Origin of the sequence: Mesorhizobium sp. B2-6-1, from assembly GCF_006440475.1 — a bacterium.
In the GTDB taxonomy this organism is placed as follows: domain Bacteria; phylum Pseudomonadota; class Alphaproteobacteria; order Rhizobiales; family Rhizobiaceae; genus Mesorhizobium.
Genome location: NZ_VFUH01000002.1, coordinates 56,572 through 114,242, shown reverse-complemented (window position 1 = coordinate 114,242; position 57,671 = coordinate 56,572). Strand labels below are relative to the sequence as shown.

The window sequence follows — 57,671 nt, the reverse complement described above, 5'->3', positions numbered from 1 at the left end:
CTCGATCAAGGTCGTGCGCGACCGCATCGTCGATCGCTGGATGCAGGCGACGAAAGAGGCCTACGCCCAGCAGGAAAAGCGCGTCTATTACCTCTCGCTGGAGTTCCTCATCGGCCGCCTGATGCGTGACGCCTTCTCCAATCTCGGCCTGATGGAGAACATGCGCGAGGCGTTGTCGTCGCTGGGTGTGGAACTCGACCTCATCGCCACGCTTGAGCCGGATGCAGCACTTGGCAATGGCGGCCTCGGCCGGCTCGCCGCCTGCTTCATGGAAAGCATGGCCACCGTCGATATTCCCGCGCATGGCTACGGTATCCGCTACGCCAACGGCATGTTCCGCCAGGAGATCCATGACGGCTGGCAGGTGGAATTGCCCGAGACCTGGCTCGATCACGGCAATCCCTGGGAGTTCGAACGCCGCGAACGGTCGTTCGAGGTCGGGTTCGGCGGCTCGGTGGAATCGGTCACCACCAGGGATGGCCGGCTGGAACGCCATGTCTGGAAGCCGACCGAGCATGTGCTGGCCGTCGCCTACGACACACCCGTCGTCGGCTGGCGGGGGAACCGCGTCAACACCTTGCGGCTTTGGTCGGGCATGCCGGTCGATCCGATCCTGCTCGACAAGTTCAATGCTGGCGACCACATCGGCGCACTCGCCGAAAGCAACAAGGCCGACGCGTTGTCGCGCGTGCTCTATCCCGCCGATTCCCACATGGCAGGGCAGGAACTCAGGCTGCGGCAGGAATATTTTTTCTCCACCGCCTCGCTGCAGGACATCGTGCAGCGGCATCTCAGTCAATATGGCGACCTGAAGTCGCTGCCCGACAAGGCGGCAATCCACCTCAATGACACCCATCCGGCGATCGCCGTGCCGGAGCTGATGCGCCTCCTGATGGACGTCCACGGCATGGATTTCGACCAGGCCTGGGACACCACCAAACGCACCTTCGGCTATACCAACCACACGCTGCTGCCGGAGGCGTTGGAAAGCTGGCCGGTGCCGCTGTTCGAGCGGCTTTTGCCGCGCCACATGCAGATCGTCTACGCCATCAATGCGCAGGTGCTGCTCGAGGCGCGCGCCACCAATCAGTTCTCCGGCGAGCAGATCAGCCGCATCTCGCTGATCCAGGAGAATGGCGACCGTCGCGTGCGCATGGGCAATCTCGCCTTCGTCGGCTCGCATTCGATCAATGGGGTCTCGGCGCTGCACACCGAGCTCATGAAGGAAACGGTGTTCGCCGACCTGCACACGCTTTATCCCGACCGCATCAACAACAAGACCAACGGCATCACGCCGCGGCGCTGGCTGATCCAGTGCAACCCAGGTCTGACCGCACTCGCCCGCGAGGCGATCGGCGACCGCTTCCTGGATGATATCGAGGCCATCAAGGGGCTCGATGCCTTTGCCGCCGATACCGCTTTCCGCGAAAAATTCGCCGGCGTGAAGCGGCAGAACAAGGTGAAGTTGGCCAATCTCGTCGCCGACCGGCTCGGCATCAGGCTTGATCCCTCGGCGCTGTTCGACATCCAGGTCAAGCGCATCCACGAATACAAGCGCCAACTCCTGAACATCCTCGAGGCGGTCGCGCTCTACGACCAGATCCGCTCGCACCCGGAGCGCGACTGGATGCCGCGCGTGAAATTCTTCGGCGGCAAGGCTGCGCCCAGCTACCACAATGCCAAGCTGATCATCAAACTGGCCAACGACGTTGCCAGGGTCATCAACCGCGATCCGGCCGTTCGCGGCTTGCTCAAGGTGGTGTTCGTGCCGAACTACAATGTCAGCCTCGCCGAGATCATGATGCCGGCCGCCGACCTCTCCGAGCAGATATCGACCGCCGGCATGGAGGCTTCGGGCACCGGCAACATGAAGTTCGCGCTGAACGGCGCGCTGACCATTGGCACGCTCGACGGCGCCAATGTCGAAATCAAGGAGTGCGTCGGCGACGACAACATCTTCATCTTCGGCCTGACCACGGCGGAGGTCGCCGAACGCCGCAACAATGGCTACGATCCGCGTGGCGTCATCAAGGCATCGCCCGAACTGTCGCAGGCGCTCGCGGCCGTTTCATCGGGCGTCTTTTCGCCCGATGATCCCAACCGCTACCGCGATCTCATCAATGGTCTCTACGACAGCGACTGGTTCATGGTCGCGGCGGATTTCGACGCCTATGCCGCTTGCCAGCGAGACGTCGACGCCGTCTGGCGCAACAGTCCGGACTGGTACGCCAGGGCAATCCGCAACGTCGCGCGCGTCGGCTGGTTCTCTTCCGATCGCACGATCCGCCAATACGCGAAAGACATCTGGAACGTACCTGCCTGATGTGATTGCATGAGGCCAAGAACGATGTAGTCCGGGGTGTGAGTTCAAACGCCGAATTTATACCTTAAAACAAACATTTGGTGCCCGGGGAGGGACACTGCCCGATGAGGAAACCGCGCGCGACCGCTGCGACAAGCGGGCCGGACGGATCGGCCCCGGCCAGCGATGTCGCGGCGATTGTCGCCGGCACGCACGGCAATCCGTTTGCGGTCCTCGGCGTCCATGAGGTGGGCAAGAACCTGTTTGCCCGCTGTTTCGTTCCGCATGCGGAGTTCGTCACCGCCTATACGCTGACCGGCATGATTGCTGGTGAACTGTCCAGGCGTGACGATGGCGGCTTTTTCGAAGGCAAGCTGTCGATCAAGAAGCGCCAGCCATTGCGCTATCACGCCAGGAATGCCGGGGGCGACTGGTGGTTGACGGATCCCTATTCTTTCGGCCCGGTGCTCGGTCCGATGGACGATTACTACATTGCCGAGGGCTCGCATCTGAGGCTGTTCGACAAGCTCGGCGCGCATGTCATCGAGCACGAAGGCGCCACCGGCGTGCATTTCGCCGTCTGGGCCCCCAATGCAAGGCGCGTCTCGGTGGTCGGCGATTTCAACGACTGGGACGGCCGCCGCCATTCGATGCGCGACCGCCGCGACACCGGCATCTGGGAGGTATTCATCCCCGATATCGGCGCCGGCAGGCCCTACAAGTACGAGATCATCGGCCCCGACGGCGTAAGATTGCCGCTGAAGGCCGATCCGTTTGCCTTCAAGTCCGAACTGCGCCCGGCGACCGCGTCGGTGACCGCTGCGTCGCCCGCCCATCAATGGGGCGACGAGGCGCATCGCAGTTTCTGGCGCAATGCCGATCCGCGGCGCGAGGCCATCTCCATCTACGAGGTCCATGCCGGCTCCTGGCAGCTTCGCGACGATGGAACGTTTCTGTCATGGGATGAACTGGCCGACCGGCTGATCCCCTATGTCGTCGAGACCGGCTTCACCCACATCGAGTTCATGCCGATCTCCGAACATCCCTATGATCCCTCCTGGGGCTACCAGACGACAGGCCTCTATGCGCCATCGGCCCGCTTTGGCGACCCGGCCGGCTTTGCCCGCTTTGTCGACGGCGCCCACCGTGCCGGCGTCGGCGTCATCCTCGACTGGGTGCCGGCGCATTTTCCGGTCGACGAGCATGGCCTTGTCCATTTCGACGGCACCGCGCTCTACGAGCATGCCGATCCGCGCCAGGGTTTTCATCCCGACTGGAACACGGCGATCTATAATTTCGGTCGCCGCGAAGTGGTGTCTTTCCTGGTCAACAACGCACTGTTCTGGGCCGAAAAATATCATGTCGACGGCCTGCGCGTCGACGCGGTCGCCTCGATGCTCTACCTCGATTATTCGCGCAAGGCAGGCGAATGGATTCCTAACGAGAAGGGCGGCCGCGAGAACCTCGAGGCGGTCAGCTTCCTGCAGAAGATGAACAAGGAGCTCTACCGCCACCATCCGGGCGTCATGACCATCGCCGAGGAATCGACCTCGTGGCCGAAGGTCTCGGCGCCGGTCCATGAAGGCGGGCTGGGCTTCGGCTTCAAGTGGAACATGGGCTTCATGCACGACACGCTGGAGTATTTTTCCAGGGAGCCGATCTTCCGCAAACACCACCACAACGACCTTACCTTCGGCCTGGTCTATGCCTTCTCGGAGAATTTCGTGCTGCCGCTCTCGCATGACGAGGTCGTGCACGGCAAAGGCACGCTGCTTGGCAAGATGGCCGGCGACGACTGGCAGAAATTCGCGACATTGCGCGCCTACTACGCTTTCATGTGGGGCTACCCCGGCAAGAAGCTGCTGTTCATGGGCCAGGAGTTCGCGCAGCGCCGCGAATGGAGCGAGGCGCGCGCGCTCGACTGGAATCTTCTCGATTTCCGCTCGCATCGCGGTGTCTGGCAGGTGGTGCGCGACCTCAACTATCTCTACCGCTCGCGACCGGCCCTGCACGGCCGCGACTGCGAGCCGGAAGGCTTTTCCTGGCTGATCGTCGACGACAGCCAGAATTCCGTCTTCGCCTGGCTGCGCAGCGCGCCGGGAGGCAATCCGGTCGCGATCATCTCCAATTTCACGCCGGTGCCGCGCGACAACTACCGCGTCCCGCTGCCGAAAGCCGGCACATGGCGCGAGATCATCAACACGGACGCTTCCGAATATGGCGGATCCGGCAAGGGCAATGGCGGCGCCGTCGAAGCGCGGGCGGAGGAAGGGGGCATCTCCGCAACGATGCTCTTGCCGCCGCTGTCGACGATCATGCTTGAACTGGTCGCGGAACAAGCCATGTCGAGACCGGGTAACTTGGGAGGGTAGAAAATGGCAAACTCGAAACGAACCCAGCCGCTGGCCCGCGACGCCATGGCCTATGTGCTGGCCGGCGGGCGCGGCAGCCGCCTCAAGGAACTGACCGACCGGCGCGCCAAGCCGGCGGTCTATTTCGGCGGCAAGACGCGCATCATCGATTTCGCGCTCTCCAACGCCCTCAACTCCGGCATCCGCCGCCTTGGCGTTGCAACCCAATACAAGGCGCATTCGCTGATCCGCCATTTGCAGCGCGGCTGGAACTTCCTGCGGCCCGAACGAAACGAAAGCTTCGATATCCTGCCGGCCAGCCAGCGCGTGTCGGAAACCCAGTGGTATGAAGGCACGGCCGACGCGGTCTACCAGAACATCGACATCATCGAGGCCTATGGCCCCGAATACATGGTCATCCTCGCCGGCGATCACATCTACAAGATGGACTACGAGCTGATGCTGCGCCAGCATGTCGACGCCGGCGCCGATGTCACCGTCGGCTGCCTCGAAGTGCCGCGCATGGAGGCCACGGGCTTCGGCGTCATGCATGTCGATGCCAAGGACAACATCATCGCCTTCGTCGAAAAGCCGGCCGACCCTCCCGGCATTCCAGACAAACCGGAGTTTGCCCTGGCCTCGATGGGCATCTACGTGTTCAAGACCAAGTTCCTGATGGAGCAGCTGCGCCGCGATGCGGCCGAGCCCGGCTCGAGCCGCGACTTCGGCAAGGACATCATCCCCTATATCGTCGAGCACGGTAAGGCGATCGCCCACCGCTTCGCCAAGTCCTGCGTGCGCTCGACCGCGGAAAATGAGGCCTACTGGCGCGATGTCGGCACCGTCGACGCCTATTGGGAAGCCAATATCGACCTGACCGACGTGACGCCCGAACTCGACCTCTACGATCGCGACTGGCCGATCTGGACCTATGCCGAGTTGAAGCCGCCGGCGAAGTTCGTGCATGACGAGGATGGACGGCGCGGTTCGGCCGTGTCCTCGCTGGTATCGGGCGACTGCATCGTCTCGGGTGCGACGCTCCGCAAAAGCCTGATCTTCACCGGCGCGCGCATCAATTCCTATTCGACGCTGGAAGAAGTCGTCATGCTGCCCGACGTCCATGTCGGCCGGAACGCAACGTTGAAGCGCGTCGTCATCGACCACGGTGTAAGGATACCGGAAGGGCTGGTGGTCGGTGAGGATCCCGTGCTCGACGCCAAGCGCTTCCGCGTTTCGGAAAAGGGCATCTGCCTGATCACGCAGGACATGATCAACAAGTTGTCAACCTGATCAGTTTGATCAACAAGTTGTCAATCCGATCGGGTTGATCAACAAGCTGTCACTTTAGGGTGGTTTGTGCATGTCCTTGCCCCAGAACCGCTGCACGGTTTGGGCTACATGCACCAGGAGCGGTTCGGTAAGCGCATGCAGGTTCTGTCGGTCACGCCCGAGATCTTTCCGCTGATCAAGACCGGCGGGCTTGCCGATGTGACCGGCGCGCTGCCCGTCGCGCTAGCCGCCAAAGGCGTGACCATGCGCACGCTTATTCCCGGTTTTCCCATGGTGATGGACGCCTTCAAGAAAAAAAAGTCTGTCTACAAGTATCCGCTGCTGCAGGGCGGCAAGGCTTCGGTCCATTCTGTCCAGCTTGCCGGGCTCGATCTTTTCGTGCTCGATGCGCCGCATCTGTTCGATCGTCCCGGCGGTCCTTATGGCAATGCCGCGGGTGCCGATTGGCCGGACAATTGGCGCCGTTTCGCAGCGCTCAGCCAGGCCGGCGCCGACATCGCCGGCGGTGCCATCTCCGGTTACATGCCCGATATCGTGCATGCCCATGACTGGCAGTCGGCGATGACGCTGGCCTATATGCGCTATGGCAAGGCGGTCGGCACGCCGTCGATGATGACTGTCCACAACCTCGCCTTCCAGGGGCAGTTCGGCGCCGGCATCTTCGGCGAACTCGGACTGCCGACGGCGGCGATGGCGCTTGACGGCGTGGAATATTATGGCGGCGTCGGCTTCCTCAAGGCCGGCCTGCAGGCTGCCTGGGCAATCACCACCGTCAGCCCGACCTATGCGCAGGAAATCCGCTCGCCGGAATTCGGCATGGGTCTCGACGGCCTGATCAACATGCGCTCCAGCGATCTCTATGGCATCGTCAACGGCATCGACACCGCCATCTGGAACCCGGAGACCGACAAGCATCTGGTGTCGAACTATACAGCCGCCTCGCTCAAGGCGCGCGCGCCCAACAGGGCCGCTGTCGAGGGCCGTTTCGGCCTCGATCGCGACGGTAGCCCGATCGTCTGCGTCGTCAGCCGCCTGACTTGGCAGAAGGGCATGGATATATTGGCGACGGCGGTCGACGGCATCGTTGCGACGGGCGCGCGGCTGGCTATTCTGGGTTCGGGCGATGCCGGCCTCGAAGGCGCGCTGCTCGCCGCCGCCGCACGCCACCGCGGCCGTATAGGCGTCGTCGTGGGCTATGACGAAGGCCTGTCTCACGTCATGCAGGGCGGCTGCGACGCCATCGTCATCCCGTCGCGCTTCGAGCCTTGTGGACTGACGCAGCTTTATGGCCTGCGCTATGGCTGCGTGCCGGTGGTCGCCCGCACCGGGGGGCTCGCCGACACCATCATCGACGCCAACGAGGCGGCGATTGCCGCCGGCGTGGCGACCGGGTTCCAGTTCGCGCCCAGCGACGGCGGCGCGCTGCTTCATGCCATCCGCCGCCTGGCCGAGGCCCATGCCAGCCCCGCGATCTTCGAGGCCATCCAGCGCCAGGGCATGAAGACCGACCTGTCCTGGGACCGAAGCGCTGACAAATACGTTGAACTCTACCGCCTGCTGCTTTCGAAAAGGGTTGCTTGAAGCATGATACGCACCGTTCCCACCAAACCCTATTCCGACCAGAAGCCCGGCACTTCGGGGCTGCGCAAGAAGGTGCCTGTATTCCAGCAGGAGCACTATGCCGAGAACTTCATCCAGTCGATCTTCGACGCGCTGGACGGGTTCAAGGGCGAGACCCTGGTGATCGGCGGCGACGGCCGCTTCTACAATCGCGAGGTCATCCAGAAGGCCATCGCCATGGCCGCCGCCAACGGGTTTGGCAAGGTGATGGTCGGGCAGGGCGGCATCTTGTCGACGCCGGCCGCTTCGCATGTCATCCGCAAATACAAGACGTTCGGCGGCATCATCCTGTCGGCCAGCCACAATCCGGGCGGCCCGCACGAGGATTTCGGCATCAAGTACAATGCCGGCAATGGCGGCCCGGCGCCGGAAAAGCTGACCGATGCGATCTTCGCCAGGACCAAGGCGATCTCCAGCTTCAAGACCGTCGACATCGATCCGATCGACATCGACGCGATCGGCACGGTCAAGGCCGCCGGCATGACGGTCGAGATCATCGATCCGGTCGTCGACTATGCCGAGCTGATGGAAAGCCTGTTCGATTTCGACGCGCTGCGCAAACTGTTCAAGTCGGGCTTTCGCATGCGCTTCGACGCCATGCACGCGGTGACCGGCCCCTACGCCAAGGAGATCCTCGAACACCGGCTTGGCGCGCCCGACGGCACCTGCCGCAACTTCAAGCCGCTGCCGGATTTCGGCGGCCACCATCCGGATCCGAACCTGGTCCATGCCAAACATCTCTATGACGAGATGATGGGACCGGACGCCCCGGATTTCGGTGCCGCTTCCGACGGTGACGGCGACCGCAATTTGATCATCGGCAAGGGCATTTTCGTCACCCCGTCGGATTCTGTCGCCATGCTTGCCGCCAACGCCCGCCTGGCGCCGGGCTACAAGGAAGGCCTGAAGGGCATTGCGCGCTCGATGCCGACCAGTGGGGCCGCCGACCGCGTCGCCGAAAAACTCGGCATTGGCATGTATGAGACGCCGACCGGCTGGAAATTCTTCGGCAATTTGCTCGACGCCGGCATGGCGACGATCTGCGGCGAGGAAAGTGCGGGCACCGGCTCCAACCATGTGCGCGAGAAGGACGGCCTGTGGGCCGTGCTTTTGTGGCTCAACATCCTCGCCGCGCGCGGCGAGAGCTGTAAGCAGATCGTCACCGAGCACTGGGCGACCTACGGCCGAAACTATTATTCGCGCCATGATTACGAGGAAGTCGAGAGCGGGCGCGCCAATGCGCTGGTCGATGAACTGCGCGCAAAGCTTGGCTCGCTGCCGGGCACCAGCGTGCGCGGCCTGAAGATCGCCAATGCCGACGACTTCACCTATCACGATCCGGTCGACGGTTCGGTGAGCGAGCATCAAGGCATCAGGGTGCTGTTCGAAGGCGGCTCGCGCGTCGTCTTCCGGCTTTCCGGCACGGGCACCTCGGGCGCCACCTTGCGCGTCTACATCGAGCGCTACGAGCCGGACAAGGCCAGGCACGATCTCGATACGCAGAAGGCGCTCGCCGATCTGATCGCAGCAGCGGATGACATCGCGGGAATCAGGAGCCATACCGGCCGCGACAAGCCGAGCGTGATTACTTGAGCGTGGCGGTGGCTTCACCCTCCCCCTTGTGGGGAGGGTCGATCCGCGTAGCGGGTCGGGGTGGGGGTGCTCGTAGAGGGCTTTGCCGGCGTCACCCCCCACCCCGCTCACTTCGTTCGCGACCCTTCCGACAAGGGGGAGGGTGGAGGACGCGCCGATGACCTCACTAGGCGCCACCATCACCCCCGACGGCATCCGCTTTGCCGCCTGGTCCTCGTCGGCGCGCCGCCTCTGGGTGTCGATCTTCGATGAGCAGGGTGAGCGCGAACTCGACAGGCTGGAGCTGAAACCGGAAGGCGACAGCGTGCATGCCCTCTTCGTCTCCGGCCTCGGCGAGGGCACCCGCTACGGCTTTCGCGCCGATGGCGATTACGCGCCCGAGCGCGGATTTTGGTTCGACCCCGACAAGCTGCTGACCGATCCCTACGCCGTCGAGATCGATCGGCCCTACGCCTATCACTGGCGTCTCGCCGCGCGGCGCAACGAAGGTGCCGACACCGCGCCGCTGATGCCCAAGGCGGTGGCGAAAGCCTTGCTCACGGCTGTGCCTGTGCCGCCGCCGCTGTTCCGTCCGGGCGGCCTGATCTACGAAGTGCCGGTGCGCGCCTTCACCAAGCTGCATCCGGATGTGCCGGAAAAACAGCGCGGCACGACCGCCGCGCTTGCTCATCCGGCTATTGTCGAGCACCTGCGAAGGCTCGGCGTCTCCGCCGTCGAGCTGATGCCGGTGACGGCATCGATCGACGAGCGGCATCTGCCGCCGCTCGGGTTGAGCAACGCCTGGGGTTATAACCCTGTCACCTTCATGGCACTAGACCCGCGCCTGGCCCCTGGCGGCCTGGCCGAATTGCGCGATACCGTTGCCGCGCTGCGTGCGGCCGGCATCGGCACCATTCTCGACCTTGTCTTCAACCACACGGGCGAAAGTGACAGGCTCGGTCCGACATTGTCGCTGCGCGGCCTCGACAATCAGGCTTATTACCGGCACCGGCCGGATGGCAGGCTGGTCAATGATACTGGTACCGGCAACACGGTCGCCGGCGATCACCCGGCGGTGCGGGAAATGGTGCTCGACACGCTTCGCCATTTTGTCCGCCATGCCGGCGTCGACGGTTTTCGTTTCGACCTGGCGCCGGTGCTGGGGCGCGTCAACGGCACATTCGAAGCGCAAGCGCCGTTGCTGGAGGCGATGCGCGAGGATGCGCTGTTGGCCGGCCGTGTGTTGATCGCCGAGCCCTGGGACATCGGTCTCGATGGCTATCAGCTCGGCAACTTCCCCTCCCGCTTCCTGGAATGGAACGATCGTTATCGCGACGATGCCAGGCGCTTCTGGCGCGGCGATGCCGGCATGGTTGGTACGCTGGCGACACGACTTGCCGGTTCGTCCGATATTTTCGGCAGGGGCGGCCAGCCCGCCAGCCGCACGGTGAATTTCATCGCGGCCCATGACGGCATGACGCTGGCCGACATCGTTGCTTATGAGGAGAAGCATAACGAGGCCAATGGTGAGCAAAATCGCGATGGCCACAACGAGAACCTGTCCTGGAACAACGGCGTCGAGGGCGCGACGGACGACGCGGCAATCGCGAAGGCGCGCTTCAGCGACCAGTGTGCGCTGCTCGCCACGCTGTTCGCCTCGCGCGGCACGATCATGCTGACGGCCGGCGACGAATTCGGCCGCAGCCAGCAAGGCAATAACAACGCTTATGCGCAGGACAACAACATCACCTGGCTCGACTGGAAGGGGCGTGACCAGGCGCTGGAAGGCTACGCGCGTGCACTGGCCGCCTTGCGCCGCGCGGTGCCGGCGCTCTCTAATACAGATTTCCTCACCGGCCAGCCGCTGGCCGGGTCGGACACTGCCGACGTCGCCTGGCTCACCGAGACGGGGGCGCTGCTCGGCGAGGCGGAGTGGAACGATCCCGCCCGGCATCGCCTCGTCATGCTGCTCGGCGGCGTGGATGGCCGGCTTGCCGTCATGGTCAATGGCGATCGCCGCCAATGCATCTTCACATTGCCCGCGCGAGACGGATTCCGATGGCATCCCGCCATCGAAGCGCAAGCAGTTGATCTTTCTCGCGCGCTGCCGGGCCGCAGCGTGAATTTCATGATCGAGCGCAGGACGGAAGGGCCCAGACAGGGAAAGGGTCGTGATGACTGACGACAATGCCGAGCGAGCGGCCGACTGGTGGCGCGGTTGCGTCATTTACCAGGTCTACCCGCGTTCCTTCCAGGACACGACCGGCGACGGCAGCGGCGATCTCGCCGGCATCACATCAAGGCTCGCCCACATTGCCTCGCTCGGCGCGGATGCCGTCTGGCTGTCGCCTTTCTTCAAGTCGCCGATGGCCGATATGGGCTACGACGTGTCGGATTATTGCGACGTGGATCCGATGTTCGGCACGTTGGAGGATTTCGATACACTGGTTGCCGAAGCGCACCGGCTTGGCCTGAAAATCATCATCGACCAGGTGCTGTCGCACTCCTCCGACAGGCACGAATGGTTCGTCGAAAGCCGCGCCAGCCGCGACAATCCAAAGGCCGACTGGTATGTGTGGGCCGAGGCCAGGCCCGATGGCGGCGCGCCCAACAACTGGCTGTCGGTCTTCGGCGGCCCCTCGTGGGAATGGGATGCGACCCGCCGGCAGTACTATCTGCACAATTTCCTCGCTTCGCAGCCGGATCTCAACTTTCACAACCCGGAGGTCCAGGACGCGCTTCTGGATACAGTGCGGTTCTGGTTGGAGCGCGGCGTCGACGGCTTCCGGCTGGACACCGTCAACTACTACGTCCACGACCGCTGGCTGCGCAGCAACCCGCCCTTGGCGTCGAGCGTTGCAGGCACCAACACCGAGATCAACACCTACCTCTACCAGGAGCACCTGTTCGACAAGACGCAGCCGGAAAATCTAGCGTTCCTGCGGCGCTTTCGGGCGCTGCTCGACGAGTACGGGGATCGCGCCGCCGTCGGCGAAATCGGTGATGAGGGGCGCTCCCTACAGACGCTGGCCGCCTACACCTCCGGCGGCGACAAGCTGCGGATGTGCTACACCTTCGATCTGCTTGGCCCGCAATTTTCGGCGCCGCATGTGCGCGGCTGTGTCGAGGCTTTCGAAAACGCTGTCGTAGATGGCTGGGTCTGCTGGGCGTTTTCCAACCATGACGTCATGCGTCATGTCAGCCGCTGGACGCGGCCGGGCGGCGATCCTGACGTGGTGGCCAAATTCTCGATCATGCTGCTCTCTTGCCTGCGTGGCTCGATCTGCCTCTACCAGGGCGAGGAACTCGGTTTGCCGGAGGCGGAACTTGCCTATGAGGACCTGCGCGATCCGGTAGGCATCCGCTTCTGGCCCGGTGTGAAGGGAAGGGATGGCTGCCGCACGCCCATGGTCTGGGAGTCCGGCGCCGATAATGCGGGCTTCTCCACCGGTAAACCCTGGCTGCCGGTGCCGGAAAGCCATCGCGCTCGCGCGGTCGATGTACAGAGCGGCGATGAGCAATCGGTACTTTCCGCCTACCGTTCGGCACTCGCTTTGCGCAAGCGGCATCCGGCGCTGGTCGGCGGTTCGATCCGCTTTCTCGACGCCGAAGGCGACGTGCTGGCCTTTGTCCGCGAGCATGGCGATGAGAGGCTGCTTTGTGCCTTCAATTTCGCCGGGGAACCGGCCAATTGGCCGCTGCCGCAAGACTTAGGAGCGGTTGCGAAACTTGGCGGCGATGCCTCGCTGGCCGGAGAAGCCGTGCTTTTGCTGCCGACACTCGGATGCTTTCTTGGACACCTTGCCTAGATCAGCGCGTGCCGGCCATCTTACTGGACAAGCACGGCACGTCCGCACGTTGCGCCGGTGACCCGGACGTCGGCTTCACCGAGACGCACGCCAAGAGCTCCGAGCAGATTGGTAAGCAACGTGTCGACCGGAGCTGTTACGCTGTTCAGAAGTGCCACCACTGGCGGGCTTACGGTTGCGATCAGCGTGTTCAGATTCAGCAGCGGCAGACCGAGTAAATTCGCCGTCAGCGACAAATCGCTGACCAGCGACGTAGTCAACGACTGGGTAAAATTTTGGGTGTAAGCGGTCCTTATCGTCTTGGCATCGATATCGGCCTTGTTGAAAGTCAACGTCGTTAGCGTGTTGTTGGCCATGTCGAACGCCGCTGAGCCCACCACCGACAGCACCGGGATGATCAGAAGTTTCACGCTCGCGATTTCCGTGTTGGAAAACGTCTCCTTGTTGGTGAAATCGGCAAAGCCGGCGCTGCTGCTGTCGCCGAGATGCCCTTCGACGATACCGGGACGGGTGGCGATGGTCACCTTGATGCTGCTGGGGCCTGTCGGACAACTTATGTCGGTGAGTTTGGCCTCGGCATAGGCAACTTCGACATGCAGAGGCAGACTGACCGACACCAGGGTAATACCGCCTCCGACATTGCTGTTGCCGGCTCCGATCTTCACCACCAGCTTGATACGGGTCTGGGCCGTCCGCACAATGGTGCCGACTTCGCCAACCTTCAGCCATGGCGAGGATTGCGGCGGTTCGCCGAAGGCGATGGCGAGCGTGCTCGACAGCACCCCCGGTATGCCGGTGCTGAGACCGAGGTCGATCTGCTTCGAACCGTTTGCCAGTTCGGCGGCGGCCATCAGCATTCCCATCGCGCTGGCGTCAACGCCAAGGCCGGCTGGCCTCTGCCCGAGGCCAAGTCTGCCGAGGGGGCCGAGGTCAATGAGATGGCTGAGCGGAATCTTGACCGTGTTAGTCGATTTGCTTGCCATGGTTTGCAAGGCGACCTTGGCCGTGTTGCCGAGCCCGGGAACATTGGCCATGGCGGTGGCGATCTGGCCGACTGTAGCCTTTGAGGCCAGAACCTCCGAATAGGTCACGCCCGTCAGGTTCAATTGCACCGCCAGGGCATCGACGAAGGAAAGCACGCTGACATCGGCGGAGATCAATCCGTTGTAGTCCATGACGCTGAGCGAGATGTTGCCGCCTAGGAGGCCGCCGAGAAGCGCGTTGAGGATGGGGCTGTTGCTGGTATTGACGCTGAGCAACCTCGATCCGACCGAGAAAGTGGCCTGTGGCGTCATGCTGGCGGTGGCTTCGGTGCCGATGATGGGCGTTGGGATCAGCGAGCTTGCGAAATAGCGGTTGGGGATCTTGCGCAGGGTCACATGAACCGCGTTGTAAGGGGTTACGCCTGCTTGGAAGCGATGATCCACATTGACCGAGGATGCCCCTGCATATCGGCCCCGCGTGACCGTCACGACGGTTTTGCCCACCGCCGCGGGAATGGTTTGACCCGAGCCCTGAACGACGACACCTGGCATCCCGTTGTCGGTGAGTGTGGTCAAGACCGCGGTCTGGACGTTGTTGATGTTCGAAGCCGCGGTGATCGCTGCCAGGTCGACCATCGCCTGTGCTTCTCGGCGCTCGGTGTAAATGGAGGCCTCGTCGATCGCCACTGCTGCCAGCGCCAGCGCGACCGGCGCGCTCAACGCCGTCATCACCGTGAAATTCGCTCGTTGGTCACCAAGCATCAGGCGTGCAAGCCTGCGGATCTTCAAGCGCGAACTGAGCAGCATTCAGATGCCCCCGACCCTGATCGTTGATTGGCGTTTGATCGTGGTACCCGGCATGGCTATGCCCGGAAAGAGATTCCAGATCGGCAGGTTTCGGGCATCGTACTGGATCGACACCACGAACTGATTGCCGTCCGCCGTGCTGTCATTGGCCCGATAAGTCAGCTTGCTGGCGTCGACGAAGGGATATCCACCGGCGTTATTGGCGAGAAACGAGGCCACGAGCGTCTGCCGCTCGGTCTGGTTCAGCCCCGAGATGGCCGTCCGGGCGGCGTCCGCCGCGATCTGCTGTATTGAATTGGCCGCGCCGAAATAGATACCGTATGCAACCATTCCGAGCAGGAGAAGGATGAATATCGGTGATAGCAGAGCGAACTCAATCGCCGAAGTTGCCGAAGTGTCTGTCTGGAATCGGCGCCCCTGGATCCGGCGAATGAGGTTCTGAACCATGCCGCCGAGCATGCCAAAGTTCGCATGCAAAAAGCGAAAACTCTAGGCGCAACCTGGAAGTGTGTATGATTGAAAAGCTACGCTAATTTAGCCGCGGCTTCTTTGATTCCTGGCTATTGACTTAGGGTCAATCAGTACTCGGTTGAAAAGAGCTTGCCGCCTGTCTAGTCTCCTGCCACCAGCCGACGGAGGGAACCGGCGGCGCGCTCAAAGGGGCCAGACATCGGTCCCGGGGCGTCAACACACAAAGGCGCGCCGTTGGCAGCGCCGACAGGGAGAAACTTCATGCTGAAAAACATGCTGAAGGCGACGGCATTCGCCACAACCATGGCGCTGGCCGCCGGAACATTCTACACGCCGGCCTTTGCCGAGGTCGTCTACAACAGAGGCACTGCTGCCGAATCCGAGTCGGTTGATCCGCATAAGACCTCGACGGTTTATGAAGCCAACGTCTTGCGCGACCTGTTCCAAGGTCTGGTGATGCAGGACGAGAAGGCCAACGTCATCCCCGGCGCCGCCGAGAGCTGGACGGTGTCGGATGACGGTACCGTTTACACCTTCAAGCTCAGGAAGGACGGCCAGTGGTCCGACGGCAGCCCGGTGACGGCCGAAGACTTCGTCTTCGCTTTCCGCCGCCTCGAAGACCCGGCGACGGCCGCCGAATATGCCTCGATGCTCTATCCCGTCAAGAACGCCGAGGAAGTCAACACCAAGAAGGGCAAGCCCGAGGACATGGGCGTCAAGGCCATCGACGCGACCACCCTTGAAGTGACGCTGAAGGCGCCGACGCCATATTTCCTCGAAATGCTGACCCACCAGGCGACCTATCCGGTCAACAAGGCGTCCATGGACAAGCTCGGCGCCGACTGGATCAAGCCGGGCAATCTCGTTTCCAACGGCGCCTATACGCTGGCCGAGTGGGTTCCCAACGATCATATGAAACTGGTCAAGAATCCGAAATTCTGGGATGCCGGAAGCGTCAAGATCGACGTCGTCAACTACATCCCGACAGAGGATCGCTCCTCGGCGATGAAGCGCTTCGAGGCCGGCGAACTCGACAGCTACGACGATCTACCGACCGAGCAGCTCGCCGACCTCAAGGCCAAGTTCGGTGATCAGATCAAGGTGGGGCCGTATCTCGGCACCTATTACTACGCGATCAAGACCGACAAGAAGCCCTGGGACAATGTCGAGCTGCGCAATGCCATCTCGATGGCCATCGACCGCGATTTCATTGCCGAAAAGGTCTGGCAGAATTCAATGCTGCCAGGCTATTCGATGGTCCCTCCGGGCATCGAGGGCTACACGCCGGCGATGGCCAAATATGCCGACATGTCGCAGATCGACCGCGAGGACGCAGCCAAGAAGATACTCGAGAAACTCGGTTACACGCCGGAGCATCCGCTGAAGATGGAGATCCGATACAACACCTCGGAGAACCACAAGAATACCGCGGTCGCCATCCAGGAACAGCTGAAGCCGCTCGGCGTCGACGTCACGCTGCTCAACACCGACACCAAGACCCACTACTCCTTCCTCGAGCAGAGGGGTGACTATGACGTTGCGCGCGCCGCCTGGATTGCCGACTACAAGGATCCCGAAACCTTCCTGGGCATCTCGCGCAAGGCCAGCGGCAACAACTATTCGGTCTATGACAGCCCGCAATATGAGGCGGCCATGGACAAGGCGGCCGCCGCCGGCGGCAAGCCGGAAGAGCGCATGAAGGAACTCGCCGCCGCCGAGCGTATCCTCGTCGACGACGTCGGCCAGATCCCGCTTCTCTACTATAGCTACCACGATATCGTTTCCCCGAAGCTGCACGGCTTCGTCGACAACGTCATGGACGTGCATCCGTCCCGCTTCATCTCCAAGGATTGAAAACCTTGATCGACCCGCCGCCCGTTCAGGACGGCGGTTCGAGCTGTCGTCGCATGGGGCCCGAAAGTCGAAATCGATTTTCCCAGGCCATGGTGCGAAGATGAGAGGTGCCAGAGCGCTGCGGGCGTCCGGTTGGATGCCCGTCACCCTGGCCGAAGCAGGGCACCGCCGATGCTACGCTACATTTTCAGGCGGCTTCTGACCGCCATTCCAACGCTATTCGTCATCGTGACCTTGGCGTTCTTCCTGATGCGCGTCGCACCGGGCGGCCCGTTCAACCAAGAGCGGGGCCTGAGCCCCGAGATCAGGGCCAATCTTGAAGCCCAGTTCGGGCTCGCCGACCCGCTCTGGCTGCAATATGTCCACTATCTCGGCAATCTCCTGCGCGGCAATTTCGGCCCGAGCTACAATATGCCGGACTTTACCGTCACCGAGCTTTTCGCGAAGGGCTTGCCTATTTCCATTCAGCTCGGCGCCTCCGCGCTGATCTTGGCGCTGCTGCTCGGCAGCGTGCTCGGTACCATTGCGGCGCTCAACCAGAACAAACTTGGCGACTACACGGTGATTGCGCTGGCAACCGCGGGCAGCACCATCCCGACCTTCGTCATCGCGCCGATTATCCAGCTCGTGTTCGGATTGACCTGGAAGCTGTTGCCGATCGGCGGCTGGGGCGATGGCGCGCTTATCAACAAGATCGGTCCCGTGCTGACGCTTGCGCTGCCGCAGATCGCCATCGTCGCCCGCCTGATGCGCGGCTCGATGATCGAATCGCTGCGCTCGCATCACATCCGCACGGCGCGCGCGCTCGGCCTGTCCGACTGGTCGGTGGTGGTCAAGCACGCGCTGCGCGGCGCCGTCCTGCCGATCGTCTCCTTCACCGGTCCGGCTGCCGCCGCCCTGCTCACCGGCTCGATCATCGTCGAGACGATCTTCTCCATTCCCGGCGTCGGGCGCTACTTCGTCGATGCCGCGCTCAACCGCGACTACACGCTGGTGATGGGGACGGTGGTGGTCATCGCCATCTTCACCATCGTCTTCAACCTGATCGTCGACGTCATGTATGCCGTCGTCGATCCGAGGGTGCGCTATGACTGATATCGCGATCGCCGCACCGGTCGTCGGCCGTTCGCTGTGGGGCGATGCCTGGGCGCGCCTCAAGGCCAACCGCGCTGCCATGTTCAGCCTCTACTATCTGATCCTGATCGCCGTGATCAGCGTGTTCGGGCCCTGGTTCGTGCCGCACCAATACACCACCATCTATGGTGATTATGTGCGTACGCCGCCGAGCCTGTCGGCCTATCCGAAGGCGGACATGATCGAGACCGCGCTTAATGAGGCGATCAAGCGCATGCGTGTCGACATCAAGGACTGGCGCCAGGACGGCAATCGCGTCTTCGTCACCGTCACCTCCAGCAAGGCGATCGACGACCGCAACATCCGCTATCTCGACCGGTCCGACGCCTTCGACGACACCAGGATCGAAAGCAAGTCGCCTGACGGCCTCGAAGCGACGATGAGCGCCTCGGTCAAGCAGCAATATTTTCTTTTCGGCACCGACAACACCGGCCGTGATCTGTTGTCGCGGACGCTGATGGCCGGGCGTGTCTCGCTGGCCATCGGTCTGCTCGCCGGCGTCGTGGCCGTGGCCATCGGCGTGCTCTACGGCGCCACTGCCGGCTTTGCCGGAGGCAGGGTAGACGAGGTGATGATGCGCATCGTCGACGTGCTTTATTCGCTGCCCTTCATCTTCTTCGTCATCATGCTTGTGGTGTTCTTCGGCCGCAACTTCGTGCTGATGTTCCTGGCGGTCGGCGCCGTGCTGTGGCTCGACATGGCCCGCATCGTGCGCGGCCAGGCGCTGTCCATCCGCCGCCAGGAATATGTCCAGGCGGCAGAGGCCATGGGCGTCGGCCAGCGCGGCATCCTTTTGCGCCACGTCATTCCCAACCTGCTCGGGCCGGTGGTGATCTACATGACGCTGCTGGTGCCGCAGGTCATTATCCTGGAGAGTTTTCTGTCGTTCCTCGGGCTCGGCATTCAGGAGCCGATGACCAGCTGGGGCGTGCTGATCTCGGTCGGCGCCAAGAATATCGGCACTGCAAACTGGCTGCTTCTGTTCCCTGCCTTCTTCCTGGTCTCCACCTTGTTCGCCCTGAACTTCGTCGGCGACGGCCTGCGCGATGCGCTCGACCCCAAGGACCGCTAAGATGGACGCAGCAGAGACCATCCTCAGCGTAAAAGATCTTCGCGTGCGCTTCCGCACCCTCGACGGCGCGGTCGAGGCGGTGAAAGGCATCAACATCCACGTCAAGGCGGGCGAAACCGTCGCCGTGGTCGGCGAATCCGGCTCAGGCAAAAGCCAGACGATGATGGCGGCGATGAGCCTGCTGGCCTCCAATGGAGAAGCCACCGGCAGCGTCGATTATCGCGGCCGTAATCTTCTGACGCTAAGCAAATCCGAGCTGAACAAGGTCCGCGGCCGCAAGATCAGCATGATCTTCCAGGAGCCGATGACCTCGCTCGATCCGCTCTATTCGATCGGCAACCAGCTGATCGAACCGATCCGCCGGCACCGGGGCTTGAATGCGGCGCAAGCGCGCGAGGAGGCGCTCAACCTGCTCAGGCTGGTGCATATTCCCGATCCCGAACGGCGCATGAAATCCTATCCGCACGAAATGTCGGGTGGCCAGCGCCAGCGCGTCATGATCGCCATGGCGTTGGCAAACGATCCCGACATCCTGATCGCCGACGAACCGACGACTGCGCTCGACGTCACCATCCAGGCGCAGATTCTCATGCTTCTGGCTGAGCTGCAGCGCAAGCTCGGCATGGCGATCGTGTTCATCACACACGATCTCGGCATCGTCCGGCGCTTTGCCGACCGGGTCTATGTCATGCGCTCCGGCGAGGTGGTGGAGGAGGGGGACGCGCAAGCCATCTTCGCCAGTCCTCAGCATGCCTACACCAAGATGCTGCTGGCGGCCGAGCCGACCGGGACCAAGGCGCCGCCGCCGGCCAATGCGCCCGTCCTGCTCGAAGGCAGAAACGTCGAGGTCACCTTCCGCATCGGCGGCGGCTTTCTGGCCGGCGAACCGCTGATGCTGCGCGCCGTCGACCGCATCTCGATCAGGCTGAGGCGCAATCAGACGATCGGCATCGTCGGCGAATCAGGCTCTGGAAAATCGACGCTTGGCCGCGCTTTGCTGCGGCTGTTGCCGAGCGATGGCGTGATCCGCTTCGGCGACCGCGATATCTCGACCGCCGACCGCCAGACGATGCGGCCGCTGCGGCGCCAATTGCAGCTGGTCTTCCAGGATCCGTTCGGTTCGCTATCGCCACGCATGACCATCGGCCAGGTCATTACCGAAGGGCTGCTGGTGCATGAACCGAACCTCTCGGGCAAGCAGCGCGACCAGCGCGCCGTCGAGGCGCTGCGCGAAGTTGGCCTCGATCCCAACTCGCGCAATCGCTATCCGCACGAATTCTCAGGCGGCCAGCGTCAGCGCATCGCAATTGCCCGCGCCATGATCCTCAAACCCAAGCTGGTGGTGCTGGACGAGCCGACCTCGGCGCTCGACCGTTCGGTGCAGAAGCAGATCGTGGAGTTGCTGCGCAAGCTGCAGGCCGACCATGAGCTGTCTTACCTCTTCATCAGCCACGATCTGGCCGTGGTGCGCGCCATGGCCGACTACATCATCGTCATGAAGCAGGGCAAGATCGTCGAGGAAGGGCCGACGGAAGACATTTTCAGCAATCCGCAGGCCGGCTACACGCAGACGCTGATGAGCGCCGCAATCGATGTCACGCGGTTTCGCTTGAGTGCGTGAGGCGAGCCGGGGCGGCGGCGCCTCAGCTCAACTCGCCAGCCCTGGGCATTTGCGCGCCCTGGCGGCGGCCATGGCCGCTTGCTGCTGCTTCAGCCGATCGATCCTGGTCGTTTCGCGATTGGCGACGGCGGCCTTGACGCTTGAGCCGCCCAGCAGCCATCTCGGAACACTGGTGCTGGCGACCTTGCCCCGCGTGATGGCTGTCTGCGAGATGTCTTTGGCGGCTTCGCCTATGGCGCTGTTCAGTTCGGCGCATGTCATCTTGTCGTAATTCGCCGGATCGATCGATCCGCTGGTCGACGCGCAGCCTCCGACAAGGGCGAGGAGGAGCACGGGGATGAACGGCCTGCTGGGGGTCGAATGCAATTTCATGTCCACGACCTTACTCCAGCGTAAGCGACCATGGCCACCCTCCGATATGTCCGCATGCGTGCGTACGCCGAAACGAACCGGGGTCATTCACATTCACGACGGACACGAGTTCGACCTCGGCGGAACCCTTGAAAGAGAGCCTGCGAGCCCCATCTGCGTTGACAAATATTCCTGGTTGGTTGATGGCTGAGGCGATATCCTATATCAGCGGACAGAACGAGCTTGTCATTGCGCGGCTATTGCCTACATCGATCGTTTGTCGAAAATTTTGGATTCTTTTTGGCTGAAATGGAATAGTCATTCCATGAAAAGTTGGATCAAGAATTCAAAAGAGCCGGCAAAGGCGCTGCCGAAGGCTGGCAACGTACAATCAATACTCATAAATCAGACGAAGTTTATCGGGGATGTTGTTCTAACTTCGGTTCTGGTCAGGCATCTGCGGGCAGAGTTTCCGAACGCGACGATCACCATGCTATGCCAGGCGGCGCTGGCGAAATTCGTTCTGGAGCAAGGCATCGCCGACAGCGTGGTTTCGCTCGATCGCGGCAAAATGCGCGGCTCCCCTTTCGAGCGCATGTCCGGAATGACCAGGCTCCTGCACGATCTGAGGAAGTCGGATTATGATCTTATCATCGATCTGTCCGACTCCAAGACATCACGGCTTGTGATGCGCTTCGTCAAGGCGCCTTTTCGCGTAGGCTATGTTCCATCGGAGCAGCCCCTGAAATTCTGGGAGCGCCAAAGCGCCAACATCTTTGCCGCCACATACGGCCATGGCGGCGAGCATTATCTGCATCGGTACCTGTCGCCGCTGTTTGCCCTTGGCATTCCTGTGACCGATCCTATTCCGTCCCTCAAGCCAACCGAATCCGGTTCGCGTCAGGCAAAGCAGCTGCTTGCCCGACACGAATTGGAAACGAAGTCGTTTGTCGCCGTCCATGCCGGCGCCAGTTTCCCAGGCCGTTGCTGGCAGCCTGACCGTTTCGCATCGGTCCTGGGAGAGATTTACCGTCGAAAGGGTCTCCGGGCGGTCATCGTTGGCGGCCCGGACGAGGCAGGTATCGCAGGCAAGGTGTTGGATGCGGCAACATCGCCGATCGTGAATCTCGTTGGCCAGGCACCCCTGACCACCCTTTTGCCCCTGCTGGGCGAGGCCCTGATCTTCCTGGGCAACGAAAGCGGACCCATGCACCTGGCCGCGGCCATGAAAACGCCCGTCGTTGGCCTGTTCGGTCTGACCCAACCTGACATCTGGGGGCCTCTTGGCGTTCCTAACCGTACGCTGCAGCCTCCGATGCCATGCAAGTGCATAGCGCCGGGCCTCTGCAAGGTGGGCAATGCAGGGGGCGTTTATTGCGTTCAACGGCTTGACGCCGCCGACGTCACCAAAGCGGCAATCGAACTCATAGAACGCGTCAGCTAAACCAATTCCAGGAAAACTGCGCAGCGGTTTTTCCGTCCGGAATTGCGTAAAGCGATGAATTGGAGCCGGAATTGCGTAAAGCGATGAATTGGAGCAGGCGACGATCAAACATCGAGCCGCTGCAGCGGGAACAACAAACACGCGTATCGCTTTGTTTTTCTGGTCGGAGTGGCAGGATTTGAACCTGCGACCCCCTCGTCCCGAACGAGGTGCGCTACCAGGCTGCGCTACACTCCGTGACCAGACGCGGGCTTATAGCCGCCGCATCTGGTTCCTGCAAGCGTCAATGGCAGCACTTCTGTCGCATTTCGCCAGCTTTCTTCGCGAGCCTGTTTCAGCGCCTCGAATAAACGCCGCTTAAAGGCTTCCGTGGTAGGGCACTCCTCGGCAAACGTTTGCGCGATTTGTGTTTCCAGCCGCCCGGAGATTTCCAGTCTTGACCCTCAGGATCGTTGGCGAAGCACGGCCCAACAGTTTCGGATTGCCGGAGCTTGTCGTGGTGGTGGAGAGCCCGGTATCGTCGCAGCGGCGCCGGCAGACGTTCGACGCGGTGCTGCGCCGTAGTCCGGAAGTCGGCGCCTACAACCAGATCTTTTGACAAGGGCATCATGAGCCAGCGCATCGTCAGTTTCGTCATGAGCGGCGGCGTCGGCTCGCGGCTCTGGCCGCTGTCGCGCGAGGACAATCCCAAGCAGTTCCACGACCTTTCGGGCGACGGCTCGATGCTGGCAAAGACCTTGCGCCGGCTGGCGTCACGGCCCAGCGGCGATACGCCCATCTTCATGATCGCTTCCGAACGCCATGCCGAGCGCGTCCATGCCGATCTCGCCGGCATAAACCTTGCCGGCGGTGGGCCGCTGTTCGAACCTACCGGCCGCAACACCGCCGCGGCGGTGGCGCTGGCAAGCCTGCGCACGCTCGCCGAATTCGGTGACGAACTGGTGCTGGTGGTGCCGTCCGATCACGAGATTTCGACCGCGCGGCAATTCTGGCAGAGCGTCGAGGCGGGCATCGCCGCTGCCAGCGCCGGGCGGCTGGTGGTGTTCGGCCTCAAGCCGACACAGCCGGAGACCGGCTATGGCTACATCGAAGTCGCCGCCGAAAGAGCAGGCGTGTTCGATGTCTCGCGCTTCGTCGAAAAGCCGGACCTTGCCACCGCCCAGGCCTATCTCGAAGCCGGCAATTTCCACTGGAACACCGGCATCTTCCTGTTTCGCGCCGGCGCCATGCGTGATGCTTTCGCAGCTTTCGAGCCGAAGATCTGGCAGGCGACCGAAGCTGCCTACAAGGCTGCGACATCGGACCTTTCCGGCTTCTACATGCCGCTGGACCTCTACGGCGCCATTCCTTCGGTCTCGATCGACTATGCCATCATGGAGCGGGCAAAGGACATCGCCATGGTGCCGGCCAGCTTTCGCTGGAACGATCTCGGCTCCTGGCAGTCGCTGCTCGATGTCGGGCCTGCCGATAGCCAAGGCAATGTCATCGCCGGCGACGTCGTCGCCATCGATTGCGAGAATTCCTACATTCGCAGCGATGGCCGGCTGCTGTCGGCCATCGGCATGAGAGATGTCGCCATCGTCTCGACATCGGACGCTACCTTCGTCGCCCCGGTCAGCCATAGCCAGCACGTCAAGAAGATCGTCGAGCAGCTCGAAAAATCCGGCCGGCTGGAAACCCGTTTCACGCCTGCCCACGACCGGGTCATCGAAAGCGGCGCCTGGCGCCGTCGCGTCCACCACTGGCTGTTTCAGGAGACGCTTCCGCTGTGGTCGACATCAGGCGTCGACGAACGCTATGGCGGCTTCCACGAGGCGCTTGGCTTCGACGCCACGCCGCTGATGAAACCCAAGCGCATGCGCACGCAGGCCCGCCAAGTCTACGCCTTTGCGGTCGCCAAGCAACGCGGCTGGGACGGCTCGGCCGACCGGCTCATCGCCCACGGCATCGACTTCATGGCCGGAAGCGGCCGAACGGCAAGGGGCGGCTGGGTGCGCACCCTCGACATCGACGGTTCGGTCGCCGACCCGGTCGAGGACGCCTACGATCATTCCTGCGTGCTTCTGGCGCTGGCACATGCCCACATGTCGGGCCATCCGGATGCGCTGCGGCTCGGCGAGGAGACCTTCGCCTTCCTCGATGCCCATCTCGAGGATAGCCGCATGACCGGCTTTCTCGAAACCTCGGACGGGCAGGGCGAGCGGCGCTCCAATCCGCATATGCATTTTCTGGAAGCCTTCCTCGCCTGGCACGAAGCGACAGGCGAGCGCGCTTATCTGCGCCGCGCGGCACGCATCATCGACCTGTTCCGCAACCACTTCTTCGATCCCGAAAGCTGGACGCTGGGTGAATATTTCGACGCCGGCTGGAGGCCCGTGGCGGGCGAGAAGGGTACCTGGACCGAGCCCGGCCATCATTTCGAATGGGCCGCGCTGCTTGTCGATTTCGCCGCTCTTAGCGGCCAGGCCGAACTGAGTGGCTTCGCCAGGAAACTCTATGCCTCGGCCATCGCCAATGGCCTCAACCGCGCCACAGGCCTTGCCTATGGCGCCGTCTCCCGGCAGGGTCTGCCGCTGGACCTGGTCTCGCGTAGTTGGCCACAGGCCGAAGCGGTCAAGGCGGCGATTGCGTTGGACGGTTCTGGCGGACCCGATCTCAAGCCGGAGATCGAGGAACGCGTAGGCCGGCTGTTCCGCTGGCACATCGACCCGGCGCCGCTGGGTCTGTGGATCGACCGCGTCGACGAGCGCGGCCGCTCGCGGGCATCAGATGTGCCGGCCAGCATTTTTTATCATCTCGTGTGCGCGCTGACGCAGTATCTGGATGGGACTGCCGAGAAGGGCGGCTGAGAAAGAGGCGCTGTCCCGACGACATTTTGCTCAATACGGGCTGACCACATCCCCGGTCTCGACATAAACCGCCTTCATCTGCGAATAGAGCGCCAGCGCGGCCAGTGAATTTTCTCGCCCAATGCCGGATTGCTTGACACCGCCGAAGGGGATTTCGACCGGGGTCAGGTTGTAGGCGTTGATCCAGCACGTGCCGGCCTGCAGCTCGGCGATGACGCGGTGGGCGCGCGACAGGTCGCGCGTGAACACGCCGGCCGCGAGACCGAACTCAGTGTCGTTGGCGCGCTCGACCACCTCGTCCTCGCCGTCGAATTTCAGCACGCTCATGACAGGCCCGAAGATTTCCTCGCGCGCGATGCGCATGCTGTCGCTCACCCCGGTGAACACCGTCGGCTCGACGAAGAAGCCGCCTTCAAAACCTTGCAGCGAGGGCACGTTGCCACCGCAGGCGAGCGTGGCGCCTTCTTGCTTGCCCGCCGCGATGTACGAGACGACCTTCTCCTGCTGTGCCTTGCTGACCAGCGGGCCCATCTGGGTTTCGGCATCGAGTGGGTCGCCGATGCGGATCTTCTTGGTTCGCTCGACGAGCCGGTCGACGAAGCGGTCATGGATGCCCTTCTGGACGAAGACGCGCGTGCCGTTGGAGCAGATCTGCCCCGTCGAATAGAAATTGCCGAGCATGGCGCCGCCGACGGCATTCTCGAGATCGGCGTCGTCGAAGACGATCAGCGGCGACTTGCCGCCGAGTTCCATCGTCGCGTGCTTCATCTTCGAGCCGGCGAGCGACAGCACCTTGCGGCCGGTCGGCACCGAGCCGGTCACCGACACCTTGGCCACGACATCGTGGCTGACTAGGCTGGCGCCGACATCGCCATAGCCTTGCACGACGTTGAACAGCCCGTCGGGCAGGCCTGCCTCGCTGTAGATCTCGGCCAGGGCCAATGCCGACAATGGCGTGTTTTCCGATGGTTTGAACACCATGGCGTTGCCCATGGCGAGCGCGGGCGCGGATTTCCAGCCGGCGATCTGGATTGGATAGTTCCAGGCGCCTATGCCGACGCAAACGCCGAGCGCCTCGCGCCGCGTGTAGGCGAAGGCCCCGCCCAAATCGACAGCCTCGCCATTGTAAGCTGCAACCGCGCCGCCGAAATATTCCAGGCAATCCGCGGCCGATGGCGCATCCGCCACCAGCGTTTCCTGAATCGCCTTACCGGTGTCGAGCGTCTCGAGGCGGGCAAGATCGGCGTTGCGGGCGCGCAAGATGTCGGCGGCGCGGCGCAGGATGCGGCCGCGCTCCACCGGCTTCAGCCGCGCCCAAGCCGGTTGCGCGGCACGCGCAGCCTCGATGGCGAGTTCCAGCACGTTCGGCGTCGCCGAGCGCAGCAGGGCGATGGTCTCGCCGGTTGCCGGATAGATGACCGGCAGTGGCGCGCCTTGCTCGTCGTCTATGTAGCGTCCGTTGACATAGTGCGATGCCGTTGGCTGGGCGCGCATGGGCTTCTCCAAATCGTCTTAGCGGCATGCCGATCGTGCGGTTGCACGATCATGCTCTATCTGTCGGACGCCTGCCAGCGGGGATTGATCCATGGTTCCTGGTTGGAAGGCGCCAGCGGCGTGCGGCCGAGAATGTGGTCGGAAGCCTTCTCGCCAGTCATGATCGACGGCGCGTTGAGGTTGCCGTTGGTGACGCGCGGGAAGATAGAGGAATCGGCTACCCGCAGGCCCTCGACGCCGATCACGCGGCATTCCGGATCGACGACGCTCGTGACCTCGTCGGCGCGGCCCATCCGGCAGGTGCCGCAGGGATGATAGGCGCTTTCGGCGTGATCCCTGATGAAGATGTCGAGGTCGTCGTCCGATTGCACGTGGCTGCCGGGCGAAATTTCCTGGCCGCGGAAGCCGTCGAAGGCCTTCTGGCCGAAAATCTCGCGCGTCAGCCTGATGCAGTGGCGGAACTCGCTCCAGTCGTCGGGATGCGACATGTAGTTGAAGTGGATCACCGGTTTCGAATTCGGATCCGGCGAGCGCAGCGTCACCGAGCCGCGCGACTTCGAGCGCATTGGCCCGACATGCGCCTGAAAACCATGCGACTTCGCCGCCGCCTTGCCGTCATAGCGCACCGCCGCCGGGATGAAGTGGTACTGGATATCAGGATAGTCGACGCCGGCGCGCGAGCGCACGAAGGCAGCCGCCTCGAAATGATTGGTGGCGCCAAGGCCGGTCTTGAAGAACAGCCACTGCGCCCCGATCATCGCCTTGGAGAACGGATTGAGCACCGAATTCAGCGTGATCGGCTTTGTCGATTCCTGCTGGATATAGAGTTCCAGATGGTCCTGCAGGTTGCGGCCGACGCCGGGTCTATCGGCTACCACCGCGATGCCGTTTTCCCTGAGATGCTCTGCAGGCCCGATTCCCGACAGCATCAGGATTTTCGGCGAGTTGATCGACGATGCCGCGACGATCACCTCACGTCGCGCCTTAACGACCTGAATCTGTTTGCGAGCTTCGATCTCGACGCCGATGGCGCGTTGATTCTCGATGATCACCCGTCGCGCAAAGCCCTTGACCAGGCTTACGTTTTTGCGCCCGAGCGCCGGCTTCAGATAGGCTGATGCCGCCGACCAGCGGCGGCCGCCGAAAATGGTCTGCTCCATCGGGCCGAACCCCTCTTGCCTGGAGCCATTATAGTCGTCGGTCAGTTCGAAGCCGGCTTGGCGGCCCGCCTCGACGAAGGCGCCATAGAGCGGGTTTTTCCGCGTGCCGCGCCGCACGTGCAGCGGCCCGCCACGGCCCCGCCAGCCGTCCTCGCCGCCCTCCGCATCTTCCATGCGCTTGAAATAGGGAAGCACGTCTGCAAAACCCCAGCCGGCGGCTCCCTGTTCGGCCCAGTGGTCGAAGTCGCGGGCGTGGCCGCGCACATAGACCATGCCGTTGATCGAGGACGAGCCTCCGATCACCTTGCCGCGCGGCGTTGCCAGCACGCGGCCGCCGAGATGCGGCTCGGGCTCGCTGGCGAAGCCCCAGTCGTAGAGGCTCATGTTGAGCGGGATCGACAGCGCCGATGGCATCTGGATCAGCGGCCCGACATCGGAGCCGCCGAATTCGATAACGATGACCGAGTGCTTGCCATCCTCCGACAGGCGATAGGCCATGGCCGAGCCGGCGGAGCCGGAGCCGATGATGACGAAATCCGCTTCAAGCATTGTTCATATGCGCCCATCGTTCACATGTGTGATGAAATCGGCGAGCGAGACATTGCCGCCGGTAGCCACCACAAGGACGGTCTTGCCGGCCACATCCACCTTGCCGCCGAGCAGTGCCGCCAGCGAGGCAGCTCCGGACGGCTCAAGCACCAGCTTCATCCGCTCGAAGGCGATTTTCATTGCCCGCCGCACCAAGGCGTCGTCGACAGTGATGCCGCGAACGCCGGCGGTTCTGACCGCCGCGAACGGCGCGTCGCCGGGCCGCCGCGACATCAGCCCGTCACAGATCGAATTCGGGGCGAGCGGCATGGTCTCGATGCTGCCATGCGCCAACGAGGCGCCCATGCCGTTGAAACCTTCGGGCTCGACGCCGATGATTTCCGTGGCCGGCGACAGATAGTGGAAAGCGAGCGAAACGCCGCCGATCAGGCCGCCGCCGCCGACCGAGCAGAACAGCACGTCCGCCTTCGCGCCCTTGGCAGAAAGCTGCTCCAGTGCCTCCAGCCCGGCACCTGCCTGGCCGGCCACGATTTCCGGATCGTCGAAGGGATGCAGCAATGTCAGCCCTTCGGTCTCGGCGATCTCGCGCGCCTTGGCGGCAGCGACTTCCTCACGCGCGCGCTCGCCGTGATCGGTAAGTACCACGCGCGCGCCGTAGCCTGCTGTGGCGTCGCGCTTGGCGGCCGGCGCGTCGATCGGCATGACGATGGTGACGGGAATGCCGAGCGCCTGGCCCGCAGCCGCCAGTCCTTGCGCGAAATTGCCGGAAGAATAAGCGACGACGCCCTTCTTGGCTTCGTCGGGCGACAGCCGCTTCAGCCGCCAATAGGCGCCCCGAACCTTGAACGATCCCGCCCATTGCAGCGATTCCGCCTTGACGAAGACGCGAGCGGCGCCGGTTTCCCTGGCGAGCGCCGCCGATTCCAGCAGCGGCGTGATCTGCGTCGCCTTGGCGGTGACCGCATAGGCTTGCTTCAGGTGGTCGAGTGAGGGGACAAGCGTAGTCATCATTCGCCTCGCGGATACCGCTTGCTCTCTTCGAGATTGTCGAGGTTCATGTGGTTGCGCATGTAGCGCTCGGACGCTTTCTGCAGCGGCTGGAAATCCCAAGGGTAGTAGGCGCCGTTGCGCAGCGCCCGATAGACGACCCAGCGGCGCGCCTGGCTTTCGCGCACCGCAGCGTCGAAGGCGGCCATGTTCCAGCGCGCCCGCACCTTGTCCATGAACGCCGCGACCAGCGGTTCGTTGGCCGGATCTGCCGCGAGGTTTTCCCGCTCCAGCGGATCGGATTGGAGATCGAACAGTTGCGGCGCATCGAGCTCGCAATGGACGAACTTGTATCGGCCCTCGCGGATAGCCACCAGAGGCGCGTATGAACCCTCAGCCGCATATTCCATCAGCACAGGCGCGCTGCGCCGCTCACCGTCGATCAGAGGCAGCAGCGATTGGCCATCGGTCCATGGCGCGACGGCATCGATGTCGATGCCGGCGAGGTCGCAAAGCGTCGGCGTCACGTCGAGATTGGAAACCGGCGCTTCGATCAGCCCGGCCGCAACGCCCCTGCCGGCAATCATCAGCGGCACCCGCGCCGAGCCCTCGAAGAAGCTCATCTTGAACCATAGGCCGCGCTCGCCGAGCATGTCGCCATGGTCGGAGCAGAACAGGATGGTGGTGTCGTCAAGCATGCGCGTTCGCTTGAGGACGTCCAGGAGCTCGCCGAGCTTGTCGTCGACATAGGAAATATTGGCGAAATAGCCACGCCGCGAACGGCGCACCTGCTCAGGGGTGATCTGGAACGACGGATAATCGCTGGCGACATACAGCCGCTGCGAATGCGTATCCTGTTCGTCATACGCAATGAAATTGGTTTCCGGGTCGAGCGCCTGGCAATTTTCGTAGAGATCCCAGTACTGCTTGCGCGCGACATAGGGGTCGTGCGGATGTGACAGCGAAACGGTCAGGCACCAGGGCCGGCGCTCCTCATCATCCTGCTCCCGCGAAAGCTGGTAGAGCTTCTGCGTGGCGAGGAACACGACCTCGTCGTCATATTCCATCTGGTTGGTGGTTTCCGCAATGCCGGCCCCGGTCACCGAACCCAGATTGTGATACCACCAGTCGATGCGCTCGCCGGGCTTACGATAATCCGGCGTCCAACCGAAATCGGCGGGGTAGATGTCCGTGGTCAGCCGTTCCTCGAAGCCGTGCAACTGGTCCGGCCCGACGAAGTGCATCTTGCCCGACAGGCAAGTATGGTAGCCGGCGGCGCGCAGATGATGAGCGAAGGTCGGGATCGACGAGGCGAACTCGGCGGCGTTGTCATAGACTCCGGTGCGCGACGGCAACTGGCCGCTCATGAACGAGGCACGGCCCGGCGCACAGAGCGGCGAGCCGGTGTAATTGTTGCGGAAGCGCGCCGAGCGGGCGGCCAACGTCTTCAGATGCGGCGCGTGCAGGAAGTCAGCCGGCCCGTCCGGAAAGAAAGTTCCGTTGAGCTGATCGACCATGACGATCAGGAAGTTAGGGTGCTTGCGTGTCACTGCGTCTGCCGTCCGCTGAGTTTCGTTTCGAGATAGTCCTCGACCAATGCGATCGCGGTCGCGGCATCGGGCACGCCGTCCTTGAGCGCGCGCCTGATATAGAGCCCGTCGATCATCGCCGCCGTCGCTTCGGCGACGCGGTCGGCCTCGGCTCGGGACAGGATGCCGGCCAGCCCGCTCATCAGGTTCGAATGCAGCCGCCGCGCATAAATCCTGAGCAGCCGGCGCAGCGCAGCCGATTTCTGCGCCTCGACATAGAAGGCGAGCCAGGCGGCGATCGTTTCGGCACGGAACTGGATCTCGGAGAAGTTGACGGCCACGACCGCCGAGACGCGTTCGCGTGGGGAACCGGTGGATTGAAGCGCGCGCCGCATGTCTGTGGTCAGTTCGGCCAGGATATGCCGCATCGTCGCGAACAGCAGCTCATCCTTGACGCCGAAATAGTGATGGGCCAGCGCCGACGACACGCCGGCGCGCCCGGCGATCTCCGACATCGTCACGTCAAGCGAGCCGCGCTCGCCGATCGCCGAGATCGTCGCGTCGATGAGCGCTTTGCGGCGCAGTGGCTCCATTCCGACTTTCGGCATGCTGTTCCCATTGTTTCGGTGAAGATTATTTTTTATTGACGGGTCAATCAACAAAAATTCAGCCCAAACAACAACCGATTGTCGGCTCTGGCTCATCCCGCGGACTGGAAAACGGTTCATTATTGAACAATATTGAGTGCTCAGGCCGCGATATGACGTGTTAGGATCCGCGGCAAATGGAGGTTGCCATGACCGCATGCATCGTTGGCTGGGCGCATTCGCGCTTCGGCAAGCTTGAAGGCGAAACATTGGAGAGCCTGATCGTCAAAGTGGCAACCGAGGCGCTCGACCATGCCGGCATTGGCCCGGACGACGTCGACGAGATTGTGCTCGGACATTTCAACGCCGGCTTTTCCGCGCAGGATTTCACCGCCAGCCTTGTCCTCCAGGCCGACGACCGGCTGCGCTTCAAGCCGGCGACGCGCGTCGAGAACGCCTGCGCCACCGGTTCGGCCGCTGTCCGGCAAGGCGTCCGCGCCATCGATGCCAATGCCGCCCGCATCGTGCTGGTGGTCGGCGCCGAGCAGATGACGACGACGCCCGGCCCCGAGATCGGCAGGAACCTGCTGAAAGCCTCCTATTTGCCCGAGGATGGCGACACACCGGCCGGCTTTGCCGGCGTCTTCGGCAAGATCGCACAAGCCTATTTCCAGCGCTATGGCGACCAGTCGGATGCGCTTGCCATGATCGCCGCCAAGAACCACAAGAACGGCGTCGACAATCCCTATGCGCAAATGCGTAAGGATTTCGGCTACGAGTTCTGCCGCCAGGAGAGCGAGAAGAACCCCTTCGTCGCTGGCCCGCTGAAGCGCACCGACTGCTCGCTGGTCTCCGACGGTGCCGCCGCTCTCGTCCTCACCGACACAGCGACGGCACTGAAGATGCGCCGCGCCGTCACCTTCCGCGCCAATGAGCACGTGCAGGATTTCCTGCCGATGTCGAAGCGCGACATCCTGACTTTCGAAGGCTGCGAGCAGGCCTGGAGCCGGGCGCTCAGGAATGCCGGCGTGACGCTTGATGATCTCTCCTTCGTCGAGACGCATGACTGCTTCACCATCGCCGAATTGATCGAATATGAAGCCATGGGCCTGGCGAAGCCTGGGGAGGGCGCGAGGCTGGCGCTGGACGGCACGACCGCAAAGGACGGGCGGCTGCCGGTCAACCCGTCCGGCGGCCTGAAGGCGAAGGGTCATCCGATCGGCGCCACCGGCGTGTCGATGCATGTGCTGAGCGCCATGCAGCTCGTCGGTGAGGCCGGCGGCATCCAGGTGCCCAACGCCAAGCTTGGCGGCATCTTCAACATGGGCGGCGCGGCGGTCGCCAACTACGTTTCCATTCTCGATCGGATTCGGTAAAAGCGACCCGCATCCGCGGGGGCAACATGACAAATCCGGTTCTGATCGAAGTTCTGCGTGGCGCCATCGTCGAGAGCGCGCACCGAGGCGCGGTCGCGGTTTTCGACGCCGATGGCAAGCCGGTTCTCGAGATCGGCGACACATCGAGGCCGGTGTTTCCGCGCTCCGCGGTCAAGGCGATCCAGGCGCTGCCGCTGGTCGAAAGCGGTGCTGCCGATGCCTACGGCTTCGGTAACCGCGAACTGGCGCTGGCCTGCGCCTCTCATTCGGGCGAACCGGCCCACGTCGAACTGGCGCGGTCGATGCTCGCGAGGGCCGGGCTGGACGGGTCGGCGCTTGAATGCGGCGCGCATTGGCCGTCGAGCCACGACGCGACGATCGCACTCGCCCGCGCAGGCGGTTCCCCGAACGCCTTGCACAACAATTGCTCCGGCAAGCATTCCGGCTTTCTTTGCACCTGCGTCCATTCAGGCATCGAGCCTCAAGGCTATGTCAGGGCGGATCACGCCTTGCAGGAAATGGTGCGCGACGCCATGCAGGCGGTGACAGGAGCTCGCCACGGCGCCGACGAACGCGCAACCGATGGCTGTTCGATCCCGACCTACGCGGTGCCGCTCAGGAGTTTTGCGCTTGGCTTTGCCCGCATGGTGACCGGCAGGGGCTTCGCGCCCGGGCGCGCCAGGGCGGCAAAGCGATTGTTGTCGGCTTGCATGGCCGAGCCGTTCTTCGTCGCCGGCACAGGCCGCGCCGATCTCGCGCTGATGCAGGCGGCGCCTGGCCGAATATTTGCGAAGGGCGGCGCCGAAGGGGTCCATTGCGCGGCGCTTCCCGAGCTTGGCCTCGGCATCGCACTCAAATGCGATGATGGTGCCGGCCGGGCCGCCGAATCCATGGTGGCCGCAATCATCGCCCGACTGCTGCGTGCGGACGAGGTTTTGGCGGCGAAGCTGCTCGAAATGGCGAATGCACCCATCGAAAGCCGGATAGGCGCCACGGTCGGTGCGCTCAGGCCGACGGCGGCACTGGCCTGAGACAGACGTTTCTCAACTGACGTGATTGCGCTCGACGGTCAGATGCGGAAAGCCGGTATCGGCTGACGCGGCGAGATCGCCCGTGGCCGGATCGGCCCAGCGCTGCCCGACAATGGCGCCATTGCGTGCGCCGTCGATGACATTGTCGGAGATGATGGCGGTTCCGGCACCGTCGACCACGCTGACGACGATGCCGGTGCCCGCTTTGCGGATGATGTTGCCGGTGGCCACGACGTTGCGCAGATACGGTCCCCAGCCGATCGACATGCCGTAGAGCGGCGCATTCTCGATGACGTTGTTGGACACGGTGGTGTCGGCCTCGACGCCGATGCCGACGCCGAATCCCGGCGGGTCGGCGGGGTAGGGGCCTGATGTCGACAGGTTGCGCACGATGTTGCCCGAGCAAACACCCATGCGTCCGCCTTCGTTGAAATTGACGATCGAGATGCCGTTGGCGGCACCATCGACGATGTTGTTGCTGATAACGGCGCCCTCGAACGAGAATTCGGAATAGACCGCCGTTTCGCCGGAACGCATGCAAGTGTTGCCCGATACTTGCAGATTGCTGGCGCTGTTGGCGCGGATGGCGGAGAATGCGCAGTCCGAAACAATATTGCCGGAGACGATCACGTTGGCGGCGCGGAAGGCATTGATGCCATTGCCGTTCTGGCCAGTGCCGCCGCCGCGCGCCGCGATGCGTTCGACCCGGTTGCCGGTGACGATGGTGCCGTCCTCCGCCGCTTGCCAGCGGTGCACGAGGATGCCGCCATTGGCGCAGTCGGAGACGGTGTTGCCTGTGATCGCCAGCCCTGCGGCCTCGACCGAATAGATGCCGGCGTCCGCCGCTCCGGATATTTCCGTGCGCTCGACCCGGCCCGCCGCGTGCTCGAGCGCCAGCCCGTTCTTGCCGCTGCCGGTTATCTGGCAATTATCGACGATGAGATGCGCCACGCGGCGCAGATCGAGCAGTCCTTGCGCGTAGTCGCCCATCGAGCGGTTTGAGCCGTCGAGGACCAGGCCGCTGAGCTCGATGTGATCGGCTTGTTCGGCCATGAACAGGTGGCCGTCGCCACCATAGACGATGCGCGTTGCGCCAGGCACGCCGGTAAGGCGCACCCGGCCGGGCAGCGTCAGGTTGGACACGACATAGGTGCCGGGCTGCAGGAAAACCGGCATGTCGCGATCGCTGGCCTCGCGCAGCAGCTTGGCGAAAGCCTTGCTCTGATCGTCAAAGGTGCCGGGTTGCACGCCAAGCTCGGTGGCGTTGATCGATCCGCGCATCGAGGCTTTCTCGACGCCGGGCAAGCTCGCGGCGGCTGCCTTGCCCAGCGAAAGCCCGAACACGGCAAAACCGGCTGTCCGGACAAGCAGCTTGCGTCTGTTCAACATCGGCACAGGTCCTGGCTTTTGCCCATCTAGTGGCAGGATTCGTGCCAGTCAGGCACCTGCGTCCCCGGCGAGGGCAATGACTTGTGAAGTCGTGAGGGCGGGCATAAGTTCAAGGAATGAGCAGAGCCTTTACCCGCGAGGAAGACAGCGAAAACGCCATCGCAGGCGTCGGCGAACGGCCGATCAGTCAACACCGCAACCTGGTGACGGAGCGTGGCCTGGCAATGATCGACGAGAATCTGGCCGATCTGCGCGACATATTGGCCAAAGCCGAGCGGCGGGGAGACCGCGAGCGCATCGCACTGGTATCTCGCGACCTGCGCTATTGGACCGCGCGGCGCGAAAGTGCCGAGCTTTCGGTGCCCGAGCCCGGGAGCGACGTCATCCGCTTCGGCATGGGCGCCACGCTCGAAGCCGACGACGGCAAGAAGGTGCACTGGAAGATCGTCGGCGAGGACGAGGCTGATCCATCGAAAGGCAGCATTTCCCATGTATCGCCAATGGCGATTGCTTTGTTTGGCAAGAAGGTCGGCGATGTCGCCACCGTCAATGGCAAGGAATGGGAAATCGTCAAGCTGAGCGCGGGCGGCTGAACCCCAACATCAGTCCTCGGTCTTCACGATGTGGTCGCGAAAGAACGCGACTGCACCCGCTTCATCGATCTCGCCGGCGGCGATAGCCATCACGAATTCATAAAGCGTGCCGTTGTCCGCCGTCAGGACCTGACCGTTGACGATCAGGAAGGCGCCGGCGGCGACAATAGCCGTGCGTTTGTTGCCGTCGACAAAGGCATGATTTCTGGCAATGCCGAAGACATAGGCTGCTGCAAGATCTGCAATCGACGGAGTGCCGTAATTAGCCTTGTTCTCGGCCCGGGCCAGTGCCGATTCAAGTGCATTTTCATCCCGCAAACCTTGTGCGCCGCCATGCCGGCGCAATTGTTCGGCATGCATCGCCTCCACCGCGCGGCGCGACAGGAACTCCCAGTTCATTCGGCGAGCTTCTGAAGCGCGACCTTGTACTTGTCCATGACCTTGCGAGCAGCTTCCATCTGCCGCTCGAAACTATCGTCGACCGGTTTGAGGACGATGTCCTTGTCTGTTTCGAGAACCTGAAGCTGATCACCGGCTTTGAGATTCAGGCGGTCGAGTAGCTCCTTGGGCAGGATCACACCTTCGGAATTGCCGATCTTGCGAATGGTGGTGTTCATGCTGGATTGCTCCTGTTGCAACGTCAATTATAACTCGACCGCCGCACCGTTGCAACAGATATTATAACTTACGAATGGGAGGAAGGCCCGGACACACTCGTTGCCGATAACTCAGGACGCCAGCAGCCGGTCGATCAGCCGCTCCGCTGCTTGCGGGATCACGGTACCGGGCGGGAAGATTTCCGCCGCACCCGCTTGCAGCACGGCATCATAGTCCTGCGGAGGGATCACGCCGCCGGCAACGATCAGCATGTCGCTGTGGCCGAGCCTCTTCAGCGCATCCCTGAGTTCCGGGATCAGCGTCAGATGTCCCGCCGCCAGCGACGACGCGCCGACAATGTGCACATCCTGCTCGTGGGCGAGCTTCGCGATCTCCTCCGGCGTCTGGAACATGGCGCCGACGGTGACGTCGAAGCCGAGGTCGGCAAAGGCTGTGGCGATCACCTTCTGGCCGCGGTCATGTCCGTCCTGTCCCATTTTGGCGACCAGGATGCGCGGCTTGCCGCCGGTCTTCTTTTCGAACGCGCCGATCTTCTCCTGCAGCCGGTCGACGGCCGGATTGTCGCCGAGCGCCTGGCGGTAGACGCCGGAAATCGTCTGCACCGACGCGATGTGGCGGCCAAAGACCTTTTCCAGCGCCAGCGAAATCTCCCCGACCGTCGCATTGGCGCGCGCGGCGTGGATGGCGAATTCGAGCAGGTTCTCGCCGCTCTCGGCCGCGCGGGAGAGCGCTGCGAGCGCATTCTCGAGCACCGCGACGTCGCGCGTGCCCTTCAGCCGCTGCAGCTTCGATAGCTGCCGGGCTCTTACCTCGGCATTGTCGATCTTCAAGACGTCGACTTCGATATCCGCACCGGGCCGGTGCGCGTTGACGCCGACCAGCACCTGCTCGCCTGAATCGATGCGCGCCTGGGTGCGGGCGGCCGCCTCTTCGATGCGCAGCTTGGGAATGCCCTTCTCGGTGGCCGCGGCCATGCCGCCGAGCGCCTCGACCTCCTCGATATGGGCAAGCGCACGCGCTGCCAGATCATGCGTCAGCCTCTCGAGATAAGCCGAACCGCCCCACGGATCGATGATGCGCGTGGTGCCGGATTCCTTTTGCAGGATCAGCTGCGTGTTGCGGGCGATACGGGCCGAATGATCCGTCGGCAGCGCCATGGCCTCGTCGAAGGAATTGGTGTGCAGCGATTGTGTATGGCCCTGTGTGGCGGCCATCGCCTCGATCATCGTGCGGATGATGTTGTTGTAGGGATCCTGCGCCGTCAGCGACCAGCCAGAAGTCTGGCAGTGGGTGCGCAAGGACAGCGAACGCTCGTCCTTCGGCGAAAAATTCTTCATCATCAGGCTTGACCACAGCAGCCGCGCCGCCCTGAGCTTGGCGACTTCCATGAAGAAGTTCATGCCAACAGCCCAGAAGAAGGACAGGCGCGGGGCGAAGCGGTCGATGTCGAGCCCGGCCGCGACGCCGGCGCGGGCATATTCGATTCCGTCGGCAATCGTATAGGCGAGCTCCAGGTCCGCCGTCGCGCCGGCCTCCTGCATATGGTAGCCGGAGATCGAGATCGAGTTGAATTTCGGCATGTGCCTGGATGTGTAGGAGAAGATGTCCGACACGATCCGCATCGAGGGCTTCGGCGGATAGATATAGGTGTTGCGGACCATGAACTCCTTCAGAATGTCGTTCTGAATGGTCCCTGCGAGATCCTTCTGCGCAACCCCTTGTTCCTCGGCCGCCACGATGTAGAGCGCCATGATCGGCAGCACCGCGCCGTTCATGGTCATCGACACCGTCATCTCGCCGAGCGGAATGCCGTCGAAGAGCTGGCGCATGTCGAGGATGGAATCGATGGCCACGCCCGCCATTCCGACATCGCCGGCCACCCGCGGATGATCGCTGTCATAGCCGCGGTGCGTGGCGAGATCGAAGGCGACCGACAGACCTTTCTGGCCGGCGGCAAGATTGCGCCTGTAGAAGGCGTTTGACTCTTCCGCCGTCGAGAAACCGGCATATTGCCGGATCGTCCACGGCTGCTGGACATACATGGTCGGATAGGGTCCGCGCACGAAGGGCGGCATGCCCGGATAGGTGTCGAGATGCGGCAGCCCCTTGAGATCGCCCTGATTGTACAGATGTTTGACGGCAAGGCCTTCCGGCGTCATCCGCTGGCCCTTGATCTCGACCGGCGCCCGCCGAGGCGGCGCCCAGCCGACCTGGCTGAAATCCGGAATCAAGAAGCGGCTCCGATCGCTTGATCGATGCGGACCGGAAACAGCGGCTCGCACATGACGATGCCTTCCGTGAAGGCAGATCGCCGCTCCGCGGCCAGCGTCTCGACCGCGCGCTCGGTTTTCTGCGGATAGAGCGTGGCGCCGACGATGGCGCGCTCGCGGGATCGGAAGGCGGCAGCACGCTGGGCGGCGGCGGTGCGAACACGTTCCTGTATGCGTCCGTCCTGAAGGCTGGACAGCACGCCGCCCTCGGCCTCGATCGCCTGCAACTCGGACCAGGCCGCTTCGCAGAGGCCAGCGGTGAGCGCTTCGACGCCACCGGAGCCGCAGGCGGGATCGGCGACCTGATCGATGTGGCTTTCATTGGCCATGATCAACTGCGCGTTACGGGCCACGCGGCGTGCGAAAGGCGCCGGCAGGCCATGCGCGACGGTGTGCGGCAGGATAGCGATCGAATCGGCTCCGCCCGCCGCCGCGGCGAAGCAGGCGATCGTCGTGCGCAGGATGTTGGTCTCCGGGTCCAATGCCGTCATCATCCGAAACGACGTCTCGGCGTGAATATTGGCCGTCGAAGTCGGGATCGAGCAGGCTTCTTGGACGCGAGCCCACAGCCTGCGCAAGGCCCTGACCTTGGCCATCGACAGGAACTGATCCTGGTCGGCGCTCAGCGCAAACCCGATATGGGGCGCTGCGTAGACGAGCGGTTGCCGCGCTTTCTCGAACATCCTGAGATAGGAGACGGCCGAAGCGAGCATGATGCCAAGCTCCTGCGCCTCCGTGGCGCCGGCATTGTGGAACACCCGCCCATCCGCCTCGAGCAGCACGCCGGGCACGCCCATTGAAAAGAAATGTGCCAGCGATTGCGGCATGGATTCCTGCAGCGCCTCGATCGACATGCGCAACCGGCCGGTTCCGGCCAGGATCGCCGCCGGATCGATGCCGAAGGAGAGGTTGAGCTTTGCCGGATCGGAGCGGCGCTTGCCAAGGAACGCCACCAGCCAGTCGGCCATGGGGCGGCTCCATGGGTGGGCGTCGATCCGGATCTGGACGCGGTTTAACGGGATGCCGTCCAGAACCGTCTCCAGCGCCTGCGCCGTTCTCGGCAGGCCGTAGCCGAAGGCGTTCGGGGCACCTTCGAAGACGAGCGACAATCCCGTCGCGCCCTGCGCGACGTCCTCCAGCGCCTGGGCTTTGGCGCGACCAATGTCGGGATCGTCGATGCGCTGGCTGACGATCCACGGCGATCCGGGGTTGGCGCGCACGATCGGCTCGGCCGCCGCCGCGCGCTCATAAAGCGGTTCCACGCGGATGCCGTCATCGGTGTGCGAGACCAGTTTTTCCTCGAAAGATGCGCCGGCGAGCGCCTTTTCAGCCAGGGCCAGCCATCGCTGCCGGTCGGCATTCGGAACTTCGTTATCCCTGGTCAAGGCTCCGGCGCTCATCCACTGTCCTCGTCACTATGCGGCCGCATCAGCCTGGAGCACTTCAGTCTACGGGTCCCGGTGCGATACCGCAATGCAATGCGCTTCCAAGACTCGAATTCGATCCCTCGAGCGTACACCAGCCTTCGAGCACGAAGCATGAACGATTGCCAAACATGGGCACAATCCGCAAGCTCCAAAAAAGGCCATTTTCGCCGATCGCCATTGTCGCTGTGCAAGGCCCCCACTATACCTTCGGGCGAAGGGCTGGTTTTATACACAGCAGTTGCGGAGACCGGACATATGGCTGACGACACCATTTTCATCGGCGCCAGCCGCAAGCCCGACGACAGCTATCAGCGTCCCGAAAACCTGCTTTTGCACTATGGCAACCGTCACGGCCTGGTGACCGGTGCCACCGGCACCGGCAAGACGGTCACCTTGCAAATATTGGCCGAGGGATTCTCCAATGCCGGCGTGCCGGTGTTCTGCGCCGACATCAAGGGCGATCTCTCCGGTATAGCCATGATCGGCACGGCGCAGGATTTCCTGGTCAAGCGCGCCGAGCAGGTCAAGCTCGACCCCTATGACTTTCAGGAATTCCCCGTCATCTTCTGGGATCTGTTCGGCGAACAGGGCCACCCCATCCGCGCCACCATCTCCGAGATGGGCCCGCTGCTCTTGTCGCGGTTGATGAATCTGTCCGAAGCCCAGGAAGGCATCATGAACATCGCCTTCCGCATCGCCGATGAGGAAGGGCTGCTGCTGCTCGACCTCAAGGACCTGCAGGCGCTGCTCGCCAATATCGCCGGGCGCGCCGAAGAGATCAGCGCCCGCTACGGCAATGTGACGAAACCCTCGGTCGGCGCCATCCAGCGCACGCTGCTGGTGCTGGAACAGCAGGGGGCGGCGAATTTCTTCGGCGAGCCGGCATTGCGCATCGCCGACATCATGCGCACCACCCGCGACGGCCGCGGCGCCATCAGCGTGCTGGCCGCCGACAAGCTGATGATGAATCCGCGACTCTACGCGACGTTCCTGCTTTGGCTGATGTCGGAACTGTTCGAGGAGCTGCCCGAAGTGGGCGATCCCGACAAGCCGAAGCTGGTCTTCTTCTTCGACGAGGCACATCTGCTTTTCGACGACGCGCCGAAGGTGCTGATCGACCGCGTCGAGCAGGTGGTGCGTCTGATTCGCTCGAAGGGCGTCGGCGTCTATTTCGTCACGCAGAACCCTCTGGATATTCCTGAGAAGGTTCTGGCCCAGCTCGGCAACCGGGTCCAGCATGCGTTGCGCGCCTACACGCCGCGCGAGCAGCAGGCGGTAAGGACCGCGGCCGAGACGTTCCGGCCAAATCCGGATTTCGATTGCGCGACCGTGATCACGCAACTGGGCACCGGCGAAGCGCTGGTTTCAGTGCTGGAAGCCAAGGGCATCCCGTCCATGGTCCAGCGCACGCTGATCCGTCCGCCATCGTCACGACTTGGGCCCATAACCCCAGCCGAGCGGCGGAAGCTGATCCAGGAAAGCCCGGTGATCGGTCAGTACGATGAGGGTGTCGATCGCGAATCGGCTTTCGAGATGCTGCAGAAAAAGGCCAAGGACGCGGCGGATGCCGAGGCACAGCAGGCCGACGCCGGCCGTTCACGCTGGACCATTCCGGGCTTCGGCAATGATGCTCCGCCGCCGCAACCCGGCGGCAGACGCCCGCCTCAACCGCGCCCGTCCAACCGCCAGACGGTGGCGGAAGCCGCGATCAAGTCGGTGGTGCGCTCTGTCGGCTCGTCGGTCGGCCGCGCCATCGTGCGCGGGATACTCGGGAGTCTGTCGAGGGGCAGATAGGGAAGCGCGATCGCGCAACGGCCATGCAGGGATAGGCTGATGTGGAGGTGAAGGCGGCGAGTCGCCGCATTCACCCTCGCTCCCATCAGAAAATCGCGTCGCTCACCGCTTTCACCGGGCCAAGCAGCACCGATCCGTCCGGCACGCCGGCATCGATCGGGATGGCTTTGTGATTCGCGGTCGCCACCATGGGCTGGCTGGCGTCGCTGGTCACGATGACCGGGGTCTTCGAAGGCACGCGATCATATAGGTCTATAATGTCCTGGTTCATCAGGCGCACGCAGCCCGACGACACCGACTTGCCGATCGAACGCCATTCCGGCGAGCCGTGCAGCCGGTAGAGCGTGTCGACGTTGCCCTGGAAGAGATAGAGCGCACGTGCACCGAGCGGGTTTTTCAGCCCGCCCGGCATACCGCCATTGTCAGCGCTGTATTGCCTCAGTTCCGGCTGCCGGGCGATCATCTCGTCCGGCGGCGTCCATTTCGGCCACTTCTGTTTCCACTGGACGACGGCATCGCCCGACCATTCGAAGCCGGCGCGGCCGAGGCCGACGCCGTAGCGGATCGCCTGGCCGCCCGGACGAACCAGATAGAGGAAGTGGCCGGTCGTATCGACGACGATGGTTCCCGGCTTCTGGCCGGTCGGGTCGGGCACGATCTGGCGCAGGAATTGCGGATCGATCCTGTCGACGGGAATGGCCGGCACTTCGAAACCGCCATCGCTGACGGCGGCGTACATCGTCACGTAGTCGGCGAGCGGCGGCTCGACATAGGCCGGTGGCGGTGGCTCGACTGGCCCGGACCCGGTGGTGGCGCATGCGGAAACCGCGATCGAGGCGGCGCCCAGGGCTGCGGCATTGAGAAAGCCGCGACGGCTCAGGCGATAGGATTCGATTTCGGCTGGGAACATGGTTGCCTTCTTTAAGTCTGAAATCGCAACAAAGCATGAATATGCCGACCGTTGCGAGGGTGCCTGATCAACACTTGGGCGCGATAGGCGGTTCCGAATCTGGCCTCAAGGTGGACAAACAAAGGCGAAGCTGTGACCGCGTCGCCACTGTGGCGCTACGGTCACAGGAGCGAAAACCAGGATTACTTTTGGGCCGCATGCGTTAGCCACCTGTGACAAGGGCATCGAGCGACGGCAGGATCAGGGCCGGTGGAAAATCCCGATACTCCTCCGGCTGGTTGGAGCGGTTGATCCACACGGTGCGGAAGCCGAACTTGGTCGCGCCGGCAATGTCCCAGCGGTTGGACGACTGGAAGGAGACCGCACCCGGATAGAGGCGCCAGCCTGTCGTGACCATGTCGTAGACCGACGGATCGGTCTTGAAGCGCCGTACCGCATCGACGGAATAGATATCGTCCAGCACCTGATCGAGCGCCGCGGATTTAACGGCTGCCTCCAGCATTTCCGGTGAACCGTTGGACAGGATTGCCAGCTTGGCGCCGGACGCCTTCAGCGCCTTCAGCACGGCGGGCACTTCCGCATAGCAGTCCAGCCGCCAATAGGCATCCAGCAATGCCGCCTTGAGGCCGGGATCGGCAGAGGGCACCTTGTGCAACGCGAAATCAAGTGCCTGCTCGGTGAGTTGCCAAAAATCGGCATAGGCGCCCATCAACGTACGCACCCAGGAATATTCGAGTTGCTTGGCGCGCCAGATCTCGGACAGCAACTGGCCGTCCGGTCCGATGGCGTCGGCGTGGCGGCGCACGGCGGCATGAACATCGAACAGTGTGCCGTAGGCGTCGAAAACATAAGCGGCGTATTGCATGGCAACAGTTTTGAGGCGAGGCGGGGCAAGGTGCAAGTCTTGATTGCAGCGCGCCGTCTGTGGCCTCAACAAAACTCCCCGATGCTGGTTGACGACGCCGGCCAAAGCGTCATCCAATGCTGCAACACGAGATTGATCGGAACGGGACAAAGCAATGACACTGGCGGCTGCCGCACTTTCCGCGACATGGACTTTCGTCGACGGCGACTGGTACGAGGGCAATGTCGCCGTTTTGGGCCCGCGCAGCCACGCAATGTGGCTCGGCACCAGCGTGTTCGACGGCGCCCGCTGGTTCGAGGGTGTCGCTCCCGATCTTGACCTTCATGCCGCGCGCGTGAATGCCTCGGCGATCGCGCTCGGTCTCAAGCCTTCGATGACGGCCGAGAAGATCGTCGGGCTGACCTGGGACGGATTGAAGAAATTCGATGGCAAGACGGCTGTCTATATCAGGCCGATGTATTGGGCCGAGCACGGCGGCTATATGGGCGTGCCGGCCGATCCCGCCTCGACCCGTTTCTGCCTGTGCCTCTACGAATCGCCGATGATCTCGCCGACCGGCTTTTCCGTGACGGTTTCGCCGTTCCGGCGCCCGACTATCGAAACCATGCCGACCAACGCCAAGGCCGGCTGCCTCTATCCCAACAATGGCCGCGCCATCCTCGAAGCCAAGATGCGCGGCTTCGACAACGCCCTGGTGCTCGACATGCTGGGCAACGTCGCCGAGACCGGAACCTCGAACATCTTCCTGGTCAAGGACGGCCACGTCCTGACGCCGGCGCCGAACGGCACCTTCCTGTCGGGCATCACCCGCTCGCGCACGATGACGTTGCTTGGCGAGTACGGGTTCAAGACCACGGAAAAGGCGCTGTCGGTGCGTGAATTCCTCGAAGCGGATGAGATTTTTTCGACCGGCAACCATTCCAAGGTCATTCCGATCACGCGCATCGAGGACCGCAGCCTGCAGCCCGGGCCGGTGGCCAAGAAGGCGCGGGAGCTCTATTGGGATTGGGCGCATTCGACGTCGGCGGGCTGATCCGTCCAGGCTTTTCGTCGCAATGCGCCCGGTTTCCGGAAACTGTGTGACAGTTCTCCGGAACCCGCTTAGAAAGAGCACCCGGCGCTTCACTTTTCGGAGTTGTCCGAACCCAATCCAGACCTATCTTAGTCCGGTATCGACACCGGATTTCCTTGAGGGAGTACCTTCCATGGCTTTTGAATTGCCCGCTCTGCCTTACGACTATGAGGCCTTGCAGCCCTACATGTCGAAAGAGACGCTGGAATATCACCACGACAAGCACCACAAGGCCTATGTCGACAACGGCAATAAGCTTGCCGCCGAAGCCGGCCTTGGCGATCTGTCGGTAGAAGAGGTGGTCAAGCAGTCGTTCGGCAAGAATGCCGGCCTCTTCAACAATGCCGCCCAGCACTACAATCACATCCATTTCTGGAAGTGGATGAAAAAGGGCGGCGGCGGCAACAAGCTGCCGGGTGCGTTGCAGGAGGCTTTCGACAGCGATCTGGGTGGCTACGACAAATTCAAGGCCGACTTCATCGCCGCCGGCACGACCCAGTTCGGTTCCGGCTGGGCCTGGGTTTCGGTCAAGGATGGCAAGCTGGCGATCTCGAAGACGCCGAACGGCGAGAATCCCCTCGTCCATGGCGCGGCGCCGATCCTCGGCGTCGATGTCTGGGAGCACTCCTATTACATCGACTATCGCAACGCCCGGCCGAAATATCTCGAGGCCTTCGTCGACAGCCTGATCAACTGGGATCATGTTCTCGAACTCTACGAAAAAGCGAAAGCCTGATCGAGATTCAGAAAGCCCCGGCACCCCCGGGGCTTTTCTTTTTCTGTGCCGAGATCCCACAGCAAAGGTCTGCAAAATCGTCGGGGGAAGGGAATATTCCTCCCGCCACGTCCGTTAACGTCCTGTCCCGAAATGCCCTCATCATGGAGCTAATTGAATGAGAAAGCTTGTCGTCGCCATCTCTATGCTCGCGTTCGCCGGTTCGGCGGCCTTTGCCGACCCGATCCTCGACCGCCAGGCCCTGATGAAGGAACGCGGGAAGATCGTCGGCGGCCTGTCGAAAGTGGTCAAGGGTGAGGAGCCCTTTGATGCCGCCGCAGTACTGACTGCGCTGCAGGCGCTCCAGGCGAACGCGGAAAAATTCGACGCCGACGTCCTGTTCCCGGCGGGCAGCGACACGGGCGACACCACGGCGGCGCCGAAGATCTGGCAAGACATGGCCGGTTTCAAGGCGACAGAAGACAAGTATCTTGCCGACGTCAAGGCCGCGGTCGCCGCGGCCCCAGCCGACGTGGATTCCCTGAAGACGCAAATCGGCGTCATCGGCTCCGACTGCGGCACCTGCCACAAGGGCTACAGGGTCAAGAAAGGCTAATCGCCGGCCATGGCATGGCTGAGGAAGTTTGTCGGCGCCGCACTCGTGCTCGGCGGCGTCGGCGCGGTTGCCGCGTGGACGCTTTCGGCGCCGGTGAAGCTCGATGCGGAAACCCTGGCCAAGCTCGCGCCTGGTGACGCGGCCAGGGGCAAGCGCATTTTTTATGCCGGCGGCTGCACCTCCTGCCATGCAAAACCCGGTTCGAAAGGCGATGAGCGGCTCGAACTTGTCGGCGGCCTTGAACTCAAGACTCCGTTTGGCACGTTTGTGCCGCCCAACATTTCGCAAGACCCCAAGGACGGCATCGGCGCGTGGTCGGCCGAGGATCTCGCCAATGCCATGCTGAAGGGTGTCTCGCCGTCGGGCGAGCATTTCTATCCGGCATTTCCCTATACGTCCTACGCGCGCATGAAGCCCGCCGACATTGCCGATCTCTATGCCTTCCTGAAGACGCTGCCGGCGGTTGCCGGCCGAGCGCCGGCCAATTCATTGAGTTTCCCGTTCAACATCCGTCGCGGTATCGGCTTGTGGAAACGGCTCTATCTCAGCGAGCAGCCTGTTGTGTCCCTGCCCGAAGGCGCGCCTGGTCCTGTGATTGCCGGTCGCTACCTGGTCGAGGGACCGGGTCATTGCGGCGAATGTCACACACCGCGTGACCTTGCGGGGGGGACAAAGAAGAGCGAGTGGCTGGCTGGAGCCACAGCCGCCGAAGGCAGCGGCATCGTCCCCAATATCACCTCCGGGGAGGGCGGCATCGGCGACTGGTCGCAGGCCGATATCGCCAACTATCTCGAAACCGGCTTCACGCCCGATTTCGATTCCGTTGGCGGGGCCATGGTCGACGTGCAGAGGAACATGGCCGAACTGGCGCCCGAGGACCGCGCGGCGATCGCGGCCTATCTCAAGGCGGTTCCGCCGCATCCGAACGGCTATCCGGCGCGCAAAAAACCGGCGAGCTGACTACGGGTGGCGATCGCCCAGGAAGTCGAAGCCCGCCGCGAAGAAATGATTGTAGTTGCAGGTCAGTTCCTCGCCGGCCGCGATGTCGCGCAACGCAAAGCTTTCCTCCGGCGAGGATACGTCGCAATTCGGCTCGTCGGCGTGGTTCATGTAGCGTGCATCGTCGGCCTCGAAGACGATGTAGTTCGGATCTCGCCTGTCCGGATAGGCATAGCGATCGAGATAGCTCTTCACCGGTCCTGTCTGGCTCTCATAGGTCTCGACCTCGATGAGCCGGTCGAATCTCGGATCCAGCTTCCAGATCATCGTGCCGCGGGAAATGGGATTCTTGGCAAAGACACCAATGCCCTGGATGGGGGATTTGTCGAGATAGACGTCGACGAGCAGCATGGCAGGCCCTTGTGCGATTGTGGGCTGTCATGGCCCGGGACAAAACGCGCCTTGGGTAGCGCGCGGGCATCGCAATTGCGAGCGAAAACCAGCAACACGGAATTCAAAAACCAATGATTGCCCGGCTCGCCGAGAAGGCCGCGCCGGTCACCGTTTCGCGTCAGCGCTGCTGAAGCGCCAGCCGCACGCCCAGGCCGCAATAGATGCCGCCGACAATCTTGCCCTGCCATTTTAACACCGTGGGATTTCGACGCAGGAAAGTGCCAAGCCCGCCTGCGCTCACCGCGAAAACCACTGTGCTGAAGAGGCCCAGCAGAACAAAGATGATCCCCAATACCGCCAGTTGGAGCATGACCGATCCGTTTTCGGGCCGGACGAACTGTGGCAGGAACGCGAGGAAGAAAAGCGCCGTCTTGGGGTTGAGCATCTCAGTCAGTATGGCTTGCCGAAACGCCTTGCCCGCTGAGATTGGGAACCTGCCGGCGGCGAGATCGGCCGGCGTCTTTTCCATGATCGCGCGAATGCCGAGATAAACGAGATATGCCGCACCGAGATACTTCACGGCGCTGAACAACACCGCCGATGCGGCGACGATCGCCGAGATGCCGACCATGGCCGTGAAGGTGTGAAACACGTCGCCGGCCGCGATCCCTGCGCCGGTTGCGATGCCGGCTTTGGTTCCCGAACTCGTTGCCCGCGCGACCGTCAGCAGCGTGGCGGGGCCGGGAATAAACACAAAACCGAGCACCACGGCGACATAGGTGGTCAATGTGGCCAGGTCGATCATTGCTCGCATCCTCCTCGGCGTTCGTCGCCGATCAAGTCACGCCAGGGGCCGAAGGGCAATGACCGCTTCAGCCCTGCGGCCCTGTTGCCTTGCCTGTCACTCTCAAGGCGAATGAATATGTGTAGGCGATCTCCTCCAGCCGGGAAAACCGGCCGGACGCGCCGGCATGGCCCGATTCCATGTTGATCTTGAACAGGACCGGATTGTCGCCCGTCTTGCGCTCGCGCAGCCGCGCCACCCATTTGGCCGGTTCCCAATAGGTGACGCGCGGGTCAGTGAGACCGGCTAGCGCCAGGATCGGTGGATAGCCGAGCGCGGCGACATTGTCATAGGGCGAGTAGGCGGCGATCGTCCGGTAATCGTCCGCCGACGCGATCGGATTGCCCCATTCAGGCCACTCCGGCGGGGTCAGCGGCAGGCTGGCGTCGAGCATGGTGGTGAGCACGTCGACGAAAGGCACCTCGGCAACGATGCCGCCGAAACAGTCCGGCGCCATGTTGGCGACCGCGCCCATCAGCATGCCGCCGGCGGATCCACCTTGCGCGACGATGCGGTCATGCACAGTGTAGCGTTCGGCGACCAGATGGCGTGCACAGGCGATGAAATCGGTGAAAGTGTTCATCTTGTGCGCCCGCTTGCCGTCATCGTACCAGCCATAGCCCTTGTCCTTGCCGCCGCGGACGTGGGCGATTGCAAAGACAAAGCCGCGGTCGACCAGCGAGAACCAGTTGGTGTTGAAGGCCGCCGGCACCGTGATGCCATAGGAACCGTAGCCGTAAAGCAGGCAAGGCGCGGAGCCGTCCAGCGGGGTATCGCGGCGGTACAAGAGCGAGACCGGCACCAATTCGCCATCAGCCGCGGGCGCCATCAGCCGACGCGTGACATAGCGCTCCGGGTCGTGGCCGGACGGCACCTCCTGGGTCTTGAGCAACACGCGCTCGCGGGTGCGCATGTTGTAGTCGAAGACCTGCGCCGGCGTCGTCATCGATGAATAGGTGAAGCGCATGATCTCGGTGTCGTATTCCAGGGATCCCGACAGGCCGAGCGAAAACGCCTCCTCGTCGAAGGAGATCAGGTGTTCCTCGCCGGTTGCACGGTCGCGCACGACGATGCGCGGCAGGCCCTCCTTGCGCTCCAGCCTGACCATATGGTTCTTGAAGCCGATCACCGACAGGATCAGCCGGCCGGCCTCGTGCGGAACCAGTTCCTGCCAGTTGGCGCGGATCGGATCGCTCGCCGGCGCCGTCATGATCTTGAAGTCCTTGGCCCCATCGGCGTTGGTCAGGATGAAGAAAATGTCGCCGCCTTCCTCCATCTCGTATTGAAGACCGGTCTCGCGCGCCGCCACCAGCTTCGGCTCGCCAAACGGCTCGCCCGCGCTCAGCAGCCGGTATTCCGATGTCTCGTGGTCGTTGATGGCAACCATGATCCATTCATTGGAGCGCGTGCCGCCGACATTCATGAAGAAGCCGGGATCATTTTCCTCATAGATCAGCCGGTCGCTTGCCGGATCCTGCCCAAGCGCATGGAACAGCACCTTGGAGGGACGGTGGTTGGGGTCGAGCCGGGTGTAGAAAAACCCGTCATTGGCGGCGTTCCACACCCCCGAACCGCCAGTGTCTGGAACCGTGTCCGCGAGTTCCTTGCCGTCGGAGAGGTCGCGCACCCGAAGCGTATAGAATTCGGAGCCCTTGTCGTCGAACGCCCATAAAAGCTTGCCATGGTCGGCCGAATGATCGACGCCGCCAAGCCGGAAATAGGCCTTGCCTTCGGCCTCGGCATCGCCGTCGAGCAGGATATGCTGCGCGCCGCCGTCCCGCGGCATGCGGAAATAGCGCGGCTGCTCGCCGCCGAGTTTGAAGGAGGAGCCATACGCGTAGGGTCCGTCCTTCATCGGCACGGAAGAATCGTCCTCCTTGATGCGACCCTTCATCTCCTTGAACAGCCGCTTCCGCAAATCGGCCGTGTCGGCCATCAGTTTCGACTGGTAGGCGTTCTCGGCTTCGAGATGGGCGCGGATGCCCGCATCGAGCAATGCGGGGTCCCTGAACATCTCCTGCCAATTGTCGGCCCGCAGCCAGGAATAGTCGTCCGTTCGCGTGATACCGTGATGCGTGTCGAAAACCGGCCGCTTCTCGGGCGTTGGCGGGGTGACATCCGGGAATGCAGAAGTTTTGGTCATTGCGTCTCGCTTTGGAAATGTCCTGAATGGCCAATGAACACGCCGATCAGCGCGGGTTCAAGAGCCGGGTCTTATTGCTGCGCCGGGCTCCAGAAAGCGGGCCGGGAGGAGAAATAATGTATATCTATGCTCGCACCGTCGCGGCTCTCGCCGTCGTTTCCGCGACTATGGCCATCGCCGGCCAATCTCATGCGACCGTATTCGCCGCTTGGCAAGTGGCCAACGTGCCGTTCGGCGACACGCTCAACGTGCGCAAATATCCCTCGGGCACGTCCCAGAAACAGGCCGCATATCCGAACGGCACCGTTTTGCAGATGACCGGACGATGCACTGGCGGGACGAACCTGCTCGACATCGCTAATCAGCCGGCATGGAAGCAGCAGCAGGCGGTTCGCTATCGCTGGTGCGAAGTCTGGCATGATCCGGCGAAGAACGGCGGTTTTGTCACCGGGTGGGCCTATGGCAAATACATCGCCCCGTATTGAGTGATCCGAGCTGGTCGGCTGCACGACGCGTGAGGGCCGGCAATGGCCGAGGTGGGGCAACCTATGGTTTTGTGAAAGGGGGTGAGCAACCAAGATTGCCGGCGCGATCGCCAAGCAAAGCGAAGCACTCGGAGATGCTTTGTGAGTTAGCGCGAATGTAACGGTTAGCTAACGCTGCGTCACCGGTCGCTGGTTTCGCCTGCGAAATATCGAAAAATTACATCGTGCACGAAAGATTGAAGCTGATCCGAAAATATTTGATCAACATCGTTCAATATAGTGCAAGGATCGAATTGACTTACTTGCTAGGTAGGTTCATTGATGCCCCCGCGACACGAATCGCAGAAGCTCTGTCTGCACAAAATTCGTGCAATGCCTTGCCTGTAAAAAAGGGCGCACTAAACTAACTCTCGTTGGGGCCTGAAGACCATGGATATTGTCGAAACACCTTCCAGAAACAGCGACGCGCTGATCGAGCTGACCGCCGACGTGGTGGCCGCCTATGTCAGCAACAATCCCGTGCCGGTCGGCGAACTGCCGAACCTCATCTCCGATGTCCATGCTGCTCTCGGGCGTGTGGGCGGAACCGCCGAACAGCCGCCCGCCGACAAGCAGAAGCCGGCAGTGAACCCGAAGCGCTCGGTTCATGACGACTACATCGTTTGCCTTGAAGACGGCAAAAAGTTCAAGTCGCTCAAGCGTCACCTGATGACCCACTATGATCTGACGCCGGATCAGTATCGCGAAAAGTGGAACCTCGACCCGAGCTACCCGATGGTTGCCCCGAACTACGCGGCCGCCCGCTCCCAGCTCGCCAAGAAGATGGGCCTCGGCCGCAAGCGCAAGGCCCGCTAAGCATTTGCTGCCAGGTGAGTACACTTAGTATCGCGGAATGCGGCTCAAACGATAGATAGAGCCGGACGGACAGTTCAACCGGATCGATATCGGCGCCTTCGGGCGCCGTTTTACTTTGCCGGCCGGGCCGGGACAGAGCTGGTAACAGTGCGCGGTACGATGCGATCGGCTGATCGCGGAGGCGGTATCAGGCCGTCTGCTCGAGCGCGGCCTCTGCGTCGCGCCTGATGCGCTTGACCATCGAGCGAAGGCCGTTGGCGCGCTGCGGCGACAGGTGCTCGTCCAGGCCGAGCGCCTTCAGCGTCGCTTCCGCATCGATTTTCTGGATTTCGCTGGCGGTCTTGCCGGAGAACAGCGCCAGCATGATCGCCACCAGCCCGCGTACGATATGGGCGTCCGAATCGCCCCTGAAGGTGATGACCGGATCGCCGCCCGGTCCCCGTTCGGTGGTCAGCCAGACCTGGCTGACGCAGCCCGGCACCTTGTTGGCGGCGGTGCGTTCCTCATCCGGGAATGGCGGCAGCGCCTCGCCGAGTTCGATGACATAACGATAGCGGTCCTCCCATTCGTCAAGGAATGAGAAGTCGTCGCGGATCGTCTGGATCGTGGTCGTCATGACAGGGATATAGTCATCCACCGTCGCCGCGTCACGGAAAAACAAGGACACCGCGGGCGTCGAGAGGCAGACTGCCCGCGGTGCGCCGTCGAAACGGCTTAATTCTTTACCGGCAGGTTGACTGTCTCGGGCAAGACGACTTCTTCGGGAATGCTGCCGGTCATTGTGGAGATGTCGGGGCCGGCGGACTTGTCGTCCAGCATGGCGGCCGCGATCTTGGCGGTCTCCTTGGCCCTTGCGGTGATGGTGTGCATTGCCGACTTGCCGGTCTCACAGACATCGGGCTTGCGTTCGCAAATGCCGGCGATGTCGCCGACCGCGTCGCGGGCCGCGAACAAAGCCTGGATCGGGCCCACGCTTTCTTGACCCGGCTCGGAACCGACGCCCAGCGGCAGTGCCAGCAGCACCAGCGAAAACCAGAAAGCCATTCTCATCAGGAAGAACATGCTCGCCTCTTGTCGTGACCGGATCATGCATCCATGAGCATGACCTCTTTTGTGGGCGGGATATTGGCACACAGGCGCAAAGGACGGCTTGCGGGTTAGCCGAGAATTTTCTTCAAATTTGAGGCAAATTCGAAACGAAGCGTTTTGCTGTCGATTTGTCTCAGATTGGGACCATTTTTCTTATCATCCATTAGCCATACACCCCTTTGTTTCTATTGCGTTTTCCACAAAATCAGGCGGTCGGTGCACTGCCGCTGGCCACGCCGCGGGCGGTCCCTGCGGATAACCCTCCGTTTACTATGGTGGCATTTGCCCGCGTTTTTGGGCGCTCCCATCCCGATATTCGCCGTGGGCCGGGCCTTGGGTCGGCCCTGCCTTATCCATTCTTTAAAGGCTGGGTGCGAGTTTCAGAGTCAATCAAAACGATCTGCAAAAGCAGAGCTGTTCACGACGAGTGCGGGTGCGTTGAGTTGATGCCGATCAAGGCCAGATACGTTGAATTGCCTGGGGCAATGGCCGCCGGTTGTGAACGTATGGTCCATCCCTCCATTCTTGGGCTGGACGACCGCGAGCGTCAGCGTCGCTTTATCGGCGCCATGCTGGCCGCTCCGTTCTTTGCCGCCGGTGCCGCGGTCACGCTCGTCACGTCAGGCATGGGCGCAGCCGTCACCGTGGCCGCCATCTTCGCGGCCTTTGGTCTTTGCTGGTTCATCGCCTTGCTGGTGGCCGCGACCGGCAGGATGGATCTGGCCGGCCGGGCCGCGCTGGCGATCGCGGGACTTGCGCTCGCCGGTCTTGTTGCCGCTGCCGGCGGGCTGAGCTCTCCGGTCGCGATGCTTTTCGTGGCGCTGCCGTTCGAAGCCTGGTGGATCGGCGCCTCGCGCCGCGCAGCGCTGTGGGGAGCCGTCTGCGCCGTCGTCGCCATTCTGTTGCAGCCTGTGACGGCAACCGTCCTCCCGCACGCCGCGGTGCCGATCGCCGCGTGGCACTGGCTGCTGCCATTGGCCTGGGCGCTGACGCTGGTGCCGCGTATATCGGCGGTTCGCAACACGGCGGCTGCGGCCGACGTAGGGGACACCGGCGATCGTCTGGAAGACATGATCGACGCGGTGGTCCTGCGCGTCGCCCGCCATGGCGAGGTTATCGATGCCTCGGCAAAGGCGCGTACGCTGTTGAAGCTGCCCCCGCAACTGCTTTGCGGAACCGGGCTTTTCGATCGCGTGCATCTCTCGGATCGCGTCTCCTATCTCAGTGCCTTGGCCGACATGCGAGGCGGGGCGCTGTCGCGCAGGCTGGAGTTGCGCGTCAGGCTGCCGCAGGACGGCAATGGACAGAATGGCAATGGCGCGGCAGACAACTATCGGCCGTTTTCGCTCGAACTGATGCGCGCTCAGGAGCAGGGCGACGTTTTCACGCTTGTGCTGCGCGAGAACGACGAGGTCGCCCGGTTGCGCGAAGACCTCGGCGCCGCCAATGACGCGGCCGCCGCCGCCGAAGTGGCGAAAGGGCGCTTCCTGGCGGTGGTGAGCCACGAACTGCGCACGCCGCTCAATGCCATCATCGGATTCTCCGACATGCTGCTGCACGAGATGTTCGGCGCCTTCAAGGATCCACGGCAGAAGGAATATGTCGGTCTGGTGCGCGATTCCGGCCAGCATCTGCTTGCCGTCGTAACCTCCATTCTCGACGTGTCGCGGATCGAATCGGGCGTCTATGCGACCGAACCGGAGCCATTCCGCTTCATGGAAGCCGTCGACATGTGTCAGCAGATGATGCGGCTCCAGGCGCAGGCCAAGAACATCGATCTCAAGGCGCAGATCGCGCCGGACGCCGGCGAAATCAACGCCGACCGGCGCGCCGTGCAGCAGATCCTCATCAATCTCGTCTCGAATGCGATCAAGTTCACGCCCGATGGCGGCGATGTCGTCGTCGGTGCCAAGCGGATCGGTTCGCGCCTGCATTTCTGGGTGCGGGACACCGGCATCGGTATCGCCGAGGAAGATTTCGCCAATCTCGGCAAGCCGTTCATGCAGATCCAGAACGACTATACCCGTCGTTTCGAGGGGACCGGCCTTGGCCTGTCGCTGGTCAAGGGACTGGTGGCGCTGCACGAAGGCACCATGTCGATCGAAAGCATGCCGGGCGAGGGCACCACGGTCACCATCAGCCTGCCGGTGAACGGGCCGAAAGGGCGGCCGGCGGACAAGGCCGGGGTGCTGACGATGCCGCTGGCCAGGGCGAAAGGGGACGGAAATGGCGCGCTCCGCAAAACAGCCTAAGGCGGCCAAGCGCCGCAGCAACGCCTTCCAGGACGGAGCCGTCGCCATCGGCGGCATGATTTCGCGCAATCCCGTCCTGGCGGGAGGGTCGACGGCATTCCTGGTGACGCTGTTCTACGTTTCGGCGAATGCGCTGTGGTACCAGCCTTTTCCGCATGCCGGCGCCTTCTTCGCGACCCGCAGCATGCAGGGCGTTCCGCACGCGGCCGCTGATGAGCCGGAGACCACCTTCAACATCGTGCGGCCAGGTACCGCGCCGGCGCCGGTCAAGGGCGATCCGGTGGTGGAGCAGGTGCAGGGCATATTGAAGGATCTCGATTTCTACGCCGGCACGGTCGACGGCATTTCCGGACCCAACACGCGCAAGGCGATCCAGGCCTATCAGCAGAAGGTTGGGCTCAACACGTCCGGCGAGATCGACGCGCTGCTGCTCGATCAGCTGGGCGCGACCCCGAAAACCGCCGCCGTGCCGAAACCGCAACCGCGTCCCGAAGTGTCGCAGGCGGTTCCAGTGTCGCTGCAGACCGATACGGCTTCCCAAGCGCCGGATCCTCGCATTGTCAAGATACAGGCCGGGCTCAAGGCCTTCGGCAATGACGACATGCAGCTCGACGGCGTCGTCGGCGCCCGTACCAAGGCGGCCATCAAGGAATTCCAGTCGCTGTTCGGCCTGCCGCAGACCGGCGAGCCCGACGAACTGGTCTATGTCAAGATGCGCGAGATCGGCCTGACCAACTGACGGCGCAAACAACGGCTCGCCCAGCGGTGTAAATACCGATAGATAGCCCGCATGCTGTCCGGACTTTTCTCATGCGCGTGACCACGGATCTGTGGGTATCGGCCCTGTTGCGTCGGGTTTTCGGCGCGGGCGGATTTGCCGCCGTGGTCAAGCGCGGCGCGACCGAAGCCGGCGCCGTGTTCGTCCTGACGCGGAGCCGGCTTGGTGAAATCGCTCTCTATGGGCCGGCGCCACAGACGAGCTACGATTCGGCCAAGCCCGACGACCGTTTCTTTAGCCTTCTCGCCACCGCCGCCGATGCTTCGGTGCTGGACGCCAGGCTGGAACGCGAGAAGAAATTCGATCCCGACATCTGGGTGGTTGAGATCGAGGCCGGCGCTGTTCCTGTCGAGGAGCTTATTTCCGTGAAGATGTCCTGAGGCCAGGGAAGGCCGCTGCATCGTCACTGTTCGACGCCTCGCGGCTGGCGCTGTTGGTGGGGGCGGCGTCGCGAACCACATCGGACAGGGTCACGGCCTTCCATTCCCGCACCTTGTCCAGCGCCGCGTCGCGGTGCAGGAGCCGGTAGCGATCGAGGAAGGTTCGGATCGCCTGCGGATGCGGAAACTCGCGGAAGTAGACGGCAACCGTGATCAGGAATGCCCGGTCCTCGCTGAGGTCGAGCGAGCGCAGCGCCGCCAGCAGCGGCATGTAATTCTGGTTCGCCGTCAGCAACCTGGCCGTCGAGAAATCGATATCGAGCGCGTCGGCGAGCGCGGTCTGGAAGAAGGCGGCGTTTCCGGTCAGCGCCGTCTCGCGCAATTTGGCATAGGTGTCGGCTCCGGTGAACGGATCGACCTGCGCCGCCTGCGCCTCCTCGCCGGTCCGCATCATGGAGCGCAGTCTGCGCCGCGCATTTTCGGCACCAACGCCCGGCGTCTGCTGCTTCGCCGCGCTGTCGGCGGCCGGCGCCTTCGAGGGAGCGGTTTGTGCCGGAGAGACTTCCGCTTCCGGATCGCGCACCCGCACCAGCGTCGGCCTTTCCAGTGCCCTGATCAGATCGGCGATAGTCGGATTAAGGTTCTTGCGGCGCGCGATCGCGCGCGCATGCGGCAGCCCGTGCCGGCCGATCAGCGCAATGAGGTCGATGTCACTGACTGCGCGCGAGCGGATGAGCAAGGGGGCGGCGATGTCTACCGGCTCCTCGCACAGGCGCCGCACCAGCCCGGCCGGAGCATATTCGCATTCAGAGAGGGCCGCCGCAACGTAGCGGCGCGATTCGGCGGACACGTTGTCGAACAGCGGCAGCGTCAGATCTTCGAGCTGGCCAATTTCACGGCGGGATGGCCGGGTGAGCGAGCAGAACGCAGACACCGCTGCGCGGAACAGCCTTTCGGCCTTTCCTGATTCCGTCCTTGCCGCGATTTGCCTGAAGTCCGAA

48 protein-coding genes and 1 tRNA gene (2 of these 49 only partly in view) are annotated in these 57,671 nt (G+C 62.9%); 27 read left to right on the top strand and 22 right to left on the bottom strand.

Going from position 1 to position 57,671, the window contains the following annotated elements; translation table 11 throughout:
* From FJ443_RS05250 to FJ443_RS05220, 7 genes are all read left to right on the top strand, one after another.
* Positions 1–2,323 carry the 3' portion of a glycogen/starch/alpha-glucan phosphorylase gene (locus FJ443_RS05250; RefSeq protein ID WP_140662996.1) on the top strand. The gene continues 146 nt to the left of window position 1, outside the view, so 2,323 of the gene's 2,469 nt are visible here — the last part of the coding sequence; its start codon lies beyond the left edge, outside the window; its stop codon occupies positions 2,321–2,323.
* A 104-nt stretch (positions 2,324–2,427) separates the two neighbouring features.
* Positions 2,428–4,674 (top strand): 1,4-alpha-glucan branching protein GlgB, encoded by a 2,247-nt coding sequence (gene glgB, locus FJ443_RS05245; protein ID WP_140662993.1) that lies wholly within the window; start codon positions 2,428–2,430, stop codon positions 4,672–4,674.
* A 3-nt stretch (positions 4,675–4,677) separates the two neighbouring features.
* Positions 4,678–5,943, top strand: a complete 1,266-nt coding sequence (glgC, locus tag FJ443_RS05240; RefSeq protein WP_140494816.1) for a glucose-1-phosphate adenylyltransferase — start codon at positions 4,678–4,680, stop codon at positions 5,941–5,943.
* Positions 5,944–6,078: 135 nt separating this feature from the next.
* Positions 6,079–7,524 (top strand): glycogen synthase GlgA, encoded by a 1,446-nt coding sequence (glgA, locus tag FJ443_RS05235; protein WP_140494814.1) that lies wholly within the window; start codon positions 6,079–6,081, stop codon positions 7,522–7,524.
* A 3-nt stretch (positions 7,525–7,527) separates the two neighbouring features.
* Positions 7,528–9,156 (top strand): alpha-D-glucose phosphate-specific phosphoglucomutase, encoded by a 1,629-nt coding sequence (locus FJ443_RS05230; RefSeq protein ID WP_140514918.1) that lies wholly within the window; start codon positions 7,528–7,530, stop codon positions 9,154–9,156.
* Between the two features lie 157 nt (positions 9,157–9,313).
* A complete protein-coding gene (gene glgX / locus FJ443_RS05225; RefSeq protein ID WP_140662991.1) occupies positions 9,314–11,317 on the top strand; it encodes a glycogen debranching protein GlgX in 2,004 nt (667 codons plus the stop codon).
* Entirely contained in the window at positions 11,310–12,944 is a 1,635-nt protein-coding gene (locus FJ443_RS05220) for an alpha-glucosidase family protein (protein WP_140520756.1), read from the top strand. The genes glgX and FJ443_RS05220 overlap by 8 nt, the downstream gene beginning before the upstream one ends.
* Before the next feature lie 20 nt (positions 12,945–12,964).
* Here the strand turns inward: FJ443_RS05220 and FJ443_RS05215 are convergent, their stop codons facing one another.
* Positions 12,965–14,734, bottom strand: coding sequence for a TadG family pilus assembly protein (locus tag FJ443_RS05215; RefSeq protein WP_140649128.1), 1,770 nt, complete (start codon positions 14,732–14,734; stop codon positions 12,965–12,967).
* Positions 14,735–15,181: a TadE/TadG family type IV pilus assembly protein gene (locus FJ443_RS05210; RefSeq protein WP_140629472.1), complete on the bottom strand. Its 447-nt coding sequence runs from the start codon at positions 15,179–15,181 to the stop codon at positions 14,735–14,737.
* A 285-nt stretch (positions 15,182–15,466) separates the two neighbouring features.
* On the opposite strand from FJ443_RS05210, the gene FJ443_RS05205 reads away from it, so the two are divergent.
* From FJ443_RS05205 to FJ443_RS05190, 4 genes are all read left to right on the top strand, one after another.
* Positions 15,467–17,059 (top strand): peptide ABC transporter substrate-binding protein, encoded by a 1,593-nt coding sequence (locus tag FJ443_RS05205; protein ID WP_140514924.1) that lies wholly within the window; start codon positions 15,467–15,469, stop codon positions 17,057–17,059.
* A gap of 171 nt (positions 17,060–17,230) precedes the next feature.
* A complete protein-coding gene (locus FJ443_RS05200; protein WP_140494801.1) occupies positions 17,231–18,154 on the top strand; it encodes an ABC transporter permease subunit in 924 nt (307 codons plus the stop codon).
* Complete coding sequence (locus FJ443_RS05195; RefSeq protein ID WP_140494797.1) at positions 18,147–19,265, top strand: ABC transporter permease subunit; 1,119 nt, start codon at positions 18,147–18,149, stop codon at positions 19,263–19,265. The genes FJ443_RS05200 and FJ443_RS05195 overlap by 8 nt, the downstream gene beginning before the upstream one ends.
* Position 19,266: 1 nt before the next feature.
* Positions 19,267–20,886 carry an ABC transporter ATP-binding protein gene (locus FJ443_RS05190; RefSeq protein WP_140514926.1) on the top strand — a complete coding sequence of 540 codons (1,620 nt, stop codon included), beginning with the start codon at positions 19,267–19,269 and terminating at the stop codon, positions 20,884–20,886.
* A 27-nt stretch (positions 20,887–20,913) separates the two neighbouring features.
* Here FJ443_RS05190 and FJ443_RS05185 read toward each other — a convergent pair whose 3' ends face one another.
* Entirely contained in the window at positions 20,914–21,258 is a 345-nt protein-coding gene (locus FJ443_RS05185) for a hypothetical protein (RefSeq protein ID WP_140663382.1), read from the bottom strand.
* Between the two features lie 304 nt (positions 21,259–21,562).
* On the opposite strand from FJ443_RS05185, the gene FJ443_RS05180 reads away from it, so the two are divergent.
* Positions 21,563–22,681, top strand: a complete 1,119-nt coding sequence (locus FJ443_RS05180; RefSeq protein ID WP_140520751.1) for a glycosyltransferase family 9 protein — start codon at positions 21,563–21,565, stop codon at positions 22,679–22,681.
* Between the two features lie 160 nt (positions 22,682–22,841).
* Here FJ443_RS05180 and FJ443_RS05175 read toward each other — a convergent pair.
* Positions 22,842–22,918, bottom strand: a tRNA-Pro gene (locus tag FJ443_RS05175).
* A 199-nt stretch (positions 22,919–23,117) separates the two neighbouring features.
* Here FJ443_RS05175 and FJ443_RS31085 point away from each other — a divergent pair.
* Positions 23,118–23,279 (top strand): hypothetical protein, encoded by a 162-nt coding sequence (locus FJ443_RS31085; RefSeq protein WP_181167211.1) that lies wholly within the window; start codon positions 23,118–23,120, stop codon positions 23,277–23,279.
* Positions 23,280–23,289: 10 nt separating this feature from the next.
* The gene (locus FJ443_RS05170) at positions 23,290–25,530 is read left to right on the top strand and encodes an AGE family epimerase/isomerase (protein WP_140662989.1); all 2,241 of its coding nucleotides are present in this window, start codon (positions 23,290–23,292) and stop codon (positions 25,528–25,530) included.
* Between the two features lie 30 nt (positions 25,531–25,560).
* Here the strand turns inward: FJ443_RS05170 and betB are convergent, their stop codons facing one another.
* The 5 genes from betB to betI are packed head-to-tail and all read right to left on the bottom strand — an operon-like array spanning position 25,561 to position 31,857.
* The gene (gene betB, locus FJ443_RS05165) at positions 25,561–27,024 is read right to left on the bottom strand and encodes a betaine-aldehyde dehydrogenase (protein WP_140580826.1); all 1,464 of its coding nucleotides are present in this window, start codon (positions 27,022–27,024) and stop codon (positions 25,561–25,563) included.
* 56 nt (positions 27,025–27,080) lie between these two features.
* Positions 27,081–28,733 carry a choline dehydrogenase gene (betA, locus tag FJ443_RS05160; protein ID WP_140517943.1) on the bottom strand — a complete coding sequence of 551 codons (1,653 nt, stop codon included), beginning with the start codon at positions 28,731–28,733 and terminating at the stop codon, positions 27,081–27,083.
* 3 nt (positions 28,734–28,736) lie between these two features.
* On the bottom strand, positions 28,737–29,744 hold the full coding sequence (locus FJ443_RS05155; protein WP_140517944.1) for a threonine/serine dehydratase: 1,008 nt from the start codon (positions 29,742–29,744) through the stop codon (positions 28,737–28,739).
* Positions 29,741–31,270: a choline-sulfatase gene (gene betC / locus FJ443_RS05150; RefSeq protein WP_140517945.1), complete on the bottom strand. Its 1,530-nt coding sequence runs from the start codon at positions 31,268–31,270 to the stop codon at positions 29,741–29,743. The genes FJ443_RS05155 and betC overlap by 4 nt, the downstream gene beginning before the upstream one ends.
* A complete protein-coding gene (gene betI, locus FJ443_RS05145) occupies positions 31,267–31,857 on the bottom strand; it encodes a transcriptional regulator BetI (protein WP_140494780.1) in 591 nt (196 codons plus the stop codon). Before betI ends, betC begins: the two co-directional genes overlap by 4 nt.
* Before the next feature lie 188 nt (positions 31,858–32,045).
* Here betI and FJ443_RS05140 point away from each other — a divergent pair, with 188 nt between their 5' ends.
* Both FJ443_RS05140 and FJ443_RS05135 read left to right on the top strand, forming a co-directional pair.
* Positions 32,046–33,212 carry an acetyl-CoA acetyltransferase gene (locus FJ443_RS05140; protein WP_140662987.1) on the top strand — a complete coding sequence of 389 codons (1,167 nt, stop codon included), beginning with the start codon at positions 32,046–32,048 and terminating at the stop codon, positions 33,210–33,212.
* Positions 33,213–33,238: 26 nt separating this feature from the next.
* On the top strand, positions 33,239–34,243 hold the full coding sequence (locus FJ443_RS05135; protein WP_140662984.1) for an asparaginase: 1,005 nt from the start codon (positions 33,239–33,241) through the stop codon (positions 34,241–34,243).
* Between the two features lie 12 nt (positions 34,244–34,255).
* On the opposite strand, the gene FJ443_RS05130 is transcribed toward FJ443_RS05135, so the two are convergent.
* Entirely contained in the window at positions 34,256–35,632 is a 1,377-nt protein-coding gene (locus FJ443_RS05130; protein ID WP_140517948.1) for a TIGR03808 family TAT-translocated repetitive protein, read from the bottom strand.
* Positions 35,633–35,748: 116 nt separating this feature from the next.
* Here FJ443_RS05130 and greA point away from each other — a divergent pair, with 116 nt between their 5' ends.
* Positions 35,749–36,225 (top strand): transcription elongation factor GreA, encoded by a 477-nt coding sequence (gene greA, locus FJ443_RS05125; RefSeq protein WP_140494772.1) that lies wholly within the window; start codon positions 35,749–35,751, stop codon positions 36,223–36,225.
* Between the two features lie 9 nt (positions 36,226–36,234).
* Here greA and FJ443_RS05120 read toward each other — a convergent pair whose 3' ends face one another.
* The 4 genes from FJ443_RS05120 to FJ443_RS05105 all read right to left on the bottom strand — a co-directional run bounded on the left by FJ443_RS05120 (position 36,235) and on the right by FJ443_RS05105 (position 40,513).
* Positions 36,235–36,624, bottom strand: a complete 390-nt coding sequence (locus tag FJ443_RS05120; protein ID WP_140517949.1) for a type II toxin-antitoxin system death-on-curing family toxin — start codon at positions 36,622–36,624, stop codon at positions 36,235–36,237.
* On the bottom strand, positions 36,621–36,842 hold the full coding sequence (locus FJ443_RS05115; RefSeq protein WP_140494768.1) for an AbrB/MazE/SpoVT family DNA-binding domain-containing protein: 222 nt from the start codon (positions 36,840–36,842) through the stop codon (positions 36,621–36,623). Before FJ443_RS05115 ends, FJ443_RS05120 begins: the two co-directional genes overlap by 4 nt.
* Before the next feature lie 111 nt (positions 36,843–36,953).
* Positions 36,954–39,074 (bottom strand): methylmalonyl-CoA mutase, encoded by a 2,121-nt coding sequence (gene scpA, locus FJ443_RS05110; protein ID WP_140517950.1) that lies wholly within the window; start codon positions 39,072–39,074, stop codon positions 36,954–36,956.
* On the bottom strand, positions 39,071–40,513 hold the full coding sequence (locus FJ443_RS05105) for a methylmalonyl-CoA mutase subunit beta (RefSeq protein WP_140517951.1): 1,443 nt from the start codon (positions 40,511–40,513) through the stop codon (positions 39,071–39,073). The genes scpA and FJ443_RS05105 overlap by 4 nt, the downstream gene beginning before the upstream one ends.
* A 282-nt stretch (positions 40,514–40,795) precedes the next feature.
* Between FJ443_RS05105 and FJ443_RS05100 the strand changes: the two genes are divergently transcribed.
* Positions 40,796–42,334 (top strand): helicase HerA-like C-terminal domain-containing protein, encoded by a 1,539-nt coding sequence (locus FJ443_RS05100; RefSeq protein ID WP_140555863.1) that lies wholly within the window; start codon positions 40,796–40,798, stop codon positions 42,332–42,334.
* Positions 42,335–42,419: 85 nt separating this feature from the next.
* On the opposite strand, the gene FJ443_RS05095 is transcribed toward FJ443_RS05100, so the two are convergent.
* Positions 42,420–43,244, bottom strand: coding sequence for a L,D-transpeptidase (locus FJ443_RS05095; protein ID WP_140494760.1), 825 nt, complete (start codon positions 43,242–43,244; stop codon positions 42,420–42,422).
* Between the two features lie 202 nt (positions 43,245–43,446).
* A complete protein-coding gene (locus tag FJ443_RS05090; protein WP_140494758.1) occupies positions 43,447–44,109 on the bottom strand; it encodes a haloacid dehalogenase type II in 663 nt (220 codons plus the stop codon).
* Between the two features lie 154 nt (positions 44,110–44,263).
* Here FJ443_RS05090 and FJ443_RS05085 point away from each other — a divergent pair, with 154 nt between their 5' ends.
* The 4 genes from FJ443_RS05085 to FJ443_RS05070 all read left to right on the top strand — a co-directional run bounded on the left by FJ443_RS05085 (position 44,264) and on the right by FJ443_RS05070 (position 47,472).
* Complete coding sequence (locus FJ443_RS05085) at positions 44,264–45,142, top strand: branched-chain amino acid aminotransferase (RefSeq protein WP_140494756.1); 879 nt, start codon at positions 44,264–44,266, stop codon at positions 45,140–45,142.
* A 172-nt stretch (positions 45,143–45,314) separates the two neighbouring features.
* A complete protein-coding gene (locus tag FJ443_RS05080; protein ID WP_140567666.1) occupies positions 45,315–45,917 on the top strand; it encodes a superoxide dismutase in 603 nt (200 codons plus the stop codon).
* Between the two features lie 157 nt (positions 45,918–46,074).
* Positions 46,075–46,512 (top strand): cytochrome c, encoded by a 438-nt coding sequence (locus FJ443_RS05075; protein WP_140559431.1) that lies wholly within the window; start codon positions 46,075–46,077, stop codon positions 46,510–46,512.
* Between the two features lie 9 nt (positions 46,513–46,521).
* On the top strand, positions 46,522–47,472 hold the full coding sequence (locus tag FJ443_RS05070; RefSeq protein ID WP_140559432.1) for a cytochrome c: 951 nt from the start codon (positions 46,522–46,524) through the stop codon (positions 47,470–47,472).
* On the opposite strand, the gene FJ443_RS05065 is transcribed toward FJ443_RS05070, so the two are convergent.
* From FJ443_RS05065 to FJ443_RS05055, 3 genes are all read right to left on the bottom strand, one after another.
* Entirely contained in the window at positions 47,473–47,862 is a 390-nt protein-coding gene (locus FJ443_RS05065; RefSeq protein WP_140494748.1) for an SET domain-containing protein-lysine N-methyltransferase, read from the bottom strand.
* 160 nt (positions 47,863–48,022) lie between these two features.
* Positions 48,023–48,649, bottom strand: coding sequence for a LysE family translocator (locus FJ443_RS05060; protein ID WP_140517957.1), 627 nt, complete (start codon positions 48,647–48,649; stop codon positions 48,023–48,025).
* 67 nt (positions 48,650–48,716) lie between these two features.
* Positions 48,717–50,831, bottom strand: coding sequence for a S9 family peptidase (locus FJ443_RS05055; protein WP_140567669.1), 2,115 nt, complete (start codon positions 50,829–50,831; stop codon positions 48,717–48,719).
* A gap of 116 nt (positions 50,832–50,947) precedes the next feature.
* Between FJ443_RS05055 and FJ443_RS05050 the strand changes: the two genes are divergently transcribed.
* Together FJ443_RS05050 and FJ443_RS05045 are read left to right on the top strand one after the other, a co-directional pair.
* Entirely contained in the window at positions 50,948–51,316 is a 369-nt protein-coding gene (locus FJ443_RS05050) for an SH3 domain-containing protein (RefSeq protein ID WP_140520957.1), read from the top strand.
* A 429-nt stretch (positions 51,317–51,745) separates the two neighbouring features.
* Positions 51,746–52,171, top strand: a complete 426-nt coding sequence (locus FJ443_RS05045) for a MucR family transcriptional regulator (RefSeq protein WP_095089970.1) — start codon at positions 51,746–51,748, stop codon at positions 52,169–52,171.
* Positions 52,172–52,358: 187 nt separating this feature from the next.
* On the opposite strand, the gene FJ443_RS05040 is transcribed toward FJ443_RS05045, so the two are convergent.
* The gene (locus tag FJ443_RS05040) at positions 52,359–52,787 is read right to left on the bottom strand and encodes a SufE family protein (protein WP_140495047.1); all 429 of its coding nucleotides are present in this window, start codon (positions 52,785–52,787) and stop codon (positions 52,359–52,361) included.
* A gap of 98 nt (positions 52,788–52,885) precedes the next feature.
* Positions 52,886–53,233 carry a DUF5330 domain-containing protein gene (locus FJ443_RS05035; protein ID WP_140662982.1) on the bottom strand — a complete coding sequence of 116 codons (348 nt, stop codon included), beginning with the start codon at positions 53,231–53,233 and terminating at the stop codon, positions 52,886–52,888.
* Between the two features lie 533 nt (positions 53,234–53,766).
* On the opposite strand from FJ443_RS05035, the gene FJ443_RS05030 reads away from it, so the two are divergent.
* The 3 genes from FJ443_RS05030 to FJ443_RS05020 all read left to right on the top strand — a co-directional run bounded on the left by FJ443_RS05030 (position 53,767) and on the right by FJ443_RS05020 (position 56,670).
* Positions 53,767–55,512: a PAS domain-containing sensor histidine kinase gene (locus tag FJ443_RS05030; RefSeq protein ID WP_140662980.1), complete on the top strand. Its 1,746-nt coding sequence runs from the start codon at positions 53,767–53,769 to the stop codon at positions 55,510–55,512.
* Complete coding sequence (locus tag FJ443_RS05025; RefSeq protein ID WP_140520732.1) at positions 55,487–56,251, top strand: peptidoglycan-binding protein; 765 nt, start codon at positions 55,487–55,489, stop codon at positions 56,249–56,251. The genes FJ443_RS05030 and FJ443_RS05025 overlap by 26 nt, the downstream gene beginning before the upstream one ends.
* Before the next feature lie 71 nt (positions 56,252–56,322).
* Complete coding sequence (locus FJ443_RS05020) at positions 56,323–56,670, top strand: DUF1491 family protein (RefSeq protein ID WP_140494737.1); 348 nt, start codon at positions 56,323–56,325, stop codon at positions 56,668–56,670.
* On the opposite strand, the gene FJ443_RS05015 is transcribed toward FJ443_RS05020, so the two are convergent.
* A protein-coding gene (locus FJ443_RS05015) for a hypothetical protein (RefSeq protein WP_140663380.1) crosses the window boundary here: on the bottom strand, positions 56,648–57,671 show its 3' portion. The gene runs 8 nt beyond the window's last position; 1,024 of the gene's 1,032 nt are visible here — the last part of the coding sequence; its start codon lies off the right edge, out of view — the gene reads right to left on this strand; the stop codon is at positions 56,648–56,650. The genes FJ443_RS05020 and FJ443_RS05015 overlap by 23 nt on opposite strands.

What these genes read in the sequence shown, in the direction of transcription:
- FJ443_RS05220 (WP_140520756.1), top strand. Translation starts at nt 11,310, where the DNA reads ATGACTGACGACAATGCCGAGCGAGCGGCCGACTGGTGGCGCGGTTGC.
- FJ443_RS05030 (WP_140662980.1), top strand. Translation starts at nt 53,767, where the DNA reads ATGGTCCATCCCTCCATTCTTGGGCTGGACGACCGCGAGCGTCAGCGT.
- FJ443_RS05200 (WP_140494801.1), top strand. Translation starts at nt 17,231, where the DNA reads ATGCTACGCTACATTTTCAGGCGGCTTCTGACCGCCATTCCAACGCTA.
- FJ443_RS05045 (WP_095089970.1), top strand. Translation starts at nt 51,746, where the DNA reads ATGGATATTGTCGAAACACCTTCCAGAAACAGCGACGCGCTGATCGAG.
- betA (WP_140517943.1), bottom strand. Translation starts at nt 28,733, where the DNA reads ATGCTTGAAGCGGATTTCGTCATCATCGGCTCCGGCTCCGCCGGCTCG.
- glgX (WP_140662991.1), top strand. Translation starts at nt 9,314, where the DNA reads ATGACCTCACTAGGCGCCACCATCACCCCCGACGGCATCCGCTTTGCC.
- FJ443_RS05130 (WP_140517948.1), bottom strand. Translation starts at nt 35,632, where the DNA reads ATGTTGAACAGACGCAAGCTGCTTGTCCGGACAGCCGGTTTTGCCGTG.
- FJ443_RS05180 (WP_140520751.1), top strand. Translation starts at nt 21,563, where the DNA reads ATGAAAAGTTGGATCAAGAATTCAAAAGAGCCGGCAAAGGCGCTGCCG.
- FJ443_RS05205 (WP_140514924.1), top strand. Translation starts at nt 15,467, where the DNA reads ATGCTGAAAAACATGCTGAAGGCGACGGCATTCGCCACAACCATGGCG.
- greA (WP_140494772.1), top strand. Translation starts at nt 35,749, where the DNA reads ATGAGCAGAGCCTTTACCCGCGAGGAAGACAGCGAAAACGCCATCGCA.
- FJ443_RS05025 (WP_140520732.1), top strand. Translation starts at nt 55,487, where the DNA reads ATGGCGCGCTCCGCAAAACAGCCTAAGGCGGCCAAGCGCCGCAGCAAC.
- glgB (WP_140662993.1), top strand. Translation starts at nt 2,428, where the DNA reads ATGAGGAAACCGCGCGCGACCGCTGCGACAAGCGGGCCGGACGGATCG.
- FJ443_RS05230 (WP_140514918.1), top strand. Translation starts at nt 7,528, where the DNA reads ATGATACGCACCGTTCCCACCAAACCCTATTCCGACCAGAAGCCCGGC.
- FJ443_RS05050 (WP_140520957.1), top strand. Translation starts at nt 50,948, where the DNA reads ATGTATATCTATGCTCGCACCGTCGCGGCTCTCGCCGTCGTTTCCGCG.
- betI (WP_140494780.1), bottom strand. Translation starts at nt 31,857, where the DNA reads ATGCCGAAAGTCGGAATGGAGCCACTGCGCCGCAAAGCGCTCATCGAC.
- glgC (WP_140494816.1), top strand. Translation starts at nt 4,678, where the DNA reads ATGGCAAACTCGAAACGAACCCAGCCGCTGGCCCGCGACGCCATGGCC.
- FJ443_RS05155 (WP_140517944.1), bottom strand. Translation starts at nt 29,744, where the DNA reads ATGATGACTACGCTTGTCCCCTCACTCGACCACCTGAAGCAAGCCTAT.
- FJ443_RS05190 (WP_140514926.1), top strand. Translation starts at nt 19,267, where the DNA reads ATGGACGCAGCAGAGACCATCCTCAGCGTAAAAGATCTTCGCGTGCGC.
- FJ443_RS05170 (WP_140662989.1), top strand. Translation starts at nt 23,290, where the DNA reads ATGAGCCAGCGCATCGTCAGTTTCGTCATGAGCGGCGGCGTCGGCTCG.
- FJ443_RS05040 (WP_140495047.1), bottom strand. Translation starts at nt 52,787, where the DNA reads ATGACGACCACGATCCAGACGATCCGCGACGACTTCTCATTCCTTGAC.
- FJ443_RS05070 (WP_140559432.1), top strand. Translation starts at nt 46,522, where the DNA reads ATGGCATGGCTGAGGAAGTTTGTCGGCGCCGCACTCGTGCTCGGCGGC.
- FJ443_RS05065 (WP_140494748.1), bottom strand. Translation starts at nt 47,862, where the DNA reads ATGCTGCTCGTCGACGTCTATCTCGACAAATCCCCCATCCAGGGCATT.
- FJ443_RS05185 (WP_140663382.1), bottom strand. Translation starts at nt 21,258, where the DNA reads ATGAAATTGCATTCGACCCCCAGCAGGCCGTTCATCCCCGTGCTCCTC.
- FJ443_RS05055 (WP_140567669.1), bottom strand. Translation starts at nt 50,831, where the DNA reads ATGACCAAAACTTCTGCATTCCCGGATGTCACCCCGCCAACGCCCGAG.
- FJ443_RS05085 (WP_140494756.1), top strand. Translation starts at nt 44,264, where the DNA reads ATGACACTGGCGGCTGCCGCACTTTCCGCGACATGGACTTTCGTCGAC.
- FJ443_RS05215 (WP_140649128.1), bottom strand. Translation starts at nt 14,734, where the DNA reads ATGCTGCTCAGTTCGCGCTTGAAGATCCGCAGGCTTGCACGCCTGATG.
- FJ443_RS05140 (WP_140662987.1), top strand. Translation starts at nt 32,046, where the DNA reads ATGACCGCATGCATCGTTGGCTGGGCGCATTCGCGCTTCGGCAAGCTT.
- glgA (WP_140494814.1), top strand. Translation starts at nt 6,079, where the DNA reads ATGCAGGTTCTGTCGGTCACGCCCGAGATCTTTCCGCTGATCAAGACC.
- FJ443_RS05100 (WP_140555863.1), top strand. Translation starts at nt 40,796, where the DNA reads ATGGCTGACGACACCATTTTCATCGGCGCCAGCCGCAAGCCCGACGAC.
- betB (WP_140580826.1), bottom strand. Translation starts at nt 27,024, where the DNA reads ATGCGCGCCCAGCCAACGGCATCGCACTATGTCAACGGACGCTACATA.
- FJ443_RS05105 (WP_140517951.1), bottom strand. Translation starts at nt 40,513, where the DNA reads ATGAGCGCCGGAGCCTTGACCAGGGATAACGAAGTTCCGAATGCCGAC.
- FJ443_RS05195 (WP_140494797.1), top strand. Translation starts at nt 18,147, where the DNA reads ATGACTGATATCGCGATCGCCGCACCGGTCGTCGGCCGTTCGCTGTGG.
- FJ443_RS05210 (WP_140629472.1), bottom strand. Translation starts at nt 15,181, where the DNA reads ATGGTTCAGAACCTCATTCGCCGGATCCAGGGGCGCCGATTCCAGACA.
- FJ443_RS05035 (WP_140662982.1), bottom strand. Translation starts at nt 53,233, where the DNA reads ATGTTCTTCCTGATGAGAATGGCTTTCTGGTTTTCGCTGGTGCTGCTG.
- FJ443_RS05135 (WP_140662984.1), top strand. Translation starts at nt 33,239, where the DNA reads ATGACAAATCCGGTTCTGATCGAAGTTCTGCGTGGCGCCATCGTCGAG.
- FJ443_RS05060 (WP_140517957.1), bottom strand. Translation starts at nt 48,649, where the DNA reads ATGATCGACCTGGCCACATTGACCACCTATGTCGCCGTGGTGCTCGGT.
- FJ443_RS05090 (WP_140494758.1), bottom strand. Translation starts at nt 44,109, where the DNA reads ATGCAATACGCCGCTTATGTTTTCGACGCCTACGGCACACTGTTCGAT.
- FJ443_RS05095 (WP_140494760.1), bottom strand. Translation starts at nt 43,244, where the DNA reads ATGTTCCCAGCCGAAATCGAATCCTATCGCCTGAGCCGTCGCGGCTTT.
- FJ443_RS05075 (WP_140559431.1), top strand. Translation starts at nt 46,075, where the DNA reads ATGAGAAAGCTTGTCGTCGCCATCTCTATGCTCGCGTTCGCCGGTTCG.
- FJ443_RS05120 (WP_140517949.1), bottom strand. Translation starts at nt 36,624, where the DNA reads ATGAACTGGGAGTTCCTGTCGCGCCGCGCGGTGGAGGCGATGCATGCC.
- FJ443_RS05020 (WP_140494737.1), top strand. Translation starts at nt 56,323, where the DNA reads ATGCGCGTGACCACGGATCTGTGGGTATCGGCCCTGTTGCGTCGGGTT.
- FJ443_RS05115 (WP_140494768.1), bottom strand. Translation starts at nt 36,842, where the DNA reads ATGAACACCACCATTCGCAAGATCGGCAATTCCGAAGGTGTGATCCTG.
- FJ443_RS05080 (WP_140567666.1), top strand. Translation starts at nt 45,315, where the DNA reads ATGGCTTTTGAATTGCCCGCTCTGCCTTACGACTATGAGGCCTTGCAG.